The 55568-nt window shown below is 61.0% G+C and carries 57 protein-coding genes, 1 tRNA gene and 1 other RNA gene (2 of these 59 only partly in view); 30 read left to right on the forward strand and 29 right to left on the reverse strand.

Features of this window, described 5'->3' with window-relative positions; translation table 11 throughout:
• A protein-coding gene (tkt, locus tag OS035_RS15875; RefSeq protein ID WP_097629219.1) for a transketolase crosses the window boundary here: on the reverse strand, window positions 1-340 show its 5' end (the start). Its footprint begins 1634 nt before the window's first position; the window shows 340 of its 1974 coding nt (coding positions 1-340); the start codon lies at window positions 338-340; its stop codon lies beyond the left edge, outside the window.
• 334 nt (window positions 341-674) lie between these two features.
• On the opposite strand from tkt, the gene OS035_RS15880 reads away from it, so the two are divergent.
• The 3 genes from OS035_RS15880 (at window position 675) to ssrS (ending at window position 1684) form a co-directional block, all read left to right on the forward strand.
• The gene (locus OS035_RS15880; RefSeq protein WP_331813860.1) at window positions 675-950 is read left to right on the forward strand and encodes a DUF4164 domain-containing protein; all 276 of its coding nucleotides are present in this window, start codon (window positions 675-677) and stop codon (window positions 948-950) included.
• 128 nt (window positions 951-1078) lie between these two features.
• Entirely contained in the window at window positions 1079-1456 is a 378-nt protein-coding gene (locus OS035_RS15885) for a cell division protein ZapA (protein WP_003590299.1), read from the forward strand.
• 69 nt (window positions 1457-1525) lie between these two features.
• A non-coding RNA gene (gene ssrS / locus OS035_RS15890) (6S RNA) lies at window positions 1526-1684 on the forward strand.
• Window positions 1685-1813: 129 nt separating this feature from the next.
• On the opposite strand, the gene OS035_RS15895 is transcribed toward ssrS, so the two are convergent.
• The 3 genes from OS035_RS15895 to OS035_RS15905 form a co-directional block, all read right to left on the reverse strand.
• Window positions 1814-3301 carry an esterase-like activity of phytase family protein gene (locus OS035_RS15895; RefSeq protein WP_331813861.1) on the reverse strand — a complete coding sequence of 496 codons (1488 nt, stop codon included), beginning with the start codon at window positions 3299-3301 and terminating at the stop codon, window positions 1814-1816.
• Window positions 3302-3595: 294 nt separating this feature from the next.
• Window positions 3596-4591 (reverse strand): NAD-dependent epimerase/dehydratase family protein, encoded by a 996-nt coding sequence (locus OS035_RS15900; protein ID WP_331813862.1) that lies wholly within the window; start codon window positions 4589-4591, stop codon window positions 3596-3598.
• A gap of 102 nt (window positions 4592-4693) precedes the next feature.
• Entirely contained in the window at window positions 4694-5029 is a 336-nt protein-coding gene (locus tag OS035_RS15905) for an ArsR/SmtB family transcription factor (protein ID WP_331813863.1), read from the reverse strand.
• 70 nt (window positions 5030-5099) lie between these two features.
• Between OS035_RS15905 and OS035_RS15910 the strand changes: the two genes are divergently transcribed.
• Both OS035_RS15910 and gnd read left to right on the forward strand, forming a co-directional pair.
• Entirely contained in the window at window positions 5100-5582 is a 483-nt protein-coding gene (locus tag OS035_RS15910) for an SRPBCC domain-containing protein (RefSeq protein WP_097629223.1), read from the forward strand.
• A 137-nt stretch (window positions 5583-5719) separates the two neighbouring features.
• Complete coding sequence (gnd, locus tag OS035_RS15915; protein ID WP_097629224.1) at window positions 5720-6751, forward strand: phosphogluconate dehydrogenase (NAD(+)-dependent, decarboxylating); 1032 nt, start codon at window positions 5720-5722, stop codon at window positions 6749-6751.
• Window positions 6752-6812: 61 nt separating this feature from the next.
• On the opposite strand, the gene OS035_RS15920 is transcribed toward gnd, so the two are convergent.
• Window positions 6813-7076: a hypothetical protein gene (locus OS035_RS15920; protein WP_331813910.1), complete on the reverse strand. Its 264-nt coding sequence runs from the start codon at window positions 7074-7076 to the stop codon at window positions 6813-6815.
• Between OS035_RS15920 and OS035_RS15925 the strand changes: the two genes are divergently transcribed.
• A complete protein-coding gene (locus OS035_RS15925) occupies window positions 7063-9027 on the forward strand; it encodes a mechanosensitive ion channel family protein (protein ID WP_331813907.1) in 1965 nt (654 codons plus the stop codon). The two genes, OS035_RS15920 and OS035_RS15925, sit on opposite strands and share 14 nt — an antisense overlap.
• A gap of 6 nt (window positions 9028-9033) precedes the next feature.
• Here the strand turns inward: OS035_RS15925 and OS035_RS15930 are convergent, their stop codons facing one another.
• Window positions 9034-9411 (reverse strand): DoxX family protein, encoded by a 378-nt coding sequence (locus OS035_RS15930; RefSeq protein WP_183778681.1) that lies wholly within the window; start codon window positions 9409-9411, stop codon window positions 9034-9036.
• Window positions 9412-9646: 235 nt separating this feature from the next.
• On the opposite strand from OS035_RS15930, the gene mprF reads away from it, so the two are divergent.
• Complete coding sequence (gene mprF, locus OS035_RS15935) at window positions 9647-12250, forward strand: bifunctional lysylphosphatidylglycerol flippase/synthetase MprF (RefSeq protein ID WP_331813865.1); 2604 nt, start codon at window positions 9647-9649, stop codon at window positions 12248-12250.
• Entirely contained in the window at window positions 12247-13632 is a 1386-nt protein-coding gene (locus OS035_RS15940; protein ID WP_331813866.1) for a virulence factor family protein, read from the forward strand. Before mprF ends, OS035_RS15940 begins: the two co-directional genes overlap by 4 nt.
• A gap of 349 nt (window positions 13633-13981) precedes the next feature.
• Here OS035_RS15940 and OS035_RS15945 read toward each other — a convergent pair whose 3' ends face one another.
• From OS035_RS15945 to ruvC, 8 genes are all read right to left on the reverse strand, one after another.
• Window positions 13982-14545 carry a DinB family protein gene (locus OS035_RS15945; protein ID WP_183855002.1) on the reverse strand — a complete coding sequence of 188 codons (564 nt, stop codon included), beginning with the start codon at window positions 14543-14545 and terminating at the stop codon, window positions 13982-13984.
• A 40-nt stretch (window positions 14546-14585) separates the two neighbouring features.
• Window positions 14586-15098: an NUDIX hydrolase gene (locus tag OS035_RS15950; RefSeq protein WP_097629230.1), complete on the reverse strand. Its 513-nt coding sequence runs from the start codon at window positions 15096-15098 to the stop codon at window positions 14586-14588.
• A gap of 6 nt (window positions 15099-15104) precedes the next feature.
• Window positions 15105-16007 (reverse strand): metallophosphoesterase, encoded by a 903-nt coding sequence (locus OS035_RS15955; RefSeq protein ID WP_097629231.1) that lies wholly within the window; start codon window positions 16005-16007, stop codon window positions 15105-15107.
• Entirely contained in the window at window positions 16008-17048 is a 1041-nt protein-coding gene (gene ruvB, locus OS035_RS15960; RefSeq protein WP_064840622.1) for a Holliday junction branch migration DNA helicase RuvB, read from the reverse strand.
• 82 nt (window positions 17049-17130) lie between these two features.
• Window positions 17131-17745 carry a Holliday junction branch migration protein RuvA gene (ruvA, locus tag OS035_RS15965; RefSeq protein ID WP_097629232.1) on the reverse strand — a complete coding sequence of 205 codons (615 nt, stop codon included), beginning with the start codon at window positions 17743-17745 and terminating at the stop codon, window positions 17131-17133.
• A 13-nt stretch (window positions 17746-17758) separates the two neighbouring features.
• Window positions 17759-18172, reverse strand: coding sequence for a type II toxin-antitoxin system VapC family toxin (locus OS035_RS15970; RefSeq protein ID WP_097629233.1), 414 nt, complete (start codon window positions 18170-18172; stop codon window positions 17759-17761).
• Window positions 18172-18423, reverse strand: coding sequence for an AbrB/MazE/SpoVT family DNA-binding domain-containing protein (locus tag OS035_RS15975; RefSeq protein WP_097629234.1), 252 nt, complete (start codon window positions 18421-18423; stop codon window positions 18172-18174). Before OS035_RS15975 ends, OS035_RS15970 begins: the two co-directional genes overlap by 1 nt.
• A 57-nt stretch (window positions 18424-18480) precedes the next feature.
• On the reverse strand, window positions 18481-18990 hold the full coding sequence (gene ruvC, locus OS035_RS15980) for a crossover junction endodeoxyribonuclease RuvC (RefSeq protein ID WP_003590322.1): 510 nt from the start codon (window positions 18988-18990) through the stop codon (window positions 18481-18483).
• Between the two features lie 237 nt (window positions 18991-19227).
• Between ruvC and OS035_RS15985 the strand changes: the two genes are divergently transcribed.
• Both OS035_RS15985 and OS035_RS15990 read left to right on the forward strand, forming a co-directional pair.
• Window positions 19228-21543 (forward strand): methyl-accepting chemotaxis protein, encoded by a 2316-nt coding sequence (locus OS035_RS15985; RefSeq protein WP_097629235.1) that lies wholly within the window; start codon window positions 19228-19230, stop codon window positions 21541-21543.
• Between the two features lie 144 nt (window positions 21544-21687).
• Complete coding sequence (locus OS035_RS15990; protein ID WP_097629236.1) at window positions 21688-22689, forward strand: LLM class flavin-dependent oxidoreductase; 1002 nt, start codon at window positions 21688-21690, stop codon at window positions 22687-22689.
• Window positions 22690-22764: 75 nt separating this feature from the next.
• On the opposite strand, the gene OS035_RS15995 is transcribed toward OS035_RS15990, so the two are convergent.
• Window positions 22765-23511 (reverse strand): YebC/PmpR family DNA-binding transcriptional regulator, encoded by a 747-nt coding sequence (locus OS035_RS15995; RefSeq protein ID WP_003590326.1) that lies wholly within the window; start codon window positions 23509-23511, stop codon window positions 22765-22767.
• A 139-nt stretch (window positions 23512-23650) separates the two neighbouring features.
• Here OS035_RS15995 and OS035_RS16000 point away from each other — a divergent pair, with 139 nt between their 5' ends.
• Entirely contained in the window at window positions 23651-24154 is a 504-nt protein-coding gene (locus OS035_RS16000) for a pyridoxamine 5'-phosphate oxidase family protein (RefSeq protein WP_331813867.1), read from the forward strand.
• Between the two features lie 34 nt (window positions 24155-24188).
• Here the strand turns inward: OS035_RS16000 and OS035_RS16005 are convergent, their stop codons facing one another.
• From OS035_RS16005 to OS035_RS16035, 7 genes are all read right to left on the reverse strand, one after another.
• Window positions 24189-25034 (reverse strand): MBL fold metallo-hydrolase, encoded by an 846-nt coding sequence (locus OS035_RS16005; RefSeq protein WP_097629237.1) that lies wholly within the window; start codon window positions 25032-25034, stop codon window positions 24189-24191.
• 113 nt (window positions 25035-25147) lie between these two features.
• The gene (locus tag OS035_RS16010; RefSeq protein ID WP_097629238.1) at window positions 25148-25972 is read right to left on the reverse strand and encodes a TIGR00282 family metallophosphoesterase; all 825 of its coding nucleotides are present in this window, start codon (window positions 25970-25972) and stop codon (window positions 25148-25150) included.
• Window positions 25973-25975: 3 nt separating this feature from the next.
• The gene (locus tag OS035_RS16015) at window positions 25976-26563 is read right to left on the reverse strand and encodes a 5-formyltetrahydrofolate cyclo-ligase (protein ID WP_097629239.1); all 588 of its coding nucleotides are present in this window, start codon (window positions 26561-26563) and stop codon (window positions 25976-25978) included.
• A gap of 117 nt (window positions 26564-26680) precedes the next feature.
• A complete protein-coding gene (locus OS035_RS16020) occupies window positions 26681-27388 on the reverse strand; it encodes a hypothetical protein (protein ID WP_331813868.1) in 708 nt (235 codons plus the stop codon).
• A gap of 54 nt (window positions 27389-27442) precedes the next feature.
• Window positions 27443-28360 carry an NAD-dependent epimerase/dehydratase family protein gene (locus OS035_RS16025; protein WP_097629241.1) on the reverse strand — a complete coding sequence of 306 codons (918 nt, stop codon included), beginning with the start codon at window positions 28358-28360 and terminating at the stop codon, window positions 27443-27445.
• Entirely contained in the window at window positions 28357-29181 is an 825-nt protein-coding gene (locus tag OS035_RS16030; protein ID WP_097629242.1) for a glycosyltransferase, read from the reverse strand. The genes OS035_RS16025 and OS035_RS16030 overlap by 4 nt, the downstream gene beginning before the upstream one ends.
• Before the next feature lie 184 nt (window positions 29182-29365).
• On the reverse strand, window positions 29366-30586 hold the full coding sequence (locus tag OS035_RS16035) for an NAD-dependent epimerase/dehydratase family protein (protein WP_097629243.1): 1221 nt from the start codon (window positions 30584-30586) through the stop codon (window positions 29366-29368).
• Window positions 30587-30749: 163 nt separating this feature from the next.
• Between OS035_RS16035 and ybgC the strand changes: the two genes are divergently transcribed.
• From ybgC to serA, 14 genes are all read left to right on the forward strand, one after another.
• On the forward strand, window positions 30750-31205 hold the full coding sequence (gene ybgC, locus OS035_RS16040; RefSeq protein WP_097629244.1) for a tol-pal system-associated acyl-CoA thioesterase: 456 nt from the start codon (window positions 30750-30752) through the stop codon (window positions 31203-31205).
• 375 nt (window positions 31206-31580) lie between these two features.
• Window positions 31581-32300 (forward strand): protein TolQ, encoded by a 720-nt coding sequence (tolQ, locus tag OS035_RS16045; RefSeq protein WP_003582115.1) that lies wholly within the window; start codon window positions 31581-31583, stop codon window positions 32298-32300.
• Between the two features lie 18 nt (window positions 32301-32318).
• Window positions 32319-32774 (forward strand): protein TolR, encoded by a 456-nt coding sequence (gene tolR / locus OS035_RS16050; RefSeq protein ID WP_003542730.1) that lies wholly within the window; start codon window positions 32319-32321, stop codon window positions 32772-32774.
• Between the two features lie 8 nt (window positions 32775-32782).
• Window positions 32783-33922, forward strand: a complete 1140-nt coding sequence (locus OS035_RS16055) for a hypothetical protein (protein WP_097629245.1) — start codon at window positions 32783-32785, stop codon at window positions 33920-33922.
• On the forward strand, window positions 33923-34336 hold the full coding sequence (locus tag OS035_RS16060) for a TonB C-terminal domain-containing protein (RefSeq protein WP_097629246.1): 414 nt from the start codon (window positions 33923-33925) through the stop codon (window positions 34334-34336).
• A gap of 20 nt (window positions 34337-34356) precedes the next feature.
• Window positions 34357-35664 (forward strand): Tol-Pal system beta propeller repeat protein TolB, encoded by a 1308-nt coding sequence (gene tolB, locus OS035_RS16065; protein WP_097629247.1) that lies wholly within the window; start codon window positions 34357-34359, stop codon window positions 35662-35664.
• Between the two features lie 153 nt (window positions 35665-35817).
• Entirely contained in the window at window positions 35818-36351 is a 534-nt protein-coding gene (gene pal / locus OS035_RS16070; protein ID WP_097629248.1) for a peptidoglycan-associated lipoprotein Pal, read from the forward strand.
• Window positions 36352-36510: 159 nt separating this feature from the next.
• Entirely contained in the window at window positions 36511-37500 is a 990-nt protein-coding gene (gene ybgF, locus OS035_RS16075) for a tol-pal system protein YbgF (RefSeq protein WP_097629249.1), read from the forward strand.
• 11 nt (window positions 37501-37511) lie between these two features.
• The gene (gene tilS / locus OS035_RS16080) at window positions 37512-38972 is read left to right on the forward strand and encodes a tRNA lysidine(34) synthetase TilS (protein WP_097629250.1); all 1461 of its coding nucleotides are present in this window, start codon (window positions 37512-37514) and stop codon (window positions 38970-38972) included.
• Window positions 38973-39069: 97 nt separating this feature from the next.
• Complete coding sequence (gene ftsH / locus OS035_RS16085; RefSeq protein ID WP_003590353.1) at window positions 39070-41001, forward strand: ATP-dependent zinc metalloprotease FtsH; 1932 nt, start codon at window positions 39070-39072, stop codon at window positions 40999-41001.
• Window positions 41002-41245: 244 nt separating this feature from the next.
• Window positions 41246-42598, forward strand: a complete 1353-nt coding sequence (glmM, locus tag OS035_RS16090) for a phosphoglucosamine mutase (RefSeq protein WP_097629251.1) — start codon at window positions 41246-41248, stop codon at window positions 42596-42598.
• 573 nt (window positions 42599-43171) lie between these two features.
• Entirely contained in the window at window positions 43172-44008 is an 837-nt protein-coding gene (locus OS035_RS16095) for an outer membrane protein (protein WP_097629252.1), read from the forward strand.
• A 182-nt stretch (window positions 44009-44190) separates the two neighbouring features.
• Window positions 44191-45369, forward strand: coding sequence for a phosphoserine transaminase (locus OS035_RS16100; RefSeq protein ID WP_097629254.1), 1179 nt, complete (start codon window positions 44191-44193; stop codon window positions 45367-45369).
• A 145-nt stretch (window positions 45370-45514) separates the two neighbouring features.
• The gene (serA, locus tag OS035_RS16105; protein WP_097629255.1) at window positions 45515-47110 is read left to right on the forward strand and encodes a phosphoglycerate dehydrogenase; all 1596 of its coding nucleotides are present in this window, start codon (window positions 45515-45517) and stop codon (window positions 47108-47110) included.
• Window positions 47111-47288: 178 nt separating this feature from the next.
• On the opposite strand, the gene OS035_RS16110 is transcribed toward serA, so the two are convergent.
• Window positions 47289-47552, reverse strand: coding sequence for a hypothetical protein (locus OS035_RS16110; RefSeq protein WP_097629256.1), 264 nt, complete (start codon window positions 47550-47552; stop codon window positions 47289-47291).
• A 510-nt stretch (window positions 47553-48062) separates the two neighbouring features.
• Between OS035_RS16110 and mnmA the strand changes: the two genes are divergently transcribed.
• Together mnmA and OS035_RS16120 are read left to right on the forward strand one after the other, a co-directional pair.
• Complete coding sequence (gene mnmA / locus OS035_RS16115) at window positions 48063-49262, forward strand: tRNA 2-thiouridine(34) synthase MnmA (RefSeq protein ID WP_097629257.1); 1200 nt, start codon at window positions 48063-48065, stop codon at window positions 49260-49262.
• A gap of 136 nt (window positions 49263-49398) precedes the next feature.
• Window positions 49399-49475: transfer RNA gene (locus OS035_RS16120), tRNA-Met, on the forward strand.
• On the opposite strand, the gene OS035_RS16125 is transcribed toward OS035_RS16120, so the two are convergent.
• The 6 genes from OS035_RS16125 to OS035_RS16150 all read right to left on the reverse strand — a co-directional run bounded on the left by OS035_RS16125 (window position 49432) and on the right by OS035_RS16150 (window position 53569).
• Window positions 49432-51033, reverse strand: a complete 1602-nt coding sequence (locus tag OS035_RS16125; RefSeq protein WP_331813908.1) for a recombinase family protein — start codon at window positions 51031-51033, stop codon at window positions 49432-49434. The two genes, OS035_RS16120 and OS035_RS16125, sit on opposite strands and share 44 nt — an antisense overlap.
• 128 nt (window positions 51034-51161) lie before the next feature.
• Window positions 51162-51785, reverse strand: a complete 624-nt coding sequence (locus tag OS035_RS16130; RefSeq protein ID WP_331813869.1) for a hypothetical protein — start codon at window positions 51783-51785, stop codon at window positions 51162-51164.
• A gap of 31 nt (window positions 51786-51816) precedes the next feature.
• Window positions 51817-52083, reverse strand: coding sequence for a hypothetical protein (locus tag OS035_RS16135; protein ID WP_331813870.1), 267 nt, complete (start codon window positions 52081-52083; stop codon window positions 51817-51819).
• The gene (locus OS035_RS16140) at window positions 52080-52388 is read right to left on the reverse strand and encodes a hypothetical protein (protein WP_331813871.1); all 309 of its coding nucleotides are present in this window, start codon (window positions 52386-52388) and stop codon (window positions 52080-52082) included. Before OS035_RS16140 ends, OS035_RS16135 begins: the two co-directional genes overlap by 4 nt.
• A 53-nt stretch (window positions 52389-52441) precedes the next feature.
• On the reverse strand, window positions 52442-52741 hold the full coding sequence (locus OS035_RS16145) for a hypothetical protein (protein ID WP_331813872.1): 300 nt from the start codon (window positions 52739-52741) through the stop codon (window positions 52442-52444).
• Between the two features lie 81 nt (window positions 52742-52822).
• Window positions 52823-53569 (reverse strand): helix-turn-helix transcriptional regulator, encoded by a 747-nt coding sequence (locus OS035_RS16150; RefSeq protein WP_331813873.1) that lies wholly within the window; start codon window positions 53567-53569, stop codon window positions 52823-52825.
• A gap of 95 nt (window positions 53570-53664) precedes the next feature.
• Between OS035_RS16150 and OS035_RS33585 the strand changes: the two genes are divergently transcribed.
• The 3 genes from OS035_RS33585 to OS035_RS16160 form a co-directional block, all read left to right on the forward strand.
• Window positions 53665-53916 carry a helix-turn-helix domain-containing protein gene (locus OS035_RS33585; protein WP_442967701.1) on the forward strand — a complete coding sequence of 84 codons (252 nt, stop codon included), beginning with the start codon at window positions 53665-53667 and terminating at the stop codon, window positions 53914-53916.
• 222 nt (window positions 53917-54138) lie between these two features.
• Window positions 54139-54909 (forward strand): DUF1376 domain-containing protein, encoded by a 771-nt coding sequence (locus OS035_RS16155; RefSeq protein WP_331813874.1) that lies wholly within the window; start codon window positions 54139-54141, stop codon window positions 54907-54909.
• 177 nt (window positions 54910-55086) lie between these two features.
• A protein-coding gene (locus OS035_RS16160) for a bifunctional DNA primase/helicase (protein ID WP_331813875.1) crosses the window boundary here: on the forward strand, window positions 55087-55568 show its 5' end (the start). Its footprint extends 1135 nt past the window's final position; the window shows 482 of its 1617 coding nt (coding positions 1-482); its start codon is at window positions 55087-55089; its stop codon lies off the right edge, out of view.

Consider the following 55568-nt stretch of genomic DNA (forward strand, 5'->3'; position numbering starts at 1 on the left):
CGATGCCGGTGGCGTGACCATATTCCGGATGGCCGGCGGTCTTCGAGCCGAGCTGGCGGAACTGCTTCAGATCCTCGATCGTCATGTCGGGATAGCCAGTCAGATACAGCAGCGAATAGAGCAGCATCGAGCCGTGGCCGGCCGAGAGCACGAAGCGATCGCGGTTCGGCCAATGCGGCTTCTTCGGATCGAACTTCAGATATTTGGTGAACAGGACCGTCGCCACATCGGCCATGCCCATCGGCATGCCCGGATGGCCGGAGTTTGCCTTTTCGACGGCGTCCATGGCGAGGAAACGGATCGCATTCGCCATCCGGTCATGTTGTTCGGGAGAGGTCATGGCTTTTCCGCAAGTTCCGGGTGTCGGGGGATGGCCTAGAGCCTCCAAGACCATCGAGTGAAAGCGGCAGACACATAGCAGTTGGCGCTAGCAAGTCAACAAATGGGACACCAAATCCGGGCGGGTCGCCGCGATTTTTGACATTTGATCGCGCGATTGTACAAAAGACAAATCTTGCTGGGCGAGGATCTCTAAACCGCTCATCCACAAGATAGGCCGGTGGGCAAGTGACAGGATTTATTGACGGGCCGTCGGCGAGCTGCATATCCTTTTTGAAATCGCAGGACCGGCGCGGCGTGCCGATTCGCGTATCCTGCGCGGGAATCGGGAAGGCATGATGCCCACAGGCAAAACCATGGAAGCAGCGCTCAACGAATTGAGACAGGCGATTTCGAGTCTCGAAAACGCCGTCGACATGCGCGTCGAGCGGGAGCGCGAGCAGGGCGAGATCGAGGGCGAGGTGCGGCGCGTGCACGCCGATCGCTCCCGGTTGGCGCAGGAGCTCGATCGGGCCGAATTCCGCGCCAACCGGCTTGAGGAAGTCAACCGCGAGGTATCGCGGCGGCTGGTGACAGCCATGGAAACGATCCGGGCGGTTCTGGATCGCTAGAACAGGATGGTTTCAGGCCAGGTTGGCCCAAAATCTAGATCCTGTTCTCATTGAAAGAGTTAGAGCATGACGTCGTCCGAAAGCCGCTCACACTTTTCGGCATCATGCTCTTATAGAAAGAGTTTGGCATGGCGCAGGTGACGGTAACGATCGACGGCAAAGCCTATCGCATGGCCTGCGAGGAAGGGCAGGAGGATCACCTGACCGATCTCGCCACCCGTTTCGACCGCTATGTCGGCCATCTCAAGGGGCAGTTCGGGGAAATCGGCGACCTCAGGATTACGGTCATGGCCGGTATCATGATCATGGACGAGATTGCCGAGCTGACGCGCCGCGTCACCGGGCTGGAATCCGAACTCGAATCATTGCGCGGCAACCGCGACACGGTGCTTGCCGCTACCGCCCGCACCGAGGAGAACCTCGCGGCAGCGCTCAGCGAGGTTTCATCCCGCATTCGCGGCATCACCGACAAGCTGAACGGCCGGCCAGCCCCCGAACTCAATTGATCTTCAATTAAATAAGGACGACTTGCAGCCGCCACTGGCGCGTCGGCGCAAACGACCTTATATATCGGATGCGGTCTGCGCCTCTCGACAGGAACCACAATCCCTGGGGCCATACTCGATCCAAAGGGAGCTGTCCCTGGCCAGGCCCGTGGGCCTGGACACACGGCGCCCACCTACGTTTGTAGGCACCCAGGATCGTAAACATCCATCGGTTGCCGTGGATCGCACTTTCCCTTTGATCTTCAGCGAAGACGCCGGACCAAGCGGGCGAAGGCGGCTACAGCGCGGCGCGTCTTTCTAGACGCGCAAAGGACGCTGTAGCACTTTGAATGGCCGTCCGCCCTTCGTCGAGTGCGGCTACTTCCTCAAGCCGGGAAGGGTGACCTGGAAGATCTGGAACATGGTGTCGACGTCGGCGCCGCCCTCCGCCTTGTAGGCTGCGCCCACCTGGAAACCATCCTGCGTCAGGAAGTCGTTGTCATTGGCGACAAGCAGGAAATAGTCGTCCGGCAGGTTCGGATCGAGAACGCTCGCAAGACCCATGGCTTCCCATTTTTCCGACAGGTTGTTCTTGTCGTTCGGTGCGCCATTGTGCAGGCCGAAGCGGGCAAGCTCGGCCTTGTCGTTGATGTCGATGAAAGGCGTCAGCGTCGCCGGCGTCAGCGAAGGATCGACGACGCCCTTCGGCGCGATCGGCTTGCCGGCATCGAAATCGCTGCCGGCGATATCGGTCGCAGTGGAGAGATCGACGATGTTGATCTTGCGGTAGAGCGAGGTGTCGCCCTTCAGGCCCTGACCGTTGCCGCTGTCTCGGGCAAGCATCAGGAAGGTCTTGTCGGAAAGAGCGACGATTTCGCTTTCTGCCGCGATCACCGTCTTGTCCTTGGCATCTTTGAAGACCGGCAGCGGCACGACATATTCGTGCACCAGCTTCAGGTGATCGGGATCGGCGGCGTCATAGATCATGGCGCGGGTATTCTGGCGGGTCGAGCCGGAATCGCCGCCATCCTGGCGGGCTGCCGACTGCAGCACTGCTATGATGAATTTGCCGTCCGGCGTCATCGCCATGCCTTCAAGGCCCTGGTTGTTCTGGCGGCCGGTCTCCGGGTCCTTCGGATCCGGAGCGGATGCGCCGGGGCCGGGATTGTTGGAGGCGAAGCTCAGCGCGCCCTTGCGCATCGGCAACAGCGCCTTCGGCGGCTGGGTAGCCGAGAGCAGGTGACCGTCGGCTGCGAAGCGATAGATATAGGGGCCGTATTCGTCGCTGACGAACATGCTTCCGTCGGTCATGCGGATGATGGCTTCATTGTCGAGCGCGATCTTGCCGTTTACAGCCCGCGGCAGCGTCGGAAAGTCGCCGGCGGCGGCGCGGACGCCGGATTCCGGGTCGAGGCCGGTCATGTCGCCGCCCTTGTCATCGACAAACAGGGTGGAATCGACAAGTTTCGCATCGACCCCGGATTGCTCCTTGCCGTTCTCTGGCGCCGCACCCGGAGCGGTCGGTGTCAGGCCGATCGCAATGGTGTTCAGGCGCGGCCGATAGTCGACGGTGCCGACGGCGTTGTAACCGCGGTCGGGCAACAGGTAGAGCGTGCCCTTGTAACCGGCGCCATCGCGGCTCCAGGCGGCGGAATCGATCGCCATGCCGGAGCCGGAGCCGAAGGTTTCGCCGAATTTGTCGCGCTGATTGGCCGGGATGCGGCCGATGCCGACCAGGCCCTTGTTGACGAAGGTAAGGCTGCCGAGGGTGGCGGAATTCTCCGCGCTTGCTGCGGCCGGAATGGCGGCGGATGCCGCGAGAACCGCAGCAAACAGCCGCGATGCGTATGATCTGACGTTGTTCATGAAATACCCTCTCGGTCAAAGCGTTCCTGCAGCGGTTTCCGCCCGCAGGCTGGACACCGCTTCAAATGACACCCTCGGCCTTGGGATCGATCCGCAGACAGAACACGTCCTGGATCTCGTCCCCCATATCCCCGGCTAACTGTCTAGGATGGGATCGTGATATCTGGATGACGCTCCTACAGCGCCGCGCGTCTGAAAGGACGCGCTAAGGACGTTGTAGCACTTTTGAAGTGCTGCATGATTTTATCTTTAAATCGGTTCCGATTGAAGGAATTATGCGGGAGAGCCTGCAATTCAGGCCGTTGCCTGATCGACCGGATAAGGTCCTTCGGTGAAGACCTCGTCGTGGTAGCCCTTCGAGCCGACATCGAGCGCCAGCGGGCTGCGCCATTCCCTTTTGTCGCTGAGGCAATCGAGCACGAAACGAAAATCATAGCGCGGCTGCCAGCCGAGTTCCCGCCTCGCGCGGGCGTTGACATAGACGCGACCGAGGCTAGGGAACATCTTCCAGCCGCGCTCGGCATAGAGCGTACCCGCACCTGGAAACAACCGCTCGACGGCGGCAGGCGCGTCGCGCCTGATCTCGGCGAGATCGTCCGACGAAAATGGCGTCGTGGCCGAGATGATGTAGCGGCCGAAGCCGATTGCCGGTGCCTTATCGAGCGCCAGCAGATGGGCGCCGGCCACATCGGCGATGTCGACGCGGCGGTGAAGAAGCTCGTTGGCTTGTGCATTCTCTGTCGAATAGCCGCCGCGAATATCAGGATCATCGTCGCGTTCGGGGAAGAAACGCGAGGTCCTGAGAATGACGACCGGCAGGCGGGATTTGCGGGCGAAGAGTTCGCACAGGCCTTCGGCAGCGAGTTTCGTCACGCCGTAGATGTTTTTGGCAACCGGCAGTACCTCCTCGGTGATCCATGCGGCCGGCTGGCCCGCGGCCGGCGTCAATGCCGCACCGAAGGTGCTGGTGGTGCTGGTGAAGACGAAGCTTGCAACGTCCGCGGCGATCGCCTCTTCGAGCAGGTTCAGCGTGCCGCCGACATTGGTGTCTAGGAAATCGCAATTTCCATGGGTCGCCACATGCGGCTTGTGCAGGGTCGCGGCATGGACGACGTGGCGGATGTCCGACATCGCCTGTCTGACAAAAGCACGATCGCCGATCGAGCCGACCATGTCGGTGAAAGCCGACGGCTTGACATCGATGCCGCGCGCCGGCCGGCCTTCACCTCTCAGGCTACGCATCAGCGCCTCGCCGAGATGGCCAGCGCTTCCCGTCACCAGTATCGTCATCGCACCGCCTCTTCAGTGTTTCGGCGCCGGAGGCTATAAAGGCCGGGATTGCCAGGCAACGCATAAATTATGCATGGGGGTGCAGGAAAGCTGCAGGCCGGATCATTGTTCCGGCTGGCCTTCGAGATCGTTTTTCAACCGGTCGAGGATCGATAGAGCGTGTCCGGCATAGGCGCTGATCCAGCGGTCATGGATGTGCTTGATCGGCAGGCTGTTCAGGTGGTTCCAGCGTTCGCGGCCCTCCTTCTTGGCGATGACCAGATCGGCCTCTTCCAGCACTTTCAGATGCTGCATCACGGTGCAGCGGTCCATCTGCGGAAACATTTCGCAAAGCGCCCCCGTCGTGCGGGGGCCATCCTTGAGCAGGTCGAGAATTTCGCGCCGGCGATGATGCGCCAGCGCCTTGAAAACGGGGTCGTCGGTCGATTCGCTTGACATGTTATATTTTTATAACATAATGACGCCGAGTACAATGGAAACTCACACAATGGAGAAGAGGAGAAGGACCATGTCTCTCGGAATCCGCGTTTCAGGCCGTATCGGCCGACCCGTCGCAGAGGTATTCGACGCTGTCGTCAACCCGAAGAAGCTCAGCAGCTATTTCACCACGATCGGCGGGGCGAGCGCGCCGCTGGTCAAGGGCACCACTGTGACCTGGTGGAAGGACGCCCAGGTGGAGGTGGTCGAACTCGTGCCGGAAAGTCGCATCGTGCTCAGCTGGGATGGCGGCACGGGCGACGACAAGAAGACCTATAAGACGTCGGTGGAGATGAACTTCAAGCCGCTCGAAGATGGCGGCACGCTGGTGACCATCGCCGAGAGCGGCTGGCGTGAGGACGATGCCGGCCGGCGCGGCACCTATCTCAACTGTGAAGGCTGGACGCAGATGCTCTGCTGCATGAAGGCTTTCGTCGAATACGGCATCAATCTGCGCGAGGGCATGTTCCTCAGCGAAATGAAGGGAGAGCCGGCCAGCGCGCCGGACGCCTGACCGGCAAGTCGGCTTCAAGGAGATCGGCGGCGTAATCGTCGCATTCGCCAAGAGGAGCGAGAGTTCGCTTGCCTGTCACACTGCGGGTGCTAGTTTCCGGAATCGACACTTCATCTCGATTTCCAGGAGATTTCATTATGCAGCTTGGCATGGTTGGTTTGGGCCGCATGGGCAATTACATGGTCCAGCGCCTGATGCGGGGCGGTCACGAATGCGTCGTCTACGACGCCAGGCCGGAAAGCGTTGCCGAACTCGCAGGCCTCGGTGCGACCGGCAGTGCTTCGCTCGAAGAGTTCGTCTCGAAGCTCTCGCATCCGCGGGCGATCTGGCTGATGCTGCCGGCGGCGATCGTCGACAAGGTGCTCGCGAACCTGGTGCCGCTGCTTGAGAATGGCGACATCGTCATCGACGGCGGCAATTCCTATTACCACGACGATATCCGCCGCGGCGCCGACCTTATCACCAAGGGCATCCACTATGTCGATGTCGGCACCAGTGGCGGCGTGTTCGGCCTGGAGCGCGGCTACTGCCTGATGATCGGCGGCGAGAAGGGCACCGTTCAGCACCTTTCGCCGATTTTCGCAACACTGGCGCCCGGCGCCGGCACAACGGAAGCCTCGCCGAACCGCACCGCCGAAGCGGCTGCGGCGAGCACCGCCGAACAGGGCTACCTGCATTGCGGCCCGCATGGCGCCGGCCATTTCGTCAAGATGGTGCACAACGGCATCGAATACGGTCTCATGGCCGCCTATGCCGAGGGCATCAACATCCTGAAACATGCCAATATCGGAGCAGCCTCGCATGAGGCTGATGCGGAAACCGCGCCGCTCGCCCATCCTGAACATTTTCAATACGACTTCAATCTGCAGGACGTCGCCGAAGTCTGGCGCCGCGGCAGCGTCATCACCTCCTGGCTGCTCGATCTGACGGCCGATGCACTGCATGCCGATCCGGCGCTGGCGAAATATGCCGGGCGTGTCTCCGATAGCGGCGAAGGCCGCTGGACGATCATGGCGGCAATCGACGAAAGCGTGCCGACGCCGGTGCTGAGTGCCGCACTCTACGGCCGCTTCTCCTCGCGCGATAACGACGAATTCGCCAATAAGGTTCTGTCGGCGATGCGGGCGGGCTTTGGCGGCCACGTGGAAAAGCCGGCTCCGAAATCCTGAAGGCCAGAGGCTTTCGGCGCCTTCCAGACCAGGAAAGGCTCTAGCCATCGGTATGGGGTTCCTACCGCTTGCTGGCGGCAGCGGTCGCGAGTATCCATTGCCGAACGGGAAATGTCGGGGCTGCTTCGTCCAAGCGGCCGACACTCCATTGGAGGGCGGTGATGGAGCGTGACGGGGCAGGGGTCTTGAAGGCCGCCATATCGGGAATATTGGCACTCATCGTACTTCTTGGGGTGATCTCGCCAAGCTTTGCCCAGACATCGCCGGCGCAAGTCCCGGCCGCGGCCGCTCCTCCGGCGCAGGTGCGTGAGATGATGCAGCTCATGCAGACGCCCGAAGTCAAGCAGTGGATGTCGACCCAGATGGCGACGGCACCTGCGGGCGGTTCGACGGCTGCGGATCAGATGTCGGTGCTGTCAGGCCTGCTGCAGCATGCCCGCCGGCACGTCGCGATGGTCTCAGATGCGGCGATGACGCTGCCCTTTCAGATCGGCAATGCGTCCTCGCTGTTGCTAGGTGAAATCGCCGCGAACGGCTGGCCGCGCATGGTGGCGCAGTTCCTGGCCATCTTCCTGCTCGGCGCGATTGTCGAAAGCCTTGCCCGTTATGCCTTCCGCCGCCGCCGTCGTCGACTGGCCGAGATGGCCGGCATGCATCTGGCGCCGCGGGTCATACCGGCGCTGATCTTCGCGGCGGCAACGGTGCTTGCGCTTCTGAGCCTCGGCTGGCCGCCGCTCAGCCAGAGTATCGCGATCGTCTGCGTCGTCGCGCTCATCGTCCAACGCTTCACCATTTGCCTCGGCGGTGTGCTGGTCGATCTCATCGGGCTGGCGCGGACCGAGGAGGAGAGGCAGGGCATCACCGCTCCCACCATGCCAGGGCATGTCGTTGCACTCTTCTGGTACCGCCGCTGCGCGACCTTCGTCATCTATTTCATGCTTGGCTGGGCGGCGATCCAGTCGATGGAGCCGCTTGGCTATTCCCCGAGTGCGCGGCTCCTCGTCGGCTACATCCTCGGTATCGGCCTGCTGCTGATTGCGATCGAAGCGGTCTGGTCGCGGCCGCACAAGGACGAGAAGCGCGGTCACGGGACCTCCTGGGCGCTCACCGTTTATTTCCTATTGCTTTGGAGCCTTTGGGTCGCAGGCTTCAACTGGCTGCTCTGGCTCGGCATCTACGTACTGCTGCTGCCGCGCGTGCTTGCCGTTTCGACGATTGCGGTGAAATCGCTGCAGCAGACTGAAGCGAGCTTCCTGGCGACGCGCCGCATTGCGACCGTGCTTCTCGACCGGGGTGTGCGGGCGCTGATCATTGCCGTTGCTGCCATCTGGCTCGGGCATATGCTCGGCGTCGGCGCCGATACGATGGCTGCCGGCGAGACCATGGTGGACAAGATCGCCCGCGGCGTCATCGGCGGCATCGTCATCCTGCTGGCCGCCGATCTGCTCTGGCATGTCGTCAAAGCCTATATCGACGGCAAGCTACTCGATTCTTCCGTGGATGGCGGAGCAACGGATGAGGAGAGGGCCAGACGCGCACGGATACAGACGCTGTTGCCGATCTTCCGCAATATCCTGGCCGTCGTCATCGCCGTCATCGCCGTTTTGATGGTGCTCTCCGGCCTCGGCATCGAGATCGGGCCACTGATCGCCGGTGCCGGTGTCGTCGGCGTGGCGGTCGGTTTCGGCGCGCAGACGATCGTCAAGGACGTCATCAGCGGCATGTTCTATCTCTGGGATGATGCTTTCCGTATCGGCGAATATATCGAAAGCGGCAGCCACAAGGGCGTGGTCGAGGCTTTCAGCCTGCGCTCGGTGAAGCTCAGGCATCATCGCGGGCCGCTGACGACGGTGCCGTTCGGCGAACTCGGCGCGGTGAAGAACCTCAACCGCGACTGGACGATCGACAAGATCAGCCTCAACGTCAAATACGACACCGATCTCGTCAAGGCGAAGAAGGTGATCAAGCAAATCGGCCAGACGCTGCTCGAAAATCCAGAATTCGGCCCTCATATCATCGAGACGCTGAAGATGAAGGGTGTCGAGCAGTTCGGCGAATTCGCGATCGAAATCCGGCTGTCGATGATGACGAAGCCCGGCGAGCAATTCGTCATCCGCCGCAATGCGCTGGCGATGATCCGCAACGCCTTCAAGGAAAACGGCATCGAATTCGCCGTGCCGACAGTGCAGGTGGCGGGTGATCGCGATGCGGAGGTGGATGCCGCCGTGGCGCGCTACGCCGCCCATGCGCGGGCGAATGGCGAACCGGCGGCATAAGCCGCTTCACATCGGGCCGGCGGCGGCGATCAGCAGACCGCCGATGATCGCCATGTTGGTTTTCCAGGTATTGATCGCGCTTTCGCGGGCCGTTCCCTGCATGTCCCAGAAATTCAGCAGCATGATAGTGGCGGCAAGGGTGAAGAGGATAAGACCGAATGCCGCTGCGGTCACGAAGAGCCCTAACATCAGCTGCGTGCCGGCCAGGATCTGGAACATGCTGCCGGAAAGCAGTACCCATTTCGCAAAAGGGATGCCGCGGGCTTCGATCGCATCGGTCAGCGGCACGATGACGAAAAAATGATGAATGCCGCCAGCGACATAGAGGCCGCCCAGCAACAGGCGGCCGAGGACGATCATCATCAGGGCCGGACCATCCTGCATATCGAACCGTTCTCCTGTGTTTCAATTCGCCGTCGCGGGTAAAGCTCGTCCGAAGCTTACGAAAATGCAATGCGCCGTTACGCTCACCTGCGCAAATTCGCCCCAATTGAGAGTGATGGAGGCCCAAGCGGCGGGCTGGGGTTGCGGCGGCATGTCTTCATAGAGCTTGTATGCCTCTCATGTTACGTCTTTCAAAATGATTCCCGCCGAGCTGGCAATTGCAGCAGGATAAGAGATGTCGGGTCACGACAATTTGAAAGAGATCGAAGACGCGGAAGGATTTTCTTTTCGTAGTTTGTTTAGACGTTACAGGACACCGCTGACGGCAGCTGCGACACTCGTGGTCTTCTGCCTCGTCGGCTACGCGATCATGCAGCTCACCAACGAAGTGCGCTATGACGATGTCGTCGATGCGCTGGCGGCGACCAGGCCGAGCGCCATCCCGCTTGCCCTGTTCTTCACTGCACTCAGCTTCCTCTCGCTGGTTTTCTACGATCTCAACGCCATCGAATATATCGGCAAGAAGCTGCCCTTTCCGCATGTGGCGCTGACGGCGTTCAGTGCCTATGCGGTTGGCAATACCGCCGGCTTCGGTGCGCTTTCGGGTGGCGCGATCCGCTACCGCGCCTATACGCGTCTCGGGCTTTCGCCCGAAGATATCGGCCGCATCATCGCCTTCGTCACGCTTTCCTTCGGTCTCGGGCTTGCCGGAGTCGGCGCGATCGCCCTCATCATCATCGCCGACGAGATCGGCCCGCTAATCGGGGTCAGCCCCTTCCTGCTGCGGTTGATCGCCGGCTCGATCGTTGCCATTCTGAGTGCAGTGATGATCATCGGCCGTGATGGCCGCGTACTCGATCTCGGCCCTGTGGCAATCCGCCTGCCGGATTCGCGCACCTGGTCACGGCAGTTCCTCGTCACCGCCTTCGATATCGCCGCCTCGGCGTCCGTGCTTTACGTGCTGCTGCCGCAGACGGCCATCGGCTGGCCGGTCTTCCTGGCCGTCTATGCGATCGCCGTCGGTCTCGGCGTACTCAGCCACGTTCCGGCCGGGCTCGGCGTGTTCGAAACCGTGATCATCGCCTCGCTCGGCAGCGCGGTGAACATCGATGCGGTGCTCGGATCGCTGGTGCTCTACCGGCTGATCTATCATGTGCTGCCGCTGCTGATCGCCGTGCTTGCGGTTTCGGCGACGGAGCTGCGCCGTTTCGTCGACCATCCGGCCGCCTCCAGCGTCCGGCGCATCGGCGGACGACTGATGCCGCAGCTGCTATCGGCGCTTGCGCTGCTGCTCGGCGTCATGCTGATCTTTTCGAGCGTCACGCCGACACCGGACCAGAACCTCGAATTCCTCTCCAACTATCTGCCACTGCCGATGGTGGAAGGGGCGCATTTCCTTTCCAGCCTGCTCGGGCTCGCGCTCGTCGTTGCTGCGCGCGGCCTCGGCCAGCGACTCGACGGCGCCTGGTGGGTGGCGGTATTTTCGGCCCTTGCGGCGCTGACTTTGTCGCTCTTGAAAGCGATCGCGCTCGTCGAAGCCGCCTTTCTTGCCTTCCTCATCTTCGGGCTCTTCGTCAGCCGGCGGCTCTTTACCCGCCATGCCTCGCTGCTCAACCAGGCGCTGACGGCGTCCTGGCTGATGGCGATCGCGGTCATCGTCGTCGGCGCCGTCGTCATCCTACTCTTCGTCTATCGCGATGTCGAATACAGCAACCAGCTCTGGTGGCAGTTCGAGTTCACCGCCGAAGCGCCGCGGGGCCTACGCGCCGTCCTCGGCATCACCATCATCTCGTCGGCGATCGCCATCTTCAGCCTGCTCCGGCCGGCGACATTCCGGCCGGAACCGGCGACGGAGGAGGCGCTGGCGCGTGCCGTCGAGATCGTCGGCAAGCAGGGCAATGCCGACGCCAATCTGGTGCGCATGGGCGACAAGAGCATCATGTTCTCGGAAAAGGGCGACGCCTTCATCATGTACGGCCGGCAGGGCCGTTCCTGGATCGCGCTATTCGACCCGGTCGGCGAACATCGCGCCGGGCAGGAGCTTGTCTGGCGTTTCGTCGAAGCAGCGCGCGCCGCCGGCTGCCGGGCCGTGTTCTATCAGATCTCGCCGTCGCTGCTTTCCCATTGCGCCGATGCCGGCCTGCGCGCCTTCAAGCTCGGCGAATTGGCCGTGACCGATCTTCGAACCTTCGAGATGAAGGGGGGCAAATGGGCAAACCTTCGCCAGACGGCGAGCCGCGCCCAGCGCGACGGGCTGGAATTTGCCGTTGTCGAACCTGAGGACGTGCCCTCGGTCATCGATGATCTCTCCGCCGTTTCGACGGCCTGGCTCGAGCATCACAACGCAAAGGAAAAGGGTTTTTCGCTCGGCGCCTTCGATCCCAATTACGTCTGTTCCCAGCCGGTCGGCATTCTGAAAAAGGACGGCAGGATCGTCGCCTTCGCCAATATCCTCGTCACCGAATCCAGGCAGGAGGGCACGATCGATCTCATGCGTTTTTCGCCGGACGCGCCGAAGGGCTCGATGGACTTTCTCTTCGTGCAGATCATGGAATATCTGCGCGGCCAGGGTTTCACCCACTTCAATCTCGGCATGGCGCCTCTCTCCGGCATGTCGAAACGCGAGGCGGCGCCCGTCTGGGACCGCATCGGCAGCACCGTTTTCGAACACGGCGAGCGCTTCTACAACTTCAAAGGCCTTCGGGCATTCAAATCAAAATTTCATCCGCACTGGCAACCGCGCTATCTTGCGGTCTCCGGAGGGGGCAATCCGATGATCGCGTTGATGGACGCGACATTTCTGATCGGGGGCGGATTGAAAGGGGTAGTGAGAAAATGATCAGGACAATCCTACTTGCCACGGCATGCGCCTGCATGCTCGCGGCCGCATCGGCTGATGCCGCCGCCGAGGAGACCACGCAGAGCTTCGAAACCGGGCTCATCCCGTCGCCGCACATCTTCCTGCCGGAAGGAGAGGTAAAGGGCACGGTGATGCTGATCTCGGATGCCGCCGGCTGGGGCGACTATGAGAAGGGGGAGGCCGACAGGCTGGTCGCTGAAGGCGCCGTCGTCATCGGCGTCGATTTTCCCTCCTATATCCGGGCGCTTGACCGCTACGATGTCGGCCTCAATGACGGCTGTCTCTACATGGTTTCGGATATCGAATCGCTGAGCCAGCAGGTGCAGCGTGCGACCGGCAACAACGCCTATCACTTGCCGATCGTTGCCGGCATCGGCGAGGGCGGAGCCCTGGCGCTGGCGATCGCCGCGCAGACGCCGGATGCGACGATCGGCCAAACGCTTGCCGTCGATCCGGCCGCCGGCATTCCGCTTGCCAAGGAGCTTTGCACGCCGGCTTCCAAGCAGGTGGTCGGCCAACGCACGGTGTATGGCCTCAGCGAGGGGCCCCTGCCGGATCCTGTTGTGTCAGTCTTCACGCCCAAGGCCGACAAGGACGGCCGGGCGCATGTCGAGGCACTGAAGAAGACCCATTCCGCAATCGAAATTCGCGATTCCACCGACGACGCGCAGACGGTGCTTGCCGATACGCTTGACGATCTCGTTACCGCCTCCGGCGCCTTCGGCAATCCGCTCGGACTGCCGCTGGCGATCCTGGAGGCGACGCCTGCCCTCGATACGATGGCGGTGATCTATTCCGGCGACGGCGGCTGGCGCGACATCGACAAGGAGGTCGGCGGCACGTTGCAGAAGGAAGGCATTCCGGTCGTCGGCGTCGATTCGCTTCATTATTTCTGGTCGGAGCGCAAGCCGGAGGAGACGGCCACCGATCTTTCGAAGATCATCGATTTCTACCGGAAGCAGTGGAAGGTGAAGCATGTGCTGCTCGTCGGTTATTCCTTCGGCGCGGACGTTGTGCCTGCCACCTATCAGCTCCTCAAGCCGGCCGAAAAGTCGGCGGTGGCGCAATTGTCGCTGCTGTCGCTCTCGCACCAGGTCGACTACGTCATCTCCGTTCTCGGCTGGCTTGGCCAGAAGACGGAAGGGGCTGGAGGCGATCCCGTCGCCGATCTGAAGAATATCGATCCGAAACTCGTGCAATGCATCTATGGCAAGGACGACGATGACGATGTCGCCTGTCCGGCGGTGAAAGATAGCGGCGCGGAGGTAGTCGAACTGCCCGGCGACCATCACTTCGACGAGAATTACGATCTTCTCACCAAGACGATCATCGACGGGCTGAAAAAGCGGCTGCGGAATTAGAACCTTTCCTGGTCAGATTGAAGCATTCTGCCGGAGCCGGTTTTCGTCAGGGCAGAGGCGATTGGCGAAGGGCATACCCGTTGGTACGCTCGAGCCGATCGCCTCTGATCCTGGCGGAGAGATGCCCGGCCCACCGGCCGCACCGCTTCGCCGTGGCGAAGCGATAAGTGCGTCCGGCGATTCCCAAGTCTTGCAGATTTGCCTGGCAAATCTGCGGGAGGGTTGGCTGAAACGGGCCGGCTGATCGACCGGCCGGCTTGGCCGTGGAGCTTTGCTACGACGCGCCGGCCGGTCGACCATCCGACTCCGTTTGAGCCAACAGAATGCTTCAATCTGACCAGGAAAGGCTCTAACGCATCAGCATTTCTTCGCTCCATCCGAGCTCGGCGAGTTCCTCACCGCGGAACCGCGCGTCGCCGGCGACAATGAATTCGTCGAGCTGCGGCGGAGCCACGCTGGTGCCGGAGAGCATTGCATGCACCTGGCCGCGATGATGCGTCTGGTGCTGGAAGAGATGGGCGAGGACGTCGTCCATCCGCTCTTCCTGGATGCGGTCGCCGCGATGGAGGCGGACGGCCGACACTAGCCTTTCCGGCGTTAGAGCCTCGCAAAGTGCGACCAGGCGCTGATCGACCCTGGCCTGAGCTTGCGCCAGCGATGAAATATCATCGAACGGTTCGTCGATCTCGAAGGCTTGGTAGCCGAGCGTGCCGCCTTCCAGGCCGTCGACATAGAACCAGTCGACCGTGATGATGTGGTTCAAGGTTTCCTTGATCGAGGGGAAGAAGCTGGTGCGCGGCGCTTCGAATTCGCCGGGCTTCAATGCCGTGCAGGCCTGAAGCAGACGGTGGTTGGCAAGGGCGTTGTTATAGGCGAGCTTGCGAAATGACCTGATGGGATCGAAGGTCGGCATCGGCGCATCTCCTCTTCGCGTGCTTTCGGACTGGCTTGCGTCAGTTCTTCTCATCGAGATTGCCGTCCCGCCAGACGAGATGACGGGGGGCGACAGGCAGATTCTCGATCTCATCGGCGATGAAATAGGGCGGGATGTCGAGGTCGGTCAGGGCCTGGCGCGTCGCAAGCACCCATTTGAATTCGAGGTGGTTGTCACCGTCTTCGACGCGGTGGATGATTTCACCCGGCTGAAAGGGGAATTCCGGGGGGATGTCCATCAGGTAATAGAGGCCGAGTTCGTGCCAGTCGCGTTGTTCATAGCGGAAAAAGTTCTCGACGACCCAGAGCAGGCGGGAGACGGTGACTTCGAGGCCGAGTTCTTCCACCATCTCCCGTTTCAGCGTTTCCTCCGACGTCTCGCCGATTTCCGCCCTGCCGCCCGGAAAGGTCCAGAAAGGCTCATGCACGGCGCGATGAACGAGCACGTGGCCATCGCGAAAGCCGAGGCCGGCGATACGGTAATTGAAACGCTCAGCGCCTGCCGTCAGGCGGATGAGAGTGCGCTTGCTCATGTCATTCTATCCGAGATCGATCACGACGATTTCCGGCGGCACGCCGAAGCGCACCGGTGCGATGGAGCAGCCGAGGCCGCCGGAGACGATGATATTGCGGCCCTCCTCGACAATATGGCCATAAGCATAGCGATTGCCGTAACGCGAGGGGACCATCGGCGAACGGCCGAGGAAGCGGATCTGGCCGCCATGGGTGTGGCCAGACAGCGTCAGGGACACCCGCTCGGGCACGCGCGGAAAGATGTCGGGCTCATGGGCGAGCAGGATGACGGGGGCATCGTCGGTCACTTGAGTCAGCGTTCCCTCGAGGTCATCGAGGCCGAGCATATGCGTGCGGCCCCATCTCCTTCCGGGCAATAGCGCCAGCTGATCTTCGAGGCCTGCGAGCCAGAAGCCGCGGCCATCCTTTTCGAGCCGGACGGCGCGGTTGCCGTAGACAGGGATACCGACATCGCCAAGCGCCCGGTGCCCGAATGTCTCCATTCCGCCGTTCTTCTGGGCGGTCCTGTCCTCCCACCAGTCGTGGTTGCCCATGATCGCATGGACGCCGAGGGGGGCCTGCAGGGTGGCGAGCGCCTTCGACCATTGGCTCGAATGCACATATTGCGTCACCATATTCATGCCGGCGGCGTAATCGCCGAGAAGGAGGGTGACGTCGCCTTCGAGCTCGTTGGCCCTGTGGCAGATCGCGGCAATGCGGCTTGCCGACATCCAGGGTTCGCAGGCATGGATATCGGCGAGCGCGACGACGCGGAGCTTCAGCCCTGGTGTCCACCCCGGCGGCGTCAACCGGTAACGGGCAATGCCGAGCCGCGCCAGCGGTTCATAAGCGAAGGCGTACCCACCAAGCGACATGACGCCTGCAATGCCGCCGCCAAGAACCTTGAAAAATCCGCGGCGGGTAATCACTCAGTTGTCCTCCTGGAACAGCCGGAACTGCGCAGCCTCCATTTCCTTGGGCGGTTGCATTCCGAGATGTTTCCACGCGATTGCGGTCAGAACACGGCCGCGCGGTGTACGCTGAATGAAACCCTGCTGGATCATGTAAGGCTCGATGATGTCCTCGATCGCGTCGCGCGGCTCGGAAAGGCCGGCGGCGATGGTCTCGATGCCGACCGGGCCGCCGCCGAAATTGACGGCGATCATGTTGAGGTAACGTTTGTCGAGCTGGTCGAAGCCGACATTGTCGACGAGCAAGCGAGTCAGTGCCTCGTCGGCGATCTCACGCGTCACCGCCTCGGCCCTTGCCACCTCGGCGAAGTCGCGCACGCGCCGCAGCAGCCGACCCGCGATGCGCGGCGTGCCGCGGGCGCGTCTTGCTATTTCGCGAGCGCCCTCTTCGGTCATCGGCAGGTTCATCAGCCGCGCGCCGCGGCGCACGATCAGTTCCAACTCCTCGACGGTGTAGAAGCTCAGGCGCACCGGGATGCCGAAGCGGTCACGCAGCGGCGTCGTCAACAGACCGAGACGGGTGGTAGCCGCCACCAGGGTGAATTTCGAGAGATCGATTTTTACCGAGCGGGCGGCAGGGCCTTCGCCGATTATCAGGTCGAGCTGGAAATCTTCCATGGCGGGATAGAGGATTTCCTCGACGGCCGGGTTGAGGCGATGGATCTCGTCGATGAAGAGCACGTCTCGCTCCTCGAGATTGGTGAGGAGGGCGGCGAGATCGCCGGCCTTGGCAATCACAGGGCCTGACGTCGAGCGGAAATTGACGCCGAGTTCCTTCGCCATGATCTGCGCCAACGTCGTCTTGCCGAGGCCGGGCGGACCGACGAAGAGCACATGGTCCAGTGCCTCGCCGCGGTTCTTCGCCGCCTCGATGAAGACCTTGAGATTGGCGCGGGCTTCGGCCTGGCCGGTGAATTCGTCCAGCGATTGCGGGCGCAGGGTGATGTCGAGATCTTCGCCCCGCTTTTCCGGCGATATCAGGCGGGCGGGTTCGCTCATGCTCTCATTCCGTTTTGAAACCTGTCACAGCAATACACCAAAAATCGGCCGCCTCGACATCCTATCATCGGTTTTCCTGGCTTCACCGCGCCAGTTCTTTCAAGCCCAACCTGATCAGCTTGGCGCTATCGGCGTTTTCGCCGGCCGTCTTCATCGCCGCGGCAACCGCATTTGCCGCCTGGTCTCTGCTGTAGCCGAGGTTGGTCAGGGCGGAAACCGCGTCGGCAACGGGTGCGGCCGCGACACCTTCGCCGAGCTCCTGCTTGAGGGCGATGTTGATCGCTTCTCCGGCAAAGGCCGGCGCCCGGTTCTTGAGTTCGGTGACGAGACGCATGGCCACTTTCGGGCCGACGCCCGGCGCGCGGGAGACGGCGGCGCGGTCCTGCAGGGCGATCGCATTGGCGAGTTCGCCCGGCGTCAGCGTCGAGAGCACCGCGAGCGCCACCTTGGCGCCGACGCCCTGGACGCTCTGGAGCAGATTGAACCATTCCCGCTCCAAGGCGGTCATGAAGCCGAACAGCTTCAACTGGTCCTCGCGCACATAGGTTTCGATGAACAGTACGCAGGCCTCACCGGCCGAGCCAAGCTTGGACAGGGTGCGGGCCGAGCAATGGGCGACGTAGCAAACGCCGTGCACATCGACGAGCACATAGTCTTCGCCGATCTCGTCTATTGTGCCTTTCAGCTTGCCGATCATAGGGCGCGGTCTCTCAAGGGTGGGTTTCGGGCGTGATAAGTTCAACGGAGGGAAAATAAGATCGGTATCCGCTGGGGTCGCGGGTCAAAATCTTGTAGCCCCTTATCGCCGCATGGGCGCCGATGAAGAAGTTAGGCAATATCTGTTCGCGTCCGCCGCCGGCGTGACGGTAAAGCCGGAAGACTTGCGCCGCGGCGAAGGCAGCCGGCCAAGGCAGGTTCTCGCGGCGAAATTCATCCTGCGGAAGCAGTTGGTCGACTTCATCCATATCGTCGTAGCGAACGCAAAACTCGGAATAGATGATCGGATTTATGAGGACCGGTCCATCTTTAAAGACGTCGAGCATTTTCCGACGCGACCAACCGTGCCAGTCCGAACCGGCCACAGCCAGGTCGACGAGTATGTTTGTATCGACAAGCGTCGCCATCAGCGATCACGGGTCATCGACATGAGGTCTTCGGCATCAATCGCCTGATCGCCAGTTCCCTCGAGCCGACGGATCGTCTGCAGGAAACGGTCCAGCCGGCCCCGATCCTCGATCTCCTGCTTGCCGTTCTTCGGCGAGAGAACGAGCTTGCCGTTCTCGATCGAGAAGATGACCTCGCTGTTGGCCTTGATGCCCGCAAGCTCTCTAAGATCGCGAGGAATGGTGACCTGGCCTTTGGACGTCACGCGCATCTTGCTGCTCCTTCGAAGTAAGAATTATCCTTACTGTTGGAACAAGTCAAGAACAGATTAGCCGGCCAGCGCTTCCCGCATCCGGTTGCTGCCGCGATTGTGGGCATGGCAAATGGCGATCGCCAGGGCGTCGGCAGCGTCATCGCCTTTGAATTCGACCTTCGGCATCAGGATCTTCAACATCATGTGGATCTGGTGCTTTTCGCCGTGGCCGACGCCGATGACGGCCTTCTTCACGGCGTTCGGAGCATATTCGGAGACCCGCAGACCGGCGCGGGCCGGCACCAGCATGGCAATGCCGCGGGCCTGGCCAAGCTTCAGGGTCGCCACCGCATCCTTGTTGACGAAGGTCTGTTCGACGGCGGCTTCATCCGGCTTGTAAGTGTGGACGACCTCCGCCAAGCCGTCATGCAGCTGGCAGAGGCGAGAGGCAAGGTCCATGTCACCGTCGGATGTCACGGTTCCGGAGGCGACAAAGCGCAGGGAATTGCCAAGTGTGTCGATGATTCCCCAGCCGGTGCGGCGAAGGCCGGGATCGATGCCGACGATGCGAATCGTATTTTGCATGCTTCAACCTATAGCGACTACGAAATAACTGCCACCGATATGTGAACAAAACAAAAACATTCTCGGTTTTAAGCCGGTCCATTTACCGCGAATTAAAACAGATGCTTGAATTCTAGTGTCAAATACGAAGGGGGTCTCGTGTCGCAAGGAGCCCCGATGTTCTGTTTAAAAGATCGGTCGATCAGGCATGCGCTGCGTGCCAACGCCGGCAGGCGTGTTCAGAGGGGTTCGTCGTACATGGCACAGAGATTTCAATCCCTGTCCTTCAAGGTCATCGCCACATTCATTCTGCTGACGGTGCTGTCGATCGCAGTAATCGACGTGCTTGCCTATTTCGCCAGCAGCCGGATCTCCGACGAGCAGGCGCTGAAAGCCAAGGAGAGCGTGCTGATCTTTCGCGGTGACATGCTGCAGGATCAACTGACGCAGCTTGAAAACCAGGCAACGTCGATTGCGCGCATCGAAGCGCTGCAGATGTCGATCACCAGCCTGAAAAGCGGTTGGAAGACGATCGAGAAGACCTCCGGCGATGCCCGCGCCGAGTTGAAGAAGATTTTCATCTCCAGCAATCCCAACCCGGCGGATCAGCGCGAGAAACTGATGAAGCCGGAAGGGCCGAGCGGCTTTTATTATTCGAACCACGAGAAGACGCAGGGCGAAGTCGCCCGCGACCTCGCAGATACCGCCTTCAGCGATCTGCTGATCGCCGATCTCGACGGCACCGTCCTCTATTCCTACAAGAAGCAAGACGACTTCGCCGAGAATCTGAAGACGGACGCGTGGAAGCCAACCGGCGCCGGTATCGCTTTCGCCAAGGCAATCGAGAATACCGCCAAAGCGACCGATGACGCCGCACCGACAGGTTTTTCCGGCCTTCGCGTCGATGCCGCCAGCGGCAATTCGGCGATCTTCTATGCCGTGCCGATCGTCAAGCTCGGGGCGGCCAAGGGCATCATCCTGTTCAAGGTGCGCGACGACATCGTCACCGGCATCCTTGCCAAAGGCATCGTCCAGGGCAGCACGGCGCGGGCGGCGATAGTTTCCGGCGATGGGTCGGCCATCGGGCTCGACGCGAACGGCAGGCTTGCGACGCTCGACGCGACACCCTTCACTTTCATCAAGGACGCGCTTGCCAGTTCGGCGATGACGGTTGCCGATTTCAGCCGAGCGGATGGGGCGGCCCGCGCCTATGTCCGCGGTATTGACTATCGCGGCGACCGTTTCCTTGTCGTCGAGAGCGTGCTGCTCAGTGAGCTCAATGCCGGTTCGATCGAGATCGCCACTTTGCTAACCATGATCGGCATCGGCGTGCTCGTCGTCATGGCAGTCGCCACCGGGCTGGTCACCAATTTCCTGTTCTCGCCGCTTGCGCGGCTTGCCGGTGTGACCCGCGACGTCGCCGACGGCAAGCTCGACAGCGAGATCGGCAGCCTGAACCGCAAGGACGAGATCGGCACGATGGCGAATGCGCTCGCCCGCTTCCGGCAGTCGCTGATCGAAAGCCGCGAACTGGAAGCCGCCAGCGAAGAGACGCGCCTGCAGGCCGAGCAGGATCGCCAGCAGAATCTGGCCGAGCGCGAGGCCGAGGCAAAGACGCTGCAGCAGGTGGTCGAAGCGATCGACGAAGGCCTGCATCATCTGGCCAGCGGCGATCTTGCCTATCAGATCGATACGCGCTTCCCGAACGAGCTCGAAAGCCTGCGCATCAATTTCAACGAGGCGCTCGCGACGCTCAGCGAAACCATGACGGCCATCGGTGGAAATTCGATGGCGGTGCGCGCCGGCTCCGAGGAAATGCGCACCGGCGCCGACGAGCTCGCGGGGCGCACCGAGCGCCAGGCCGGCTCGATCACCGAGACGGCGAATGCGATCAGCGCCATCACCCAGTCCGTCCGGCGGCAGATCGAGCGGGCCGAACAGGCCGAGCGCATCGCCCGCGACGCCAAGAAGGAGACGACCGGCTCCGGCCAGATCATGCGCGAGACGATTGCGGCGATGGAGGCGATCCAGGCCTCCTCGCGCCAGATCAACACGATCATCTCGGTGATCGACGACATCGCCTTCCAGACCAACCTCCTGGCGCTCAATGCCGGCGTCGAGGCAGCGCGCGCCGGTGAATCGGGCAAGGGCTTCGCTGTCGTCGCCATGGAAGTGCGCGAACTCGCCCAGCGCTCGTCGAGCGCGGCCAAGGAGATCTCCAGCCTGCTGCAGAAATCGACGCATGAGGTCGAAAGCGGTGTGGCGCTTGTGGAAAGGGCTGGAGTGGCGCTGACCGGAATCGGCGCCCATGTCGAGGCGATCAACGGGCAGATCCACGACATCATGGGTGCGACCCGCGAGGAGGCCGATACGCTGCGGGAGATCAACAGCGCTGTGGCCGAACTCGACGCGATGACGCAGCAGAATGCCTCGATGGTCGAGGAAACGACGGCGGCGATCCACAGGCTGGCGACGGAAGCCCTGGAAATGGACCGCCAGCTCGGCAATTTCACGCTGCCGTCTGGCCACCACCAGTCCAGCGCCGAGGTGCACGTGCTGCGGCGTCACCGGTAACCACTATCTGACCGGTAACCACTATCTGACGGTATGGCAAAAGGGTCGCGCTGGCGCGGCCCTTTTTCTTTGCACGCACGGTTTGGAATGGTGCGGGCGCGAACCTACATAGGCTGCATCCTTCAACTGGCCGGCAGGTTTCCCATGGTTCCCTTCTCCATACTCGACCTTTCCCCCGTTGCCGACGGCAGCACCGTTAGCCAGTCGCTCGAGAGTTCGGCGCGGATGGCTCGCAAGGCCGAGGAATTCGGTTACAAGCGCTTCTGGCTCGCCGAACATCACGGCATGCCGGGGATCGCCAGTGCGGCCACATCAGTCGTCATCGGCCATGTCGGCGCCGCCACCAAGCGCATTCGCATCGGTTCCGGCGGCATCATGCTGCCCAATCATTCGCCGCTCGTCATCGCCGAGCAGTTCGGCACGCTTGAGGCGCTCTTCCCCGGCCGCGTCGATCTCGGCCTCGGGCGCGCGCCGGGAACGGATATGCGCACGGCGCAGGCGCTGCGTCGCAACCTCGAGGCCGCCGCCAACAGCTTTCCGAACGATGTGGTGGAACTGCAGCAACTGCTCGGCACGCCGGTCGAGAACCAGGCGATCCTCGCGGTTCCCGGGAATTCATCGCATATCCCGATCTGGCTGCTCGGCTCCAGCCTCTACAGCGCCCAGCTTGCCGCGATGCTTGGGCTCCCCTATGCCTTCGCCTCGCATTTCGCGCCCGACATGCTGCTCGACGCGATCGCGATCTACCGCGACCGCTTCCAGCCTTCGGCGACGCTCGACAAGCCCTATGTGATGGTCGGCGTCATGGGCTCGGTGGCGGCGACGGATGAGGAGGCGCGCTATCATTTCACCTCCGCCGAGCAGCAATTCGTCAACTTGCGCCGCAATGTCCGCGGCCCGTTCCCGCGTCCGCTGGCCGATATGGAGGGCTTCTGGTCGCCGATGGAGAAGATGAATGTCGAACACACCCTGCGTTGTGCCGTGGTCGGCTCGCCGACGACGGCGGAGGCGAAACTGACGACGTTTCTCAAGGAAACACAGGCCGACGAGGTGATCATCTCCATGCCGATCCATGATATCGAGACGCGGCTGAGATCGGTGGAACTGTTCGCGGGCCTCGGCAACTTCATGCGGGTGGCCGCATAGGTTCGCAACGAGCGCCTTGGCACAAAAAACCCGGCGTCACCGCCGGGTTTTCCATACAAGATCGTTTTAAGAGAATCAGGCGGAGAGCTTGGCCAGCACTTCTTCCGAGACCTCGAAGTTGGAATAGACGTTCTGCACGTCGTCATCGTCTTCCAGGCTGTCGATGAGCTTCATCAGCGACTGGGCCTTTTCTTCGTCCACCGGCACATTGTTCTGAGCGCGCCAGACTGCCTTGACGGTTTCAGCTTCGCCGAGGCCGGATTCCAGCGCTTTCGAGACCTCACCAAGGGCTTCGAAGGCGCAGGTGATGTAGTGGCCCTCTTCGTCGGTCTCGACATCATCGGCGCCGGCTTCGATCGCGGCTTCCATCACCTTGTCGGCGTCGCCGACGGAAAGCTTGTAGGTGATTTCGCCGACATGGTCGAAGGAGAAGGAAACGGAACCGGTTTCGCCAAGAGCGCCGCCGGCCTTGGTGAAGATCGAGCGGACGTTGGAAGCGGTGCGGTTGCGATTGTCGGTCAGGGCCTCGACGATGATCGCCGTGCCGCCGGGGCCGTAACCCTCATAGCGGACTTCGTCATAGTTTTCGCCGTCGGCGCCAGCTGCCTTCTTGATGGCGCGGTCGATGTTGTCCTTCGGCATGGACTGGGCCTTGGCGTTCTGGATCGCCAGGCGAAGACGGGCGTTCATCATCGGGTCGGGCAGGCCGGCCTTGGCGGCTACGGTGATTTCGCGCGCAAGCTTGGAGAACATTTTCGACCGCACGGCATCCTGACGGCCCTTGCGGTGCATGATGTTTTTAAACTGTGAATGGCCAGCCATGGCACCCCTGTTCACGTCTCATTGTTCGGAATGGGCCGCCTTATAAGAGCGAAACCGCGCCCTTTCAAGGAAAAAGCAGTTTGGAACAAAGGTGAGGGGATGACGTTTCAAGAACTCCATCCAACGGAAAGGAACGGTCATGGCAAGTCTCAGCGATGCGCAGGAACAGCCAGCACGTCAGCTCTGGGATCAGGTCAACGATGTTCATGCCGGCATGCTCGGAATTTCCGGGCTCGACATGCACATGCAGCCGATGGCGCCGCATGCCGATCCCACCACCAATACGATTTGGTTCTACACCAAGACCGATGCCGATATCGTCCGCGCCATCAAGCCCGGCAGCCGCGCGCATTTCTGCGTCATCGGCAAGGATCACGATTATCACGCCTGCCTTGCCGGTGTGATCGATGTGCGTCCCGACCCTGCCAAGATTGAGGAATATTGGAGTTCGATCGTCGCTGCCTGGTATGATGGTGGCAAGAAGGATCCGAAGCTCACCATGCTTGCTTTGCATGTCGACGATGCCGAGATATGGGTCTCGACGGGCAACAAGCTGAAATTCGGTTGGGAGATTGCCAAGGCCAATCTCGATGACGACAATTTGCCTGATGTCGGCATCAAGCGTCACCTGCAATTCGCCTAACGCGCCGAAGCCCGGAAGCAAACCGCCGGGCTTTTTACTGCACACCCTTCAGCACATAGATCAGCGGGCTTTTCGGTAGCGTCCGCATGGAGACGGTGACGCTGTCGTCAGGGGCATAGGCGACGTCGAAATCCTTGCCGAACATCGAGACGAATGCTTCGACCGGCGGGCCGCGCCGGTGCATCGGCAGGATAAGTGAAGAGCGCAGCCGCTTGATGACGCGGCTCATGCTGTCGGCGCCCATGGTCAGACCGCCATCGACAGGAACCATGACGACGTCGAGGCGGCCGATCTCCGTATATTGGACATCTGTCAGTTCGTAGTGCAGGTGGCCGAGATGGCCGATGCACAGACCTGCGATCTCGAAAATGAAGATCGAATTGCCATTCTCATGCGCTCCGCCGAGGCCGTAGCTGAAGCGGATATCCGTGGGGACATTGCGGATATAGGCATCGCCCACGACGAGATTGATGTTGGCCTTCTCGCCCGGAATATCGCTCCAGCCATGCAGTACATGTTTGATGCCTGGATCGGGCGCCAAGGTGAAGTGGGTCGTGTGCGCCTTGTTCATGGTCACGACATCCGGCATCGTCGCCGGCCTGTACCAGCCATTATAGTCTGTCGCGATGACGATGCCGCCAGGGGTGTCGATCTCGAAGGTGGAATGGCCGAGGAAGGTGAATTTGACCTCTTCTCCCTCGGAGACGGCAGGCGTCAGCGGCGCGGCGCCGGAAAAGCTGGCGAAGGTGACCTTGGGGATATTCTTAGCGATTGCCTGGCAGTGGCTGACGGGTGTTCGCTGTTCCTGCGCTCCGGCAGGATCTGCCGCAGCGAAGGCCGTAAGGCACGCGATAGCGAGGACGAGATATTGCGGCTTCATACCGGCCCTCCGGCGCTCTACCACTTTGAAAGTAGCGGCGGGAGGATGCGGCATGAGGTCGCAGCGGTCCAGACGAGGGATGCTCACGATTGCGTGTTGGCGGTGGGTAGAGGCTAGCGCCAGAACTCCGGCACTGTCTCGGCCAGCCGCGGTCCGAGCCTGAGCGGCGCGATCTTTTCGGCCAAGCCCGTGCTGTCGGAAATCTCCACGCCGACGCCGCAGATCGTCGCCGGCCCGCTGGCGGCTTCCATGCGGCCCTTCGGCATCTTGGAGATGAAGCGGTTGAGCGGCTCTTCCTTGTCCATGCCGAGGGAGGAGTCGTAGTCGCCGCACATGCCGGCATCCGACATATAGGCGGTGCCGCCGTTCAGGATCTGCGCGTCGGCCGTCGGCACATGCGTGTGGGTGCCGACGACGAAACTGGCGCGGCCATCAACGAAATGTCCGAAGCACTGCTTCTCGCTGGTCGCTTCCGCATGAAAATCGAAGATGATCGCATCGGCCTGCTCCTTCAGCGGGCAGGCGTCGAGGATCACTTCCGCCGATTTGAACGGATCGTCGAGTTCCGGATGCATGAAGACCCGGCCCATGACATTGGCGACGAGCACGCGCGCGCCGTTCCTGGCATAGAACAGCCCGGAGCCGCGACCGGGCGTGCCTTGCGGATAGTTGGCCGGCCGCAGGAATTGATCGTGGCGCCCAGCAAAAGCCACGGCTTCCTTCTGGTCCCAGACGTGATTGCCCGTCGTCACCACATCGGCGCCGGCATTGATCGTTTCCAGAAAGATGTCCTCGGTGATGCCGAACCCGCCGGCGGCATTCTCGCCGTTGACGATGACGAAATCGAGTTTGAGGTCGGAGATCAGGCCGGGAAGGCGGTCCCAGACCGCCGAGCGTCCCGTCTTGCCGACCATGTCACCCAGAAAAAGCAGCCGCATTACCTATCCAATCCAAGAGGCAAAAAAGCGAAGGCCGCTTTCTGTCAGGATGGCATCCAGGCTTATGTCATGCGGCTCGTCGGGCACATGTGCCACTTCCTGGCAGTCGAATGCAATGCCGATCAGCTTCGGATGCAGGCCTTTTTGCCTCAGCCGGCTGATGGCGCGGTCATAATGGCCGGCGCCGTAGCCGATGCGGTGGCCGCGGTCATCGAAAGCTGAAAGCGGCACCAGCATGATTTCCGGATCGAGAATAGCGGCATCCGCCGAAGGGCCGACCGTGCCGAAACCGGTATCGACAAGCGGGGCGTCCTCCGCGAGCTCGCGAAAGACGATGGTCTGCCGGTCGAGGATCGCCGGCACGCAGAGCCGCGCACCGCGCACGGCAAAGCGCGCCATCAGCGGCCTGAGATCTGCTTCCGAACGGATCGGCAGGAAGCCGGAGACAATTGTGCCCAGCGCAAAGCCAACCGCCTCGCCGGCATGATCGGCCATCGCAAGGCTTTTGGAGGCGCGGTTCTCAGGAGACATGGCGTCGCGTGCCGACAGTCGTTCGTTGCGCAGCTGCGCTTTCAGGTCTTTCACGGTCATTCCATCCGCCGGATATGGAAAAGGTCGAGCGAGCATAGACGGCTGGGTGTCCGATGCAAATGCCGGATGCGACAGCACTGCGCCGTTTCACGCCCTGTCGCGGGATGCGGCCGAAGGTCAGACGACGATGCTTGTCGGTATTGTCGTGGTGGCGATGGAGAAGGCTGCCATGTCAGGAACGGCGTTCGCCCCGGCCTGCCGGTTCTGCTGCCGCAGATCGTGCATTGCGTTTTCGAGCAACTGCTTGAGTTCGCGCACGACCGCCTTGAAATCCTCCATGGTTTCTCGATCATCGGCCGAGATGCCCGAGAATTGTGGGGTGTCCCCGGCAACACTCTGATAGGCCTTGCGGGCGTTGGCGGCGTCGTCCGGCTCTTGCGAGCCGGTCTCTTCGTCCGCGGTTTTTTCTGAGGCATCCGCCGGCGCAGCCTCGATCCCACTCGTCGCGGCGGCCGTTGTATCCGTGGTTGTATCCATTGAAGCGACTGCTGCCGGGCTGCCAGTCGCGACGGTCGATGCGAATTCGGAGGCGACGGTGCCGAGCTTGCGCGCGAGTTCAGCGGCCAGACGGGCGACCACCTCGGGCGGCATGTTGGAGCTGCGCAGCATTTCCAATTGCTGCTTCGCCTCTTCGAGCTTGCGTTCTGCCTTCGTCTTGGCTTCGTCCCCGGAATTCGCCAGAGTCTGCCGCATCTGCTGCAGCGTCTGGGTGCTACGTTGTAGTTTCAGCACACTCTGATCGCTCTCGTCTCCGGCAGCAGAGATGACCGTTGCTGAAGACGTGCCGCGCAAGATGTTGGAGGCAGAGGTGGTTGCGACCTGCATGGACAATTCCCGACAGTCCGGGTCCCCGATTGCAATTCGGCGCATTCTGCAACGTCAGACTTGCGTGGACCTGTGTTCCGGGGCCGCCGGCAGCGCCGCGGCGAGCCGTTGCATCGTTTCCTCGAACAGCGGGGCTCCGCCCGGCATCCAGCCGAGCGCGCGGATTTTCGCCGTGCTCATGGGATTGAGCGCCGCCCTGTCGGCGAGTGGCGGCAGCACGTGCCGACAGCCGGTCTCGCGTCGGATGGCTGAAAGGATGTCGCGCGTGTCGACTGATATGTCCGAGACGTTGAAGACCTCGCCGGAGATGCGGGTGCTTTCCGTCTCCAGCATCAGCCGTACCGCACGCCCGAGGTCGTGGCCGTGAACTTCCGTCCCCACACGCGAAACCACCGGCCGGCCGGCGAGGTAATCGGCGATGAGGCCGTCCCACTTGTTCGGCGAGAGATCTCCGTAGACGCCGGTCGCCCTCAGGCTTACGCCGGCAAAACCTGGAGTGGAGAGGTGGGCAAGCGCGCGTTCGGCATCCAGCTTGACCTGGCCGTAGAGCGTTTCCGGCTTGGCCAGCATCGTTTCCGCGAGCTCGGTTCCCTCAGAATGTTCGCCATAGGCGGCGCGGCTGGAGAGGAAGATGCAGCGGCGCGTGCCGGCGCGTTTGGCGGCGTCGAAAAGGCGGACGGTGCCGTCGAGGTTCAACCTGTGGAAACTCTTTGGATCGTCGCCTTCGCCGCCGCGATATTTGCCCGGAACATGGTTGAAGGCGGCGTGGACGAAGAAATAGGCGTCGTCGAAAATGTCGATCTGATCCTTATTGGGATCGAGCGAAAGTGCCGCGAACTCAACCGGGCGGGAGAAGAGACGAGGTGGCGGCGCACGGCGCCCGCCGACGATCACCTGATAACCGGCGCTCAAAAGTTCCTCGACGACATAGCGGCCGACGAGACCCGTTCCGCCGGATACCAGTACCTTCATGCTGCTCCTTCCGGATTGGCCAGCGCCGCGATCTCGGGCGGATCGCCGCCATCGTGGAAACGGTGCCACAAATCGATCAAAGGTTGTAGCCGCGCTGCCTTCGGATGATCCTTTTCCCACGGCTTTTCATATTGGTAGTGCAGGATCGAAACGCTCTTCCAGTCCCAAAGCTCCGGCATGGTGAACCATACATATTGCAGCATGTTGAAATAGACCGGCAGGCCGTGCCAATCCGGGAAGAACGTCTCGAGAAAGGTCTGGTCGGTGCGCCGCCAGAAGGCGCCCGGCCTGTCGAGGCTTTCGAGCATGTGCCGGAATGTGTCATGCGATGGGGTGGCGACGAAGACGCCGGAATTCATGCGGCGGAAGTCGGCAAGGCTTTCATAGACATTGGGCGCGGCTGAGAATTCCGGATAGAGGAAAAGCCTGTCGACGTTCTTCAGCACGAGGGCATCGGCGTCGATGAAGACGCAGCGTTCGTATTCGACGAGCTGCCACAGCCTGAGCTTGCAGAAATTGTCGAGCGGCGAATGGAAGTCCGGCTTGCGGCCCTTGGTGAAGGGGGCGGCGGAATGGAGTTGGCCGCGGGCGTGGCGTTCGTTGAAGGCATCGGAGAGCGGCAGGTGCTCGACCTCGATGAGGCGGCAGCCGAGAGTTTCAAGCGGGGCGAGGGCGGTTGCATCGACGCCGCCGGTGTGGAGGACGACGATGTCGGCGCTGGTATCGGTGCGACGGAGAGAATTCGCCAGGGCGGTGGCGCCCATGGCGTAGTCGGGATTGGTGACGAGGGTGACATAGGCGAGGTTTGAGGTAGAGGTCATCGGCGCCGGCGACTTCCTTGCACGCCCTCATTCCTGTGCTTGTCACAGGAATCCAGCCACGGCCCGTCCGCGCCGTGAATGATTCTCCAGCGCCCAAAGACTTGGGCGCGCTGGATTCCTGTGACAAGCACAGGAATGAGGGAGAGATCGTTGGACTGGTGGCGCCTCAATAGCAAACCATCACTCATGACACTGACTTCAGTCGCTTGCCTTCCGGATCGTGGTTGATCGTCGCGGCGATGTCCTTGGTCCAGGCGGAGACGGCCGGCACGCGCGAGCGGTCGACGCGATAGGCGAATTTCTTCGCCACGTCGACGATCTCGCCGAGAAGGCCTGCTTCCAGCGTGATCGGTTCGAGGCCGAGAATGCGGAATTTCTCGTTCTGAACGATCAGCTCGTTCTCGGCGGCTTCCTTGCGCGGGTTGGGCAGCCAGGCGATGTCGGCGCCGCTTATCCCCGCGATCATCTGGGCAAGGTCGCGCACCCGGTGGGTTTCCGTCATCTGGTTGAAGATTTCGACACGGGCGCCGCGGGCGGGCGGGTTTTTCAGCGCCAGTTCGATGCAGCGCACCGAATCCTGGATATGGATGAAGGCGCGGGTCTGGCCGCCGGTGCCATGTACCGTCAAGGGATAGCCGATCGCCGCCTGGATAAGGAAGCGGTTCAGCACCGTGCCGTAATCGCCGTCGTAATCGAAGCGGTTGATCAACTGCGCATGGCGGCGCGTCTGCTCGGTATGCGTGCCCCAGACGATGCCCTGGTGCAAGTCGGTGATCCTCAACCCGTCATTCTTGGCGTAGAACTGGAAGAGAAGCTGATCCAGGCACTTGGTCATGTGGTAGATCGAGCCGGGATTGGAGGGATAGAGGATCTCCTGGCTGACCGTCTCGCCGGCCGCGGTTTCGATGCCGACCGGCAGGTAGCCTTCGGGGATTGCTGCGCCCACCGTCGAATAGCCGTAGACGCCCATGGTGCCGAGGTGGATGAGATGGGCGTCGAGATTGAGCTCGGTCAGCGCATTTAAGAGGTTGTGGGTGGCGCTGACGTTGTTATTAACAGTGTAATTCTTGTGGCGGTCGCTTTTCATGGAATAGGGCGCGGCCCGCTGCTCGGCGAAATGGATGACAGCATCCGGGCGGTGTTCGGAAAGCCAGTTCTTCAGTAGTTCATAGTCCTTGGCGAGATCGATCAGGTTGAAGTGGATGCGGCGCCCGGTTTCGGCATGCCAGATGCGGGTGCGCTCCTGGATCGAATCCATCGGTGTCAGCGACTGAACGCCAAGTTCCGTGTCGATCCAGCGGCGTGAGAGATTGTCGAGGATATGAACGTCATGCCCGGCATCGGAGAGGTGCAGCGACGTTGGCCAGCCAATGAAACCGTCTCCGCCCATAACCGCAATCTTCATCACATCGTCTCCTGATCTGTCGCTCAATATCGGGAATAGTTAGGAATTATGACAATCATTCAATGCCTACCGGCGGGGCATTCAATGCCTGCCTACCGGTCATTCAGTGCTTGCCTGTCGGGAAGCGTTGCGCCAAAGAGGGCACCGCAGTTTGGAGAAAATTATGACGGAGCGCCCATTTTCCATTTCGGGGGAGCTGACCGAGGCCGGACACCGCCTCGTGCAACGGGTCTATTATGAAGATACCGACTTCTCCGGTCTGGTCTACCACGCCCGCTACCTGCATTTCCTCGAGCGCGGCCGCACCGATTATCTGCGTTGCCTCGGCGTGGAGCAGCGCGAACTCGTCAGCGCCGACGAGGAGGGCCTCGTCTTCGTCGTCCACCGCATGGAGATCGACTTCAAGAGCCCGGCGCGCATGGACGACGTGCTGACCATCCTGACCCACACGGAAAAAGCCGGCGGTGCCAAGATGGTGCTCAATCAGCAGATCCGCTCGGGCGAAACGCTGCTGATATCAGCCAAGGTGATCATCGCCGTCATCAACGCCAAGGGGCGGCCGCGGCGGCTGCCGGAAACGCTGGCGGCGAAATTCCTGGAAGGCAGCACGCCGCTATAGGCGCGAATCGCGCGGAATTCAGGCTTGTCAAAACTTGAGCTTTATGTGAAGGAATTCCCGCGCTGCAGGATGAGCGCTCTTTCGGCAGCCGGATCTTACTCCGGTCAAGTAAACCATGGAACGAAATCTTCCAAACACAGGCTTACTGTCACAGTCAGGCACTAACGATCTATTAACCATGATAGTGTCTTACTGGGAAAGTCGGAGTTTGTGCGGTGCACGCCTTCCTTTGACCAAATTTGACGGCAAGAAGGCGGAAGATGAGCTTGGAAGTTTGACCAGGGCTTTGGGCGGCGGCCGCCGGACACTTCTTGCGAGATCACTTTGTGCCGCCCGGTCCAGCACCGGGCGTTTGGATTCGGGGATTTTGGATCAATGGAACAAGTAGGATTGGCAGCAGCAACGACGGACGTCAGCCTCTGGTCGCTTTTCATGCAGGCCGGTATCGTCGTCAAGCTCGTCATGCTCGGGCTTATCGCCGCTTCGGTGTGGACCTGGGCGATCGTCATCGACAAATACCTGGCCTATGGCCGCGCACGGCGCCAGTTCGACAAGTTCGAGCAGGTGTTCTGGTCGGGCCAGTCGCTGGAAGAACTCTATCGCTCGCTGTCGGAACGCAACAATACGGGGCTGGCGGCGATTTTCGTGGCCGCGATGCGCGAGTGGAAGAAATCCTTCGAGCGCGGCGCCCGTTCGCCGATCGGCCTGCAGATGCGTATCGACCGGGCGATGGACGTGACGCTTTCACGCGAATCGGAATTTCTCGGCGCTCGCCTCGGATCGCTGGCGACGATCGGTTCGGCCGGTCCGTTCATCGGCCTCTTCGGCACGGTCGTCGGCATCATGACCTCGTTCCAGGCGATCGCTGGTTCGAAGTCGACCAATCTTGCGGTCGTTGCGCCCGGTATCGCCGAAGCGCTGCTTGCAACCGCCATCGGCCTCGTTGCCGCTATTCCGGCGGTTATCGCCTACAACAAGTTCTCTGCCGATGCCGGCAAGCTCTCGGGCCGCATGGAAGGTTTCGCGGATGAATTCTCCGCCATACTTTCGCGCCAGATCGACGAGAAGCTGCAGCCGCGCGCTGCAGCTCAGTAACCAGCGGAGTATACTGACATGGGTATGGCTGTTGGAGGCAATGGCGGCGGGGGCGGCGGACGCCGCCGTCGCGGCGGTCGGAACAGGGCCGTGATTTCCGAAATCAACGTGACGCCGCTCGTCGACGTCATGCTGGTGCTTTTGATCATCTTTATGGTCGCGGCACCGATGATGACCGTCGGCGTGCCGATCGACCTGCCGGAAACGCAGGCCAAGGCGCTGAATTCCGAGACGCAGCCGATCACCATCTCCGTCAAGAACGACGGCGAAGTGTTCCTGCAGGAAACGCCGATCCCGGCCGCCGAGATTGCCGCCAAGCTCGAGGCGATCGCCACCACAGGCTATAACGAACGGATCTTCGTGCGTGGTGACGCGACAGCGCCTTATGGCGTCATCGCCGACGTCATGGCCCGTATTCAGGGCGCAGGCTTCAAGAATATCGGCCTCGTGACGCAGCAGAAGAAGGACCAATAGCGTTCAAGATGAAGACCAGCGTCGTCACATCTGCTGTTCTGCACTGCCTGGTGCTTACCTGGGCGATGGTGTCGCTTAGCGCCCCGGAATCCTTCAAGGTGGAGGATTTCGAGGCGATGCCGGTCGATCTCGTGCCGGTGGAATCCATTACCCAGATGCAGCAGGGCGACAAGAAGGCTCCGAAGAAGGAGACGTCTGCGCCGGTACCGACGACACGTCCGCCGATCGCACAGCCGGCCGAGAATGCCGGCGACAACAATGTCGACCTGAAGACGCCGCCGGTGCCGAACGCCAAGCCGAGCAACAGCGAGGCCGCCGCGGCGAATTCGAGCGAAAAGCCGATGCCGAAGACCGATCCGAAGCCGAACGACGTCAAGGACATCGTCAAGGAGGAAACGGAAGTCGAGCAGCCGAAGGAGGTCGCTTCCATACCGCCGCCGAAGCCCGTCGAAGTGACGCCGCCGAAGCCGGAGGAAAAGCCGCCGGAAGAGCAGGCCAAGCCTGAGGAACCGCCGAAGCCGGAGGCCGAGGCACTGCCGGACAATGTGCCGACCCCCGTCGCCAAGCCGCAGGTGAAGCCGCCGGAACCGCAGAAGCCCGCCGAAAAGCCGCCGGAAAAGACCCCCGACCAGCCGAAGACCGCCGACATGCCGACCGACAAGAAGAAGGCGGACAAGAAGCAGGAAACGGCGAAATCCGCCTCGTCGATGAAGAGCGACTTCAATGCCGACGAGATTTCGATCTTGCTGAACAAGACCGATCCTTCCGCCGGTGGCGCCAAGCGCTCGACGCAGGAAGCGTCGCTTGGTGCGAAGAAGAGCAATGGTGGTTCCAAACTCAGCCAGAGCGAAGAAGATGCGGTGCGCGGCTTGATCGAGGGCAATTGGCTTGTCACGCCTGGGATGGAAGGCCTTTCCGGCATGGTCATCAAAGTGCATATGAAACTCGACAAGGATGGCAATATTATTGGTCAGCCAGAAGTCGAGTCATCGGGCGGCAGTAGCAGCGATGCCACACGCCGTGCGTTGGAAGGCGGGGCCTATAGAGCTGTCATGAAGTCCGCCCCCTTCTCGATGCTTCCGAAGGACAAGTATGAGGCTTGGAATGAGTTCGACCTGAATTTCGATCCGAGTTCTATGGGAATCTAGATGCTGACGGATCTGTCCCATGGCAACAAGCCTTTTGCAGCCGCTATCATGCTTGGAGCGATTCTGGCTTGTGCGCCTGAGGCGTTGGCACAGTCGGTGGACGCGGCGACCTCCAAGAAGTCAGCCTTGGATTTACAGCACGCAATTGCTTCCTCCTTCAATGTTCCTCCCGGGCAGGCGAGGGGCGGCAGAGTTGTGATCACCGTCCATCTGCGGCTCGACAAGAATGGGGCGATCGTTGGTTCACCCGAGGCAATAGCCTCGGGCGGCAACGAAGCTGCTCGAAAAAGCCTGTCGGCTCCGGCTCTCCGGGCGGTGAAGCGCTCATTGCCATTCCCGATGCTCCCGAAAGAAAAATACGAATCCTGGAACGAAGTCGTCCTGCGCTTTGAATCCGGCGATCCGACTCCATAGATGCTGAAAGGCTGTTTGGTATGACAAAGTGTTCCTTTTTTCGCGCCATTTTGGTTGCAGTCGGTCTGATAACCACTGCCGTCTTTGCAACGCCGGCCAACGCGCTGGTTACCCTCGACATCCGAAAAGGCAATGTCCAGCCGATGCCGATTGCGGTGACCGATTTCCAGGGTGATTTGGGCGCGCAGGTCTCGCAAGTCATCGCCGCAGACCTGCAGCGGTCCGGTCTCTTCGCACCGATCAACAAAACCGCCTTCATCGAAAAGATTTCCAATCCTGATGCCGCGCCGCGCTTCGAAGACTGGAAGGTCATCAATGCGCAGGCACTGGTTACCGGCCGGGTTACCAAGGAAGCGGATGGCCGTCTTCGCGCCGAATTCCGGCTCTGGGACCCGTTCGCCGGGCAGCAGATGACCGGTCAGCAATTCTATACGCAGCCGGAGAACTGGCGCCGGGTGGCTCACATCATCGCCGATGCGATCTACAAGCAGATCACCGGCGAAGAGGGTTATTTCGACACCCGCGTCGTCTTCGTCTCCGAATCCGGCACCAAGCAGCAGCGCAAGCGCCAGCTGGCGATCATGGATCAGGATGGCTTCAACGTGCGTATGCTGACGGATGGCAGCGATCTCGTGCTGACGCCGCGCTTCTCGCCGAGCCGGCAGGAAGTCACCTATATGTCCTTTGCCAACCAGCAGCCGCGGGTCTATCTGCTGCAGCTCGAAACCGGGCAACGTGAAGTCGTCGGCAATTTTCCCGGCATGACCTTCTCGCCGCGCTTTTCGCCCGATGGTCAGAAGGTGATCATGAGCCTGCAGCAGGAAGGCAACTCCAACATCTATACGATGGATCTGCGCTCGCGCACGACGACGCGCCTGACCTCGACGGCTGCGATCGACACTTCGCCTTCCTATTCGCCCGACGGTGCCCGCGTCAGCTTCGAGAGCGACCGGGGCGGCAAGCCGCAGATTTACGTGATGAACGCCGACGGTTCGGGCCAGACCCGTATCTCCTTCGGCGACGGCTCCTATTCGACGCCGGTCTGGTCGCCGCGCGGTGATCTCATCGCCTTCACCAAGCAGGCCGGCGGCAAGTTCTCGATCGGCGTGATGAAACCGGATGGTTCTGGCGAACGCATCCTGACGACCGGCTTCCACAACGAGGGCCCGACCTGGGCGCCGAACGGCCGCGTGCTGATGTTCTTCCGCCAGGCGGCAGGCGCTGGCGGGCCGCAGCTCTATTCGATCGATCTGACCGGCTATAATGAACAACTCGTCAAAACGCCGAGCTACGGTTCCGACCCGGCTTGGTCGCCGCTTCTGGAGTAGCAGGCGCGGGAATGCCTTCATGTCGCCTCAGAATCATGGAAACCCGGCGACTACGGGACAAATCAATAAATTGTTAACCATAATCTTTGAGGGGCGGTTAACCGAGTGCGGTTACTGTCCGGAAACCCTGATGAACCCGCAAGGAGACCGGCCATGAGCCGAATTCATACCCCGGCAATGAGCCGCATGCAGAATTTCGCCCGCAACCCCGTCATGATCGCGCTTGTCGCCGGTCTCGCTCTTGCGAGCTGCGCCAAGAAGAACGGCGGCATGCCGAATAACGCTGGCGATATCGGCCTCGGCGCCGGTGCCGCAACGCCGGGCTCTGCCCAGGACTTCACGGTCAATGTCGGCGATCGCATCTTCTTCGACACCGACTCCTCGTCGATCCGCGCCGATGCTTCGCAGACGCTCGACCGCCAGGCCCAGTGGCTCGCCCGCTACCCGAATTATCAGATCACCGTCGAAGGCCATGCCGACGAACGCGGCACGCGTGAATACAACCTCGCGCTCGGCGCCCGCCGTGCGGCTGCCGCCAAGGATTATCTCGCTTCGCGCGGCGTTCCGGCGCAGCGCCTGAAGACGATTTCCTACGGCAAGGAACGTCCGGTTGCCGTCTGCGACGATATTTCCTGCTGGTCGCAGAACCGCCGCGCGGTCACGGTTCTCGGCGGCGCCGGCATGTAATCTGCCGATTTCGGTCACTTTCGGAAGGCGGTCCTCTCGGGGACCGCCTTTCTTTTTGACCACACTTTGGCCAGACTCCGTTGCTTTTTGACAGCAATTGGAAAAATCTCCTGTTCGTGCCATCGAGGTGCGAAGAATCACTGGGACAGGACGATACATATGAAGAAACTTGTCGTGGCAGGCATGCTGTGCCTCGCGGCTGTGACCGGGAGCGAACGGGCGGCCTATTCCGCCTCGTTCTTTGGGCTGCATCTCGGCGGCCGGTCCGCGGAAAACCAAGCGGCGCCGCCTGTTGTCAAGGTGCAGAGCGGCGATGCCGAGATGCGCGTGCAGCAGCTCGAAGAGCAGCTTCGGCAGCTGAATGGCCGGATCGAGGAGATGAGCTTCCAGCTGCTGCAGATGCAGGAAACGATCCGCAAGCAGCAGGAAGACAATGAATTCCGCTTCCAACAGTTGGAAAAGACGGGTGCCAGCGGCGGCGGTGCCAAAGCTCCTGTGAAAAAGAGCGAGACCGATACCGCTCCCGCAGCGTCCGGCAGCGATGACGTTGCCAGGGTGATCCAAGCACCGCAGGGAGCCGAGACGGCTCCCTCCACCAACGTGCCCAGCAATACTGGCCTCGGCCAGCCGCCGAAGGAGCTCGGCTCGATCGATTTCGATCAGAACGGCAATCCGGTCGGCGGAACCGTTGATGCAAATGCGGGCGTGGGCTCCGGCCCGATACCCGATGCCAATCCCGGAGCGCCGCAGCAGACTGCCTCGCTCGGCGGTGAGGCGGACCAGTACAAGGCGGCCTATGGACATGTCTTGTCCGGCGATTACAGCACCGCCGAACAGGAATTCACCCAATACATTACCCGCTACCCGAGCAGCGCGCGGGCGGCGGACGCTAATTTCTGGCTCGGCGAAGCGCTCTATTCGCAGGGCAAGTACAATGAGGCGGCCAAGACATTCCTCAATGCGCACCAGAAATACGGCACATCCGAAAAGGCGCCCGAGATGCTGTTGAAACTCGGCATGTCGCTGGCCGCCCTCGACAATACCGAGACGGCCTGCGCGACGTTGCGCGAAGTCTCGAAGCGTTATCCGAAGGCTTCGCGTGCCGTCATAAGCAAGGTTGCGAGCGAACAGAAGCGCCTCGCCTGTTAAGGTCTTCCGGCATGTCTCCGGAAGCCCGATCGCCGCGAGAGGCGATCCTCCAGTTTCTCACGTCGCTTCAAAGCCCCGCACGTATTCTCGTCGCCATATCAGGCGGCAGCGATTCCACCGGCCTGCTTCTCCTTCTCGATGAAGCCGTGAAGGCCGCGCCCCATTTCAAAATTTCCCTATGCGCTGCGACCGTCGACCATGCGTTGCGCGCCGGCTCCGCAGACGAGGCGCGAGAAGTCGCATCCCTCTGCGCGTCGCTAGGCATTGCCCACACCAGCATGACCTGGCAGGGCGACAAGCCGAAAACCGGCATCATGGCCGCGGCCCGCGAGGCGCGTTACGGCTTGCTCGCCGAAGCGGCGGAAGCGTTTGGCGCCGATCTCATCGTCACCGGACACACATTCGACGACCAGCGCGAAACACTTGCCATGCGCGGCGTGCGAACGGAGCAGGTTTCATCAGGCATTGCCGACGCGGTGCTCTTCGATCGGCGTTTCTGGATCTTGCGGCCGCTTCTCTTTTCCAGCCGGGCGGACATCCGCGCTTTCCTCAACGAGCGGGGCGTGAAGTGGATCGACGATCCGAGCAATGAAGATGTGAAGCACGAGCGTGTGCGGGTGCGCCGGCAGCTTTTGGCCGATGCCGGTGCCGAGGCGAATGTCAGTGCCGTCTGGGACGAGCGACTGGCTGTTTCGGCCAAGGGAGCCGAATGGCTGGATCACCATTTCAAGCTTCACGGCGGCCTGCTCGGGCAGGTGGTGCCTGACGGATTGCGGCAGGATCGCGCCGTTCTCGACTATGTGCTCGGTCGTCTCACGGCCATTTTCGGTGGGCAACCGTTTGCGCCGGGGAGGGCGCAGATTGAGCGCCTTCTCTCATTTGCCGCCGGCGGGGAGCCGGGGCGGATGACGGTCGGCCGGGTGGTCTTCGATCTCAGACGGGACGGGCTTTACCTCACGCGCGAAAGCCGCGGGATCTTGCCGCTGGTCTTGCAGCCCGGGGAGGCGGGCGTGTGGGATGGGAGGTTTGTGGCGCGCAATGGGTCGGCGGCTCCGATTATAATAGAAACCACCGCTACACACTCCCCCTCATTCCTGTGCTTGTCACAGGAATCCAGTGCGAACAAGTCCTTGGCCGCGAAAGACAGTTTGCACTTTATGGGGTCAATCACCGCGCGGACGCGCGGTAGCTGGATTCCTGTGACAAGCACAGGAATAAGGGAGCATCATATCGGGCACCTTCCCAAGGCCGCATGGAAGCGTGCAATCGCCTCGGCGCCGGCCATATCGGCGCAAGAGGTCCCTCTATCTGCGGAAACCGCCGAAGCGATCCACCTCACGCCCTATTTCGCACCCTTCGACCGCTTTTTGACACGATTTGATTTCATCTTTGCCAACAGGCTTTCGGCGGTTTTCGCGACGGCGCCCTATGCGAGGCCGCCTTTAAGAAGTATTGACGGAAAAACCATCTGACCTGGGGTGTCGCCTTGGCAATCGCACGGCGCAACCCTATGTTAGAAACGAATAAGACGGTCGCCATGAGGCGGCTGTTCCAGTGCTGGGGAGTTCAATGAACCCTAACTTACGTAATTTCGCCTTGTGGGCGATCATAGCGCTTCTGCTGATCGCCCTATTCAGTATGTTCCAGACGGCGCCGGCGCAGACGGGCTCCCGCGAAATCCCTTATTCGCAGTTCCTGCGTGAGGTCGATGCGGGCCGCGTGAAGGACGTCGTGGTCACCGGCAACCGGCTGAGCGGAACATATCTGGAGAATAACAATAATTTCCAGACCTATTCGCCCGTTATCGACGACAGCTTGCTCGATCGCCTGCAGGCCAAAAACGTTGCTGTCACTGCACGTCCGGAGACCGATGGTTCCTCCGGCTTTCTGAGCTACCTCGGAACGCTGCTGCCGATGCTGCTCATCCTCGGCGTATGGCTGTTCTTCATGCGGCAGATGCAGGGCGGCTCGCGTGGCGCGATGGGCTTCGGCAAGTCGAAGGCCAAGCTGCTGACAGAAGCACATGGCCGTGTCACCTTCGAAGACGTCGCCGGTGTCGACGAGGCCAAGCAGGATCTCGAAGAAATCGTCGAATTCCTGCGGGATCCGCAGAAGTTCCAGCGTCTCGGTGGCAAGATCCCGCGCGGCGTGCTGCTCGTCGGCCCTCCGGGCACCGGTAAGACGCTGCTCGCCCGCTCGGTCGCCGGCGAAGCCAACGTGCCCTTCTTTACCATTTCCGGTTCCGACTTCGTCGAAATGTTTGTCGGCGTCGGCGCTAGCCGTGTGCGCGATATGTTCGAGCAGGCGAAGAAGAATGCGCCCTGCATCATCTTCATCGACGAAATCGATGCCGTCGGCCGCCATCGCGGCGCCGGTCTCGGCGGCGGCAACGACGAACGCGAGCAGACGCTGAACCAGCTGTTGGTCGAGATGGATGGATTCGAGGCGAATGAAGGCGTGATCCTGATTGCCGCCACCAACCGCCCCGACGTGCTCGACCCGGCGCTTCTGCGTCCGGGCCGTTTCGACCGTCAGGTCGTGGTTCCGAACCCGGATATCGTCGGCCGCGAGCGCATCCTTAAGGTGCATGCCCGCAACGTTCCGCTGGCGCCGAATGTCGATCTCAAGGTTCTCGCCCGCGGCACGCCCGGTTTCTCCGGCGCCGATCTGATGAACCTCGTCAACGAAGCCGCCCTGATGGCGGCCCGCCGCAACAAGCGCGTCGTCACCATGCAGGAATTCGAAGACGCCAAGGACAAGATCATGATGGGCGCCGAGCGCCGATCCTCGGCCATGACCGAGGCGGAAAAGAAGCTCACTGCTTACCATGAGGCCGGCCACGCCATCACCGCGCTCAATGTCGCCGTCGCCGATCCTTTGCACAAGGCGACGATCATTCCGCGCGGCCGTGCGCTCGGCATGGTCATGCAGCTTCCCGAGGGCGACCGCTACTCGATGAGCTACAAGTGGATGGTGTCGCGCCTCTGCATCATGATGGGCGGCCGTGTCGCCGAAGAACTTACCTTCGGTAAGGAGAACATCACCTCGGGTGCCTCTTCCGACATCGAGCAGGCCACCAAGCTTGCCCGCGCCATGGTCACGCAATGGGGCTTCTCCGACCAGCTCGGTCAAGTCGCCTATGGCGAGAACCAGCAGGAGGTCTTCCTCGGCCACTCGGTTTCGCAATCGAAGAATGTTTCGGAAGCAACCGCGCAGAAGATCGACAATGAAGTGCGCCGCCTGATCGACGAAGCCTATACGCAGGCCCGCACGATCCTGACGGATAAGCACGACGAATTCGTCGCTCTTGCCGAAGGTCTGCTCGAATACGAGACGCTGACCGGTGAAGAGATCAAGGCGCTGATTCGCGGCGAGAAGCCGTCGCGCGATCTCGGCGATGATTCACCGCCAAGCCGCGGCTCGGCGGTTCCAAAAGCCGGCGCACGGCCTGCCGCCAAGGGTGATGAGCCCGAAGCCGGCCTTGAACCGCAGCCGCATTGAGCGGCTTGCACGATTGTGAACAAGGCCGGATTTCCCCAGCGGGGAGATCCGGCCTTTTCTATTTGGTAACGGGATATAATCATTTTTCTTGCTAATTTACGTGCCGATCGCCGCATTTTGTGGCATTCCGCTGAATTGAGGCAAGCGTGAATCACGCTCCTGGATTGACGACATTCCATGGAAGCCGGATTCGCTTGGAACGGTGCGCTGCCTTGAATGGCGCGCGGAAAGCGCAGGAGTGCAGATGAAGAGACGCTATTTCGGTACGGACGGTATTCGCGGCCAATCCAACGTCTTCCCGATGACGCCGGATCTCGCCATGCGGGTCGGCATTGCCGCCGGCACGATCTTCCGCCGCGGCAACCACCGCCACCGCGTCGTCATCGGCAAGGATACGCGCCTTTCCGGTTATATGCTTGAGAACGCCATGGTCGCTGGCTTTACGGCCGCCGGCCTCGACGCCTTCATTCTCGGGCCGATTCCGACGCCTGCCGTCGCCATGCTAACGCGCTCGCTGCGCTGCGATATCGGCGTGATGATCTCGGCGTCGCACAATCCTTACGAGGATAACGGCATCAAGCTCTTCGGCCCTGATGGTTACAAGCTTTCCGACGACCTCGAAGCCGAGATCGAGGATCTGCTCGAAAAGGACCTGAACGCCCAGCTTGCCAAATCCGACGATATCGGCCGCGCCAAACGCGTCGATGGCGTGCATGACCGCTATATCGAACATGCCAAGCGCACGCTGCCGCGCGACGTGACGCTGCAGGGTTTGAGGATCGCGATCGACTGCGCCAATGGTGCCGCCTACAAAGTGGCGCCGGCCGTGCTCTGGGAGCTCGGCGCCGAGGTCGTCACTATCGGCAACGAGCCGAACGGCACCAACATCAATCTCAATTGCGGCTCCACCAGCCCGGTCGCGCTGCAGAAGAAAGTCGACGAAGTGCGCGCCGATATCGGCATCGCGCTCGATGGCGATGCCGACCGCGTCATCATCGTCGATGAAAACGGCTCGATCGTCGACGGCGACCAGTTGATGGCCGTCATCGCCGAGAGCTGGGCCGAGAGCCAGCAGCTGCGCGGCAATGGCATCGTCGCCACCGTGATGTCCAATCTCGGCCTCGAGCGGTTCCTCGACGAGCGCGGCATGGCGCTTGCCCGCACGCGGGTCGGCGACCGCTATGTCGTCGAGCATATGCGCCAGCACAATTACAATGTCGGCGGTGAGCAGTCGGGCCACATCGTGCTCTCGGACTACGGCACGACTGGCGACGGTCTGGTCGCAGCGCTGCAGATCCTGGCCGCGGTCAAGCGGACCGGCCGGACCGTCAGCGAGGTCTGCCGCCGCTTCGAGCCGGTGCCGCAGCTGCTGCGCAATGTCCGCATCAGCGGCGGCAAGCCGCTGGAGGATATCCAGGTGCAGAAGGCGATCGCCGATGCCGAAGCCGAACTGGCCAAAAACGGCCGCCTCGTCATTCGCCCCTCGGGCACCGAGCCGCTGATCCGCGTCATGGCCGAGGGCGACGACCGCGCCCAGATCGAGCGAATCGTCAACGAGCTGATCGGCATGATCTCGAACGTGCGGACTGCCGCCTGATTCTTTGGAGATACATGAGGGCTGGTCGGCGTGCTTGCTCGCGCAGCGTCGTTCGGCGCTACGCTCTACGGCAGAAATCTAGCGCAAGTATAAACCCATCTGCCCTCATTCCTGTGGCCTCAGGCTTCGCCCCAGGGATGTCACAGGAATCCAGCCGCGGCGCGTCGGTGCCGTGAATGACTCCCATGCAAATTAAGGAAGTTTTCCGCGCCCAAGGACTTGGGCGCACTGGATTCCTGTGACGAGCACAGGAAAGAGGGTGGGTGGGGGTTAACGTTCTCGCCAACTTATCACCCGCCAGTGATGCTCACAGTCGTGCCACGGCAAGACAAAGATTGTGGGAGGTGTCGGCTCTTTTGTTAATTCCGTTAACCAGCCAAATCGCCTTCATAAGGGCGTCTCTTCAAAGATTTACCGCGGCAATTCATGTTTCCTCTACCGGAAGCTTCAGGATCTACGGTAAATAATCGTGGTTAAGCAGCTTTTAACGTTTCCCGTTCATTATCCATCCGAAGCGTATCAGTTTGGCAGCGACTTGAGCCTGCCGTCTCAACGAATTTTGGAGTGGGATCCATGAAAAGAAGCTTGTCCGGCATCTTCGCCGCATTGTTGATCGCGACAAACGCCTATTCCGCGGACCTCGCCCCTGCCGAACCGATCCCGGAGCAGCCGCCCGAAGTCACGGTCAGCGAAGCGACCGGCTGGTACCTGCGCGGCGATGTCGGTTATGCCTTCACCGATCTGCGCGGCGCCCGCTATTTCCAGGGCAGCAACGCTACCGAGGTCGATTTCGACGATGCTGACCTCGACGACGCATGGACGATCGGCGGCGGCGTTGGTTATCAGATCAATAGCTATCTGCGCACCGATCTGACCTTCGACTATCTGACGCAGGCTGATTTCAAGGGCTCGACTGTGGGGCAGTGCGGCTTCCCGCTGGTGGATTGCACGTCGACCGACCGCTCTTCGCTGACCGCCTACACGCTGCTTGCCAACGCCTATGTCGATCTCGGCACCTATGGCTATGTCACGCCTTATGTCGGCGCCGGTATCGGTGGTTCCTATGTGAAGTGGAAGAACCTGCGCAACGTCGCCTGCGCCGATGACGGCAGCTTCTGCGACGATCAGGTCACCCATGGCGGCAAGGGCAACTGGCGCTTTACTTACGCCCTCATGGCCGGCGCCTCGGTCGACGTGACCTGCAACTTCAAGGCCGATGTCGGCTACCGCTACCTGCATATCGATGGCGGCAACATGTTCGGCTATGCCGAAAATGGCGGTCCGGGCCGAGACAAGGGCCTCAGCGCCCATGAAGTCCGCGTCGGTGGCCGCTACCTCTTCGGCGGATGCGCCCAGGCGAGCTACGAACCGCCGCCGGAAATTCCGCTGCAGCCGGCGGTCTACAAGTAAGCTCAATTCGCGCCCATCAGAAAAGCCGCCCGCCCGGGCGGCTTTGCTGCGTCAAGCGTGCCTGCGTCAAAATATCCTCTCTCTGCGACACTTCGATCTTGACTAAGACGCCTGCTATCCATACACACGGCGGCGGGACACCCTTCCCCAACGAAGGGCTTTCTATCTGAGAGGATAGCATCATGGCGAAGACCGCAAAGCCGGACATCCGTCCGAATAATACTCATTTTTCTTCTGGCCCCTGCTCGAAGCGTCCCGGTTGGTCGCTAGACGCTCTTTCCGACGCGGCCCTTGGCCGTTCGCACCGCGCGAAAGTCGGCAAGACCAAGCTGAAACAGGCCATCGACCTTACCCGTGAAATTCTCGACGTGCCGGCGGATTACCGCATCGGCATCGTTCCGGCGTCCGATACCGGCGCCGTCGAAATGGCGCTCTGGTCGCTGCTCGGCGAACGCGGCGTCGACATGCTTGCCTGGGAAAGCTTCGGCGCCGGCTGGGTGACCGATGTCGTCAAGCAGCTGAAGCTCAAGGACGTGCGCAAGCTCGAAGCCGGTTACGGCGAGCTTCCCGATCTTTCGACCGTCGATTTCGACCGCGACGTCGTCTTCACCTGGAACGGCACTACCTCGGGTGTACGCGTGCCGAACGCCGATTTCATCCCTGCCGACCGCAAGGGTCTGACGATCTGCGATGCCACCTCGGCCGCTTTCGCGCAGGAACTCGATTTCGCCAAGCTCGATGTCGTCACCTTCTCCTGGCAGAAGGTTCTGGGCGGCGAGGGCGCGCACGGCGTCATCATTCTTTCGCCGCGCGCCGTCGAGCGTCTCACCACCTATACGCCCGACTGGCCGCTGCCGAAGATCTTCCGCATGACCTCGGGCGGCAAGCTGACGGAAGGCATCTTCCAGGGCGAGACGATCAACACGCCGTCGATGCTCTGCGTCGAGGACTATATCGATGCGCTTGTCTGGGCAAAGGGCCTCGGCGGCCTCAAGGCGCTGATTGCGCGCGCCGATGCCAACGCCAAAGTCATCCATGATTTCGTCTTGTCAAACGACTGGATCGCCAATCTCGCCGTCAAGGCGGAAACGGCCTCCAACACCTCCGTCTGCCTGAAGATCGTCGACAAGGACATCGCGGCGCTCGACGAAGACGGCCAGGCGGCTTTCGCCAAGGGCCTGGTCGGCCTGCTGGAAAAGGAAGGCGTTGCCTATGACGTCGGCCATTACCGCGACGCGCCGTCCGGCCTGCGCATCTGGGCCGGCGCCACGATCGAGGCATCCGACATGCAGAAGCTGATGCCCTGGCTTTCCTGGGCCTTCGAAACCCAGAAGGCGCAGCTCGCTCAGGCGGCCGCCTGACGTGATCGCGTCCGACTCCGCCACAGGGCGGAGTGGATCAAAGAATAAGAGCATGATGTCGTCCGAAAACCGCATACACTTTTCGGCATCATGCTCTGGCATCCCTGATTTCATCCATCGCTGAACACTTTTGAAGGAGGCCACAATGGCACCTCGCGTTCTCGTATCCGACGAATTGTCGGAAACCGCCGTCCAGATCTTCCGCGACCGCGGCGTCGAAGTCGATTTCGAACCGCAGCTCGGCAAGGACAAGGACCGTCTGCTCGACGTCATCGGCAAGTATGACGGTCTCGCCATCCGCTCCGCCACCAAGGTGACGGAAAAGATCATCCAGGGAGCGACGAACCTCAAGGTCGTCGGCCGCGCCGGTATCGGCGTCGATAATGTCGATATTCCGGCCGCTTCGCGCCGCGGCATCATCGTCATGAACACGCCGTTCGGCAATTCGATCACCACGGCCGAACACGCGATCGCGCTGATGTTCGCCGTCGCCCGCCAGCTTCCGGCAGCCGATACCTCGACGCAGGCCGGCAAATGGGAGAAGTCGAAATTCATGGGCGTCGAGATCACCGGCAAGACGCTCGGCGTCATCGGCGCCGGCAATATCGGCTCGATCGTCTGCGCCCGCGCCATCGGTCTGAAGATGCATGTCGTTGCCTATGACCCGTTCCTCTCCAAGGAGCGCGCCGAGGAGATGGGCGTCACCAAGGTCGAGCTGGACGAGCTATTCGCTCGGGCCGATTTCATCACGCTGCACGTGCCGATGACCGACAAGACACGCGGCATCCTCAACAAGGAAGCGCTGGCGAAGACCAAGCCGGGTGTGCGCATCATCAACTGCGCCCGCGGCGGCCTGGTCGATGAAGCAGCGCTGGCCGAAGCCATCAAGTCCGGCCACGTCGCGGGTGCCGCCTTCGACGTGTTCGAAGTCGAGCCCGCCAAGGAAAGCCCGCTCTTCGGGCTGCCGAACGTCGTCTGCACGCCGCATCTCGGCGCCTCGACGACCGAGGCGCAGGAAAACGTCGCTCTCCAGGTGGCCGAGCAGATGGCCGATTACCTCGTCAAGGGCGCGGTCTCCAACGCCATCAACATGCCGTCGATCACGGCTGAAGAAGCGCCGATCCTGAAGCCCTTCATCCGCCTTGCTGATGTTCTCGGCGCCTTCGTCGGCCAGGTCACTGAAGAGCCGATCAAGGAAATCGAGATCCTCTATGACGGCATCACTGCCAACATGAACACCCGGGCGCTGACGAGCGCGGTGCTTGCCGGCCTCATCCGCCCGCAGGTCGCCGACGTCAACATGGTTTCGGCGCCGATCATGGTCAAGGAAAAGGGCGTCGTGCTTTCCGAGGTCAAGCGCGACAAGACGGGTGTCTTCGACGGCTATATCAAGCTGACGGTGACGACCGAGAGCATGACGCGTTCGGTCGCCGGCACGGTGTTTTCGGATGGCAAGCCGCGCTTCATCCAGATCAAGGGCATCAACCTCGATGCCGATGTCGGCTCGCATATGATCTACATCACCAACACCGACGTTCCCGGCATGATCGGCTTCATCGGCACGACGCTTGGCGCTGCCGGCGTCAACATCGCCAACTTCCAGCTCGGCCGCGACAAGCAGGGCGGCGACGCCATCGCGCTGCTCTATGTCGACGGCGAGGTGGATGACGCCGTGCTTGGGCAGCTGACCGCCCACCAGGCGATCCGCCAGGCGAAGCTGCTCACCTTCAATATCGACTAATGCATCGGCGGGAAGTGCGCAGCGGTTCCCGGATAACGACATACATAAAACGAAGAGCTAAAAGCGCGTCGCATGAATCAAGTTAACTGCGACGCGCTTTAAGTTTCTTCCTCCCAAGGAAAACAGCAAAAACCCGGCGCTGGACGGCGCCGGGTTTTTGCTGCGTTAGGAATGGAATTCAGTGGTGCTTGCGTCGGCGGACGATCCGGCCGAGGCGGGCGGCATCGTCCTCTGCCTTGGTGCGATGTAGAAAAGCGAGCCGGCTGCCGTCAAAACCCTGGAAGAATTCGTCCCAGGAAATTTCTTCCATCGGCGCCGACGAGAAATCGATGCCGACGGTTTCGCTATCCCGGGCGTCCTTGACACGGGCGGGATGGCCGCCGCGTTCCTCAATCCAGTGTCTGATCCTGCTGTAATCCGCTGTCGTTCCGAACCTGGCCATGAAACCCTCCGCAGTAATTCGATTGCGACATTCACCACCTGCAACGCATGATTGAGCGAAACGTTCCACGGCGTGTAAATTATTCTATCGAATGATTTCCTGGCGAGCCGGCTCCCCCGCTCAAGCATTCGTCATTTTGAGAATGGCGGCCGAACCGTCATAATTCACCTGGGCTGGAAAGGAGGATGTCTATGAAACGCTATTCATTCTCGATAATCGGACTGGCGCTCTTGACCGCCATCATCGCCAATCCGAGCGTCGCATTCGCCTGCAACAAGCTGATCGGTACCTGAGCCGCACCCCCGCTTCCAAGGCGTGGCCAGGCTGCGCCTTGCTTTGCCGGGAATTCCAAAAATTCTCTATCCGAGGCCGCCCCTTGCGTCCCGGTACAATCCTTTCTATATCGGTTGCTCATCGAGAAATGGCGGCCGATCCCGCCTGATATCGGCAAATCCGCCGCAATTGCAGCGCAAGGGCGGATCGTGACCCACGCAGAATTTGGCACCACCGTTGAACACACTGGATTTTGACAAGCAGCCGGAAGAGACCCGTGTCGTCGTCGCCATGTCGGGCGGCGTCGATTCATCCGTCGTCGCCGGCCTTCTCAAACAGCAGGGTTACGACGTGCTCGGCATTACCCTGCAGCTTTACGACCACGGCGCCGCCGTTCACCGCGCCGGCTCGTGCTGCGCCGGCCAGGATATCGACGATGCCCGCCGCGTCTGCGAAACGCTCGGCATCCCGCATTACGTGCTCGATTACGAGAAGCGCTTTCGCGAGACGGTGATCAATCCCTTCGCCGAAAGTTATGTTGCCGGCGAAACGCCGATCCCCTGTGTCTCCTGCAATCAGACCGTCAAGTTCGCCGACCTGCTGGCGACCGCCAAGGAACTCGGCGCCGATGCGCTGGCGACCGGCCACTATATCCGTTCACGGCCGAACCCGTCGCCGGAGCATCCCGGCCGCCGCGCGCTGTACCGCCCGGCCGATGCCGACCGCGACCAGAGCTATTTCCTGTTCGCCACGACGCAGGAACAGATCGACTATCTGCGCTTTCCGCTCGGCGGCCTGCCGAAAGCCGAGACCCGCAGGCTCGCCGAACAGATGGGCCTCGTCGTCGCCAAGAAGGCCGACAGCCAGGACATCTGCTTCGTGCCGCAGGGCAAGTATTCCGACATCATCACCAAGCTGAAGCCGAATGCGGCGCTCGCCGGCGAAATCGTCCATCTCGATGGCCGGATCCTTGGAACCCATGAGGGCATCCTGCACTTCACCATCGGCCAGCGCCGCGGCATCGGCATCGCCACCGGCGAGCCGCTCTACGTCGTCTTTCTCGACGCCCGCTCGCGCCGCGTCATCGTCGGACCGAAGGAGGCGCTGGAAACCCATCGCGTCTACCTGCGCGACGTCAACTGGCTGGGCGACGAGACGCTTGTGCAAGCTGCCTCCGGCAACGGTTTTGCCTGCTACGCCAAGGTCCGCTCGACACGGGCGCCGGCGCCCGCCGTGCTGCATGTCGATGCCACGGGCACCTATGTCGACCTGACGGTCGGAGAGGCGGGCATAGCCCCCGGCCAGGCCTGCGCGCTTTATTCCGCGCCCGGCGACAATGCCCGGGTCTTCGGCGGCGGCTTCATCGACCGCTCCGAGCGCGAACCCTCGGCCGAGGCCTCGCTGAAGGCCCTGCTGGCCAGCCCCGTCGCCGCCTGAAACCAATAGGAGAGGGCGGGCGGAAAAGCCCAGCGTTTTTCTCCATCATGCGCTTGACACAAAGCCGAAGCGCACCTTATAAGCCGCTCATCCCACGAGCCCGCAGCGCTTCGCGAGCAGGTATCGTTTGACCAGTGGCGGAGTAGCTCAGTAGGTCAGAGCAGAGGAATCATAATCCTTGTGTCGGGGGTTCAAATCCCTCCTCCGCTACCACTACAACAGCCGACAATTCCGGCCCCGCAATCCCAGACAGCAGACCCTTGATTTCATACTCGTATGCCTCGCCGGGCACGCGGGGATAGACGACAACGCCCGAAACCACTTCACGGAAAGCTTTCGCCATCTCCGGCGTGGGCTCCGCCTGTCGATCCTTCAGGATTTCCGCGAGGCTTTCGATATCTTCTCTGAACTTGTTGACTGCCCTCGGCTTGATCTCAATCACGTTCGTCGGCGGCTCTTCCGCCGCCAGCTCAGCTTTGAGGCGGGCCCTCTCTGCCTTCAGTCCAGGCAAGATCGCCAGGACGTCGTCCTCGTCGATCGTCCCTTTCGAAACCTGTTCGATAATTCGTGTTATCTGCCCCTGGACGGCCGTCAGCGCTGGTTCCTTCGCGCCGCGGCTGTTGCGGCGCTGTATGGCGATACGCTTGCTCTCGGCCCTGTATTCCTCGACATAGGCGTCAATGATCGAAGTGTCGGCGAACATCTTCCGAAGCCGGTCGATCACGTCACGCTCGATCTTTTCCACATAGTACCGAGCGTTATTCGAGCAACTGCCGGACTCCTTATGGGTGCTGCAGATCACGCGAGGTCCGTTCCGGTCGGCGCCATTGATAACGAGGCTGCCGCCGCATTCGCTACATTTCAAAAGGCCGGACAACAGGCGCTTGTTCTTCTGCACGTGGCGAGCATGGACGCCGCCCCTCGATGCCTTGAGATCCTGGACCGTCTGGAACAGCGCCTCGTCGACGATGCGGAGGTGAGGCGCCTCTATAGTCTCGATCGCGCCGTCGTCGTTCACGCGGGAGATCCGGCGGCCGGTCGACGGGTCTTTGACCATATGCACACGGTTCCAAACGATCTGCCCGGCATACAGGGGGTTCCTAAGGATGCCGTTTCCGCGCTGCCCGTTCCCGTTGATCGTCGAGGCGTTCCACTGTTTTCCTCGAGGAGCTGGAACGCCTTCTCCGTTCAATGCAGCGGCGATGGCCCTCGGCGACATGCCGGCGGAATAGATGCCGAAGATACGCCGCACGACGTCGGCCTCGACTTCGATGATTTCGAGCTCGCCCTTTTTCCCGGTGGCAGGCCGATATCCATAAGCTTTTCCACCAGCGTTGCGTCCAGATCGAACCACGCCAGTCATGCCGCGCTTCACCTTCCGGGCGCCTTCCTCACGTTGCATCTGCCCGACGATGCCATACATGCCGATCTGCACCGTATCCATCAGGCCGCCGTTGACACATTGCATTTCGATGTTGCGGAACTTCAAGACCTTGTGGACATGCGCCAGGTCGGCGATATCGCGCGATACGCGGTCGGTGGATTCGGTGATGAGAATATCAAAGTCGCCGCGCTCGGCGGCAGTCATGAGGTTGGCCAGTCCGGGGCGGCCGAACAATGAAGCGCCTGATTTCGCGCGATCGGAAAACTCCTTGACGATGGTGGCGCCTAACTTGCTGGCGAAGTCATGGCATAGGCTGAATTGGTCTTCGACCGACTTGTCGTTTTGCAAGTCGGTCGAGTAGCGAGCGTAGATCACCGCGCGTTTCATTGTTTTGTAGCCTGCTGTTCCCCTGAAAGGTTTTCATTAGCGGGCTTGGGCGGGATGGCGTCAAGCCGCGCCCGCCGCCTGGCGAGCGCTTTGACGAGTTCGATCAAGGGGGGTTCGGTCGCCACCGGCTAGTTTCCCCCACTATCCACAGGCGCCGCCTCCTCGCCGAGCAACGACCTGAGGAAGACGCGCAACGCGTGCTCACGGCCGATTGTACAGTTGGCGATGCTGTCGAAGACGTTATTGTCGCGCAACGCGATTTCCGCTTTTGCTCGGATATCCACGATCGAACGGCACGGCTCTTTCAACATTGCCGTCTCAGCGTCTTCCTTCGCCTGCCAGAGCTCGTCGTGGTCGCTGCGAGCACCCCGTGTTACTTCGTTGCTAAACTTAGTGTCTGCATCCCGCCAGGCTTGGATGGCCCGCATGATCGGAGGACTGGGTTCGCTGCTGGCGGTCGTGCCGCCCGCGATGATGCGAGCGACGGTCATGGAATATTCGTTGACGGCGCCCATGAAACCCAAGACCAGACCCTTAGGAGTTCGCTTTTCGATCATTCCGAGAACAATGCAGCCGAGCAGGGTCGCGTTGAAATTCGTCGGATGCTTGCCGATGTAGTCGAGGTATTCGCGGGCAAGGTCCCTGCCGGTCGCACGGTCCGCGGAATAATTCGTCGTGCCTCGGTAGGCGCCGGCAGGCTGAATGTCCCAATAGTCGATGCCGCCGCCTTCTTCATTTGTCTTCAGGCGCATGAAGGAAAGCCCGATGGCCGGATGAGGAGACTTAAGCATTGGTGTCGTCCTCCTTGTTCCGGGGCACGTAGGTGCCCAAAACGTCAAAGTGGCTGATGCCCTTAGCAAGATGCGCGACATGGAAATGCGCGATGTTGACAAGGCTGCTGACGCGATCAAGTGGGATATTTCGCTCCCCATCCGGAAGCATGTAGTCGACGTCCTCGACCAGGAGGTTCCGGATGGTGTCTAGCAGCCGTTCAAGATCGGTAAGCTCATAGACCAAGTCGTTCGGTTCAAGCGTTTCAGTCGGCCTCATCGGATTGTCTCCCCTTCGCCAGCGGAATAGAAGGCGTCGCGGACCCGCTGGGCCCGGAAGGAGACGTCGTTCCATGCGAAACTAAGCGTCTCAAGCTGATGTTTCGTCAGCATGATCTTCACTAGCTCGTTGCTGCTGGTTTCCCGTGGCGTCAGTTGATCGTCGAGAAGGTCGGCGAGAATATCGGCCATGTGGTTGAGGCAGCAAATATCATGCTCCAGGTTTCGGAAGGCGCCTATGATTTCGGCGTCGTTGAGAACCGTTTTCGGCATAGCTTCGCCAGCGGCCGGAGTCGTGTTCGGCATTGTCTTTCTCCAAAATGTAGGGGTGGAGATCGGCGCAGTGCGCCGGTCGCTGGTTAGTTGCAGTTCCGGAAGTTACGGACTGCGGTCTTGAGCCGGCGTCGCGCGTTCACCTCATTCTTCTTTGCATAAGCGCGGTTTTGATAGGCGGCGCTGGTGTCGCTCATCATTGCTTGCCAATCGTCACTGTCGCGTTCGACGTGCTCAATCCCTCGCGTTGCCTTCCAGTCGGCGTAAGCTTCGCGCAGCACCTGCTTTTTGGTGGTGGCGCAAACTTCGTACGCGTCGAGTTCGATCGCGCACTTCGCCACGGCCACCATTAGGTGGATTTTGCGGGTGGTAAGTGGTGGTTCCATGTGAACTCCATCGGTTAAGATGGAATGAGCATATTCGTATTCGAATTTCGGTCAACAAAAATATTCGAATACGAATGTCGTTTATTCGAATTCGCTCCCGTCGGAGGGTTCCAGCTGGCTCGGAGCTAGGCGTGCTGTGTACAATAGCGCACATAACTGGACACCTATAATTCGAGCATTATTATCAAGCATCCTGCCTTCGCTATCGACCTCAATTGGAAGCAGATATCGCTTTGCCATCTTTGAGATGGGCCACAAGGCGCCTGCGCCTGCCCCGCTTCTGGCTCTTGAGGGCGCAGACTTATGAAATTCTACGAGGTACAGAGACTCTCTGCCGAGTTCTTTCTTTGCCAGTATCAAAGGGTGCATAGGCCCGATGTCATCGACGCGGTCGCCTGGGCCAAGAGTGGCAATAATTAGGGTTATGGAGTCTGGTTCAGGTGATATCCTGCTGTCCGGCACATAGTCGTAAGCCTTTAATACTCTGTCTTTCCATGCGTCGTGGCAGGGGAACGTCACCTCAAATCCCTGTGACGGCTCGAGGGCGGCGCCGTCTCTAAAGCTTCCAACAAGGGGAGCGCGCGCCATGAAGAGCTTTGGCTCAGGTTGATCAGGGTCGCGTTCCCAGATCAGCCTACCCTCAGTGAACTGGATATTCGGGGCTAATTCAGCGATTTTTTCCAGCGTTTCGAGGCGAGGGACCTCGCGGCCAGCTTCCCATTTCGAAACGCTTCCCTGAGACGCGCCGAGAGCTTGCGCAAATTCAGCTTGGCTCATTTTTAGAGACCGTCGCGCCGAACGGATGGATTGTGCAACGTAAGAATCCAATGGGGCAACTCCTTACTAGATATCCCTTATGAGAGCACATTCTAGCGCGAATACGCTACTTGTTTATTAATTCGTATTCGAATATATTCGCGAATATGAAGCCAATCGAATTTGTCCGAACCAAAGTTTTTCAGCAGACCCAAGCAGCGTTCGCAAAGCTTGCGGGTGTGTCACAGAGCACTGTGTCGAAATGGGAGGCAGGCACTCTGGCTCCATCGCAGGAAGAAATGTCTCGAATCCGTTCGACTGCTATCCGCCTGGCGATCGAGTGGGAGCAAGAAGCGTGGCAGGATGAGTGGTTTTTCGTCGTCCCAAAGGAACTTAGACAATCGAGGGCGACGGCATGAAGAGTTCTACCGAGGAACAAACTGCCGCCTGGGAAACCTATAGGGCGGCCAAAGTGAAGGCGGATGCGTCCCTCGACTTCAGAGACGGACGAATCGCGGCACTGGCCTGGCAGGCCTTCGCCGCCCTCTTCGTCGAGGCGGCATCAGTCGAACCACTTCGCCATCCCAAGGTGACGGTTCTCCCGGGAAGCAAATCGCCCAGTCCGGGAGGGCGACGGTCTTATGAACGATGAGCTCGACGTGCAATGCCTCCCGTACATGCCTCTGCAGATCGAGCGCCTTCGGAAATCGAAGGCTTGGCTCCGCTGCAAACGAAATCCCGAAATCGCCTTCTACATGGTGAACCTTTGGATGCGGGCCTGGCACGAGATCCCCGCCGGCAGCATCGAGGACGATGACGACGTTTTGGCCGATGCCGCCATGTGCTCGCCTGACAAGTGGGAAGAGCTGAAGGACGATATCCTGAGGGGCTGGGATCGCCACGACGGACGCGTGTGGCACAGCACTGTCATAGAGATTGCGACAGAGGCTGTCGGCAAACTCCGCATGAACAAATCGCGCACTGCGGCAGCTCGGGAGGCGCGAGAACTTCAACGTCAGTCTTCTGTGACAGGTACTGTGACAGAGAATGTCACTGACTCTGTAACAGAGCACGAAGGGAAGGGAAGGGAAGGGAAGGGAATAGAAGATAAAACAACATCTGACGATGTTGTTGCCGCCGCTCCTTCGATTTCTCAGGTTTTTGCCTTCGAAACGCAGTCTATCCGGCTCACGACTGCTCAGTTGGAGCAATGGCGGAAGGGATTCCCGCATCTTGCCCTCGAGGCGGAGCTTTTGGCATTGGACGAATGGGCGGGTACCAAAGGCAATCGATGGTTCGCTGCCGTCAGCGGAGCATTGGCGAAAAAAGAACGAGCGGCGGTCGATCGCGTCAGCACTGCCGCAGCGGTTCGCGATCGAGGAGGCGGCCGGCGGCCTGATCCCCGAATATGAAAACCACCGATCAGATCCTCCGAGAACACGGAATCCGGCTCAAGCGCATTGGCGCCGGCAACCAGAAAACAACCTGCCCCAAATGCTCGTCGAACCGGCGCAACAAACGTGAGCCCTGCCTGTCGGTCCGGATCGATGCTGAGGGCGTCCAGTTCAACTGTCACCATTGCGGCTTCCATGGAGGCGATTTCTTTGACCAACACTCTCGGCCCGGCGGGCGCACTGGCATTCCAAAACCGGCAGATCGACCCTCAAGTCGCCGTTCTTTCCGGAGCCTATACGGGTAGGGCCGTTACCGGCGCAGATGGTCAAACAAACGTCGAGCCGGATTTGTCCGGAAACATCGTCGTCTTCCCGTTCATCGATGGTGGCCGGCCGGTCGGAGAAAAGTACCGGGCGCCGGGAAAGAAGTTCTGGCAGCGCAAGGGCGGGCGAAAGACCTTCTGGAATGCCGACTGCATGGACGATACGGCGCTTGAGGACGGGCATAAGACGCTCATCATCACCGAAGGCGAGATCGATGCACTCACTGCAATCGACTGCGGCTTTCACACGACGGTGAGCGTCCCGGACGGTGCTCCGCCTGTTAGGGAAGGGGAAGATCCGGAACAGCTCGACGATGCGGCACCCGATGATGACAGCCATGGGAAATTCGAATT

The organism is Rhizobium sp. 268, assembly GCF_036571585.1.
GTDB lineage: Bacteria > Pseudomonadota > Alphaproteobacteria > Rhizobiales > Rhizobiaceae > Rhizobium > Rhizobium redzepovicii.

Coding starts and splice junctions, on each gene's coding strand:
- OS035_RS15880 (WP_331813860.1), top strand. CDS start 675: ATGATGCCCACAGGCAAAACCATGGAAGCAGCGCTCAACGAATTGAGA.
- OS035_RS15885 (WP_003590299.1), top strand. CDS start 1,079: ATGGCGCAGGTGACGGTAACGATCGACGGCAAAGCCTATCGCATGGCC.
- OS035_RS15895 (WP_331813861.1), bottom strand. CDS start 3,301: ATGAACAACGTCAGATCATACGCATCGCGGCTGTTTGCTGCGGTTCTC.
- OS035_RS15900 (WP_331813862.1), bottom strand. CDS start 4,591: ATGACGATACTGGTGACGGGAAGCGCTGGCCATCTCGGCGAGGCGCTG.
- OS035_RS15905 (WP_331813863.1), bottom strand. CDS start 5,029: ATGTCAAGCGAATCGACCGACGACCCCGTTTTCAAGGCGCTGGCGCAT.
- OS035_RS15910 (WP_097629223.1), top strand. CDS start 5,100: ATGTCTCTCGGAATCCGCGTTTCAGGCCGTATCGGCCGACCCGTCGCA.
- gnd (WP_097629224.1), top strand. CDS start 5,720: ATGCAGCTTGGCATGGTTGGTTTGGGCCGCATGGGCAATTACATGGTC.
- OS035_RS15925 (WP_331813907.1), top strand. CDS start 7,063: ATGATGCAGCTCATGCAGACGCCCGAAGTCAAGCAGTGGATGTCGACC.
- OS035_RS15920 (WP_331813910.1), bottom strand. CDS start 7,076: ATGAGCTGCATCATCTCACGCACCTGCGCCGGAGGAGCGGCCGCGGCC.
- OS035_RS15930 (WP_183778681.1), bottom strand. CDS start 9,411: ATGCAGGATGGTCCGGCCCTGATGATGATCGTCCTCGGCCGCCTGTTG.
- mprF (WP_331813865.1), top strand. CDS start 9,647: ATGTCGGGTCACGACAATTTGAAAGAGATCGAAGACGCGGAAGGATTT.
- OS035_RS15940 (WP_331813866.1), top strand. CDS start 12,247: ATGATCAGGACAATCCTACTTGCCACGGCATGCGCCTGCATGCTCGCG.
- OS035_RS15945 (WP_183855002.1), bottom strand. CDS start 14,545: ATGCCGACCTTCGATCCCATCAGGTCATTTCGCAAGCTCGCCTATAAC.
- OS035_RS15950 (WP_097629230.1), bottom strand. CDS start 15,098: ATGAGCAAGCGCACTCTCATCCGCCTGACGGCAGGCGCTGAGCGTTTC.
- ruvB (WP_064840622.1), bottom strand. CDS start 17,048: ATGAGCGAACCCGCCCGCCTGATATCGCCGGAAAAGCGGGGCGAAGAT.
- ruvA (WP_097629232.1), bottom strand. CDS start 17,745: ATGATCGGCAAGCTGAAAGGCACAATAGACGAGATCGGCGAAGACTAT.
- OS035_RS15970 (WP_097629233.1), bottom strand. CDS start 18,172: ATGGCGACGCTTGTCGATACAAACATACTCGTCGACCTGGCTGTGGCC.
- OS035_RS15975 (WP_097629234.1), bottom strand. CDS start 18,423: ATGCGCGTGACGTCCAAAGGCCAGGTCACCATTCCTCGCGATCTTAGA.
- ruvC (WP_003590322.1), bottom strand. CDS start 18,990: ATGCAAAATACGATTCGCATCGTCGGCATCGATCCCGGCCTTCGCCGC.
- OS035_RS15985 (WP_097629235.1), top strand. CDS start 19,228: ATGGCACAGAGATTTCAATCCCTGTCCTTCAAGGTCATCGCCACATTC.
- OS035_RS15990 (WP_097629236.1), top strand. CDS start 21,688: ATGGTTCCCTTCTCCATACTCGACCTTTCCCCCGTTGCCGACGGCAGC.
- OS035_RS15995 (WP_003590326.1), bottom strand. CDS start 23,511: ATGGCTGGCCATTCACAGTTTAAAAACATCATGCACCGCAAGGGCCGT.
- OS035_RS16000 (WP_331813867.1), top strand. CDS start 23,651: ATGGCAAGTCTCAGCGATGCGCAGGAACAGCCAGCACGTCAGCTCTGG.
- OS035_RS16005 (WP_097629237.1), bottom strand. CDS start 25,034: ATGAAGCCGCAATATCTCGTCCTCGCTATCGCGTGCCTTACGGCCTTC.
- OS035_RS16010 (WP_097629238.1), bottom strand. CDS start 25,972: ATGCGGCTGCTTTTTCTGGGTGACATGGTCGGCAAGACGGGACGCTCG.
- OS035_RS16015 (WP_097629239.1), bottom strand. CDS start 26,563: ATGACCGTGAAAGACCTGAAAGCGCAGCTGCGCAACGAACGACTGTCG.
- OS035_RS16020 (WP_331813868.1), bottom strand. CDS start 27,388: ATGCAGGTCGCAACCACCTCTGCCTCCAACATCTTGCGCGGCACGTCT.
- OS035_RS16025 (WP_097629241.1), bottom strand. CDS start 28,360: ATGAAGGTACTGGTATCCGGCGGAACGGGTCTCGTCGGCCGCTATGTC.
- OS035_RS16030 (WP_097629242.1), bottom strand. CDS start 29,181: ATGACCTCTACCTCAAACCTCGCCTATGTCACCCTCGTCACCAATCCC.
- OS035_RS16035 (WP_097629243.1), bottom strand. CDS start 30,586: ATGAAGATTGCGGTTATGGGCGGAGACGGTTTCATTGGCTGGCCAACG.
- ybgC (WP_097629244.1), top strand. CDS start 30,750: ATGACGGAGCGCCCATTTTCCATTTCGGGGGAGCTGACCGAGGCCGGA.
- tolQ (WP_003582115.1), top strand. CDS start 31,581: ATGGAACAAGTAGGATTGGCAGCAGCAACGACGGACGTCAGCCTCTGG.
- tolR (WP_003542730.1), top strand. CDS start 32,319: ATGGGTATGGCTGTTGGAGGCAATGGCGGCGGGGGCGGCGGACGCCGC.
- OS035_RS16055 (WP_097629245.1), top strand. CDS start 32,783: ATGAAGACCAGCGTCGTCACATCTGCTGTTCTGCACTGCCTGGTGCTT.
- OS035_RS16060 (WP_097629246.1), top strand. CDS start 33,923: ATGCTGACGGATCTGTCCCATGGCAACAAGCCTTTTGCAGCCGCTATC.
- tolB (WP_097629247.1), top strand. CDS start 34,357: ATGACAAAGTGTTCCTTTTTTCGCGCCATTTTGGTTGCAGTCGGTCTG.
- pal (WP_097629248.1), top strand. CDS start 35,818: ATGAGCCGAATTCATACCCCGGCAATGAGCCGCATGCAGAATTTCGCC.
- ybgF (WP_097629249.1), top strand. CDS start 36,511: ATGAAGAAACTTGTCGTGGCAGGCATGCTGTGCCTCGCGGCTGTGACC.
- tilS (WP_097629250.1), top strand. CDS start 37,512: ATGTCTCCGGAAGCCCGATCGCCGCGAGAGGCGATCCTCCAGTTTCTC.
- ftsH (WP_003590353.1), top strand. CDS start 39,070: ATGAACCCTAACTTACGTAATTTCGCCTTGTGGGCGATCATAGCGCTT.
- glmM (WP_097629251.1), top strand. CDS start 41,246: ATGAAGAGACGCTATTTCGGTACGGACGGTATTCGCGGCCAATCCAAC.
- OS035_RS16095 (WP_097629252.1), top strand. CDS start 43,172: ATGAAAAGAAGCTTGTCCGGCATCTTCGCCGCATTGTTGATCGCGACA.
- OS035_RS16100 (WP_097629254.1), top strand. CDS start 44,191: ATGGCGAAGACCGCAAAGCCGGACATCCGTCCGAATAATACTCATTTT.
- serA (WP_097629255.1), top strand. CDS start 45,515: ATGGCACCTCGCGTTCTCGTATCCGACGAATTGTCGGAAACCGCCGTC.
- OS035_RS16110 (WP_097629256.1), bottom strand. CDS start 47,552: ATGGCCAGGTTCGGAACGACAGCGGATTACAGCAGGATCAGACACTGG.
- OS035_RS16125 (WP_331813908.1), bottom strand. CDS start 51,033: ATGAAACGCGCGGTGATCTACGCTCGCTACTCGACCGACTTGCAAAAC.
- OS035_RS16130 (WP_331813869.1), bottom strand. CDS start 51,785: ATGCGCCTGAAGACAAATGAAGAAGGCGGCGGCATCGACTATTGGGAC.
- OS035_RS16135 (WP_331813870.1), bottom strand. CDS start 52,083: ATGAGGCCGACTGAAACGCTTGAACCGAACGACTTGGTCTATGAGCTT.
- OS035_RS16140 (WP_331813871.1), bottom strand. CDS start 52,388: ATGCCGAACACGACTCCGGCCGCTGGCGAAGCTATGCCGAAAACGGTT.
- OS035_RS16145 (WP_331813872.1), bottom strand. CDS start 52,741: ATGGAACCACCACTTACCACCCGCAAAATCCACCTAATGGTGGCCGTG.
- OS035_RS33585 (WP_442967701.1), top strand. CDS start 53,665: ATGAAGCCAATCGAATTTGTCCGAACCAAAGTTTTTCAGCAGACCCAA.
- OS035_RS16155 (WP_331813874.1), top strand. CDS start 54,139: ATGAACGATGAGCTCGACGTGCAATGCCTCCCGTACATGCCTCTGCAG.